Raw genomic sequence first — 54,687 nt, 5'->3', positions numbered from 1 at the left:
GGCGGGCTCCGCAGCCGTTGGCGAAGTCCGGTGCCGGGGCGCCGAGTTCAAGCTGCGATGCCGGGGCGACGGGGCGGCGCTGCGGTTCGGCCGGGCCATCCTGGCGAGAGCGACTGCAGGCCGTGGCGGCGGTTCCGAAGTCGCGCTGCGCACAGCCGACTTCGGGCTGCCGGGCGTACGCGGCAGTGGCGGTGGCGGTCATCCGGCGGGCTCCGCAGCCGTTGGCGAAGTCCGGTGCCGGGGCGCCGAGTTCAAGCTGCGATGCCGGGGCGACGGGGCGGCGCTGCGGTTCGGCCGGGCCGCCCTGGTGAGAGCGACTGCAGGCCGTGGCGGCGGTTCCGAAGTCGCGCTGCGCACAGCCGACTTCGAGCTGCTGGGCGGACCCGGGCTCCGAGCCGCCGGAACCTGCCGGCCGGGCGGCGGCCATGCGGCAGGCTCCTGGGCCGTCCACGAAGTCCGGTGCCGGGATGCCGACGTAGCGCTGCGCGCGGCCGGGCTCCGCCGACCGGACGTGGGCCGCGGTGGCGGGGGCCGGCGCCGAGGTGTCCACGTCGCTCTGCGCGCGGCCGAGCTCCGGCTGCCAGGCGTACGCCGCAGCAACGGTGGCAGGCGCGCGGCGGGCCCCGGGGGCGTCTGCGACGTCCGGTGCCGGAGCGCCGAACTCGTGCTGCGCGCGGCCGAGTTCGAGATGCAGGGCGGGCACGGGAGCGGCCAGGCGGGCGGCGGCCGTGGCGGCCATGCGGCGGGCTTCGGAGGGGTTGGCGAAGTCCGGTGCCGGGGTACCGAGTTCGAGCCCCGGCGCCGGGCGGCGCTGCGGTTCGGCCGGGCCGTCCTGGCGCGAGCGGCTGTGGGCAGCCGTGGTGGTGGCGACGAAGTCGCGTTGTGTGCAGATGGGTTCGCGCCGGAGGGTGGGCCGGGGAGCCGCACCGCCGGGGCCTGTCGGCCCGGCGTACGCCGCGGTGGCGGTGGCGGTGGCGGTCATGCGGTGGGCTCCAGGGTGAGGGAGTCGGTGCGGGTGGCGGGGGAGGTCGGGGTGGGCTGCCACCACCAGCGGACGGTGGCGGGGGCGTCGGTGGCGAGGGCGAGGTGGAGGCCTTGGCCGAGGTCGGTGGAGCGGAGCAGGTGGCCGGTGTTGGTGGGGCGCCAGCCCGGCTGCCAGTCCGGGAGGCGGACGCCCGCGAAGGTCTCCTTGCTCAGGTGGGAGGCCTTGATGAGGGCCTCGCACTCGGCGAAGTCCCGCATGGTGGCGGGTTCGCCGTCCGGGCGGCCGAGCAGCGCGCCGAGCCACTGCATCGCGTACGGGCGGTCCCGGTGGTCCTGGAGGTCGACGCCGACGCTCTGGCCGGAGACCAGCGCCACCGTCGAGTAGGTGGTGCAGTGTGCGACCGAGGCGGTCAGGCCGAGCGCCGGGACGCTCCACCGCCGGTGCTCGTCGCGGGCCAGTTCGCGGGGCCGCAGCGGGACCCCGTAGAGGCTCGCGACCGCCTCGGTGATCAGCCACCGGCCGGCGTCGTTCAGCCGGTGGCCCATCCGGTCGCGCGGCAGGTGCGGGTGGTGGGTGACGAGGCAGTCGATGGCTGCCTCGTCGTCCCGGTGATCCTGCGGCGCGGGCGCACCGGCCGTGCGGGCCTCCGTGGTCGCCCGCCGGACCGTCGGTCCGGGGGCCGCCCACGCGGGCTGCCGGTGCGTCGCGGCGGCGGGGGTGGGTGCCGGGCCGCCGCCCGGCACCCGGCCGGAGTCCGGTGCCCCGCCGGGCACCGGGTCCGGCGTCGGAAGCCGGTCGAGCATCACCAGGTCGGTTTCCGGGCGCTGCTCCTCCAGCCAGTCCCCGGCGGCCCGAACGGCCCGCTCGGCCGTCGTCGCGGGTGCCGCGCCCGGCCCGGTCGTCCCCGCCGCGGCGAGCACCGGGCCCAGCCGGCCGGCCCAGCCGAGCATCACCAGGTCCGTCTCCGGACGCTGGTCCTCCAGCCGGTCCCCGGCGGCCCGCAGGGCCGTGCGCACGGCGCCCATCACGGCCTCGCGTCGAACACCGCGGCAGCGTAGGAGCCGCCGTAGGCGAAGCTGGAGAGCAGCAGGCGTCCGGCGGGGGCCTCGCCGGCCAGGGCGGCGACCAGGCCGAGGGCGCCGGCCGAGCCGTAGGTCTCGCCGATCAGCGCCTTGGGGGTGACCGTGGGGCGGTCGGAGAGGCCGGCCAGGGCCAGGGCGCGGGACTGGGCGACGTCCACCAGGCGGTAGCCGGACGCGGCGGAGACCACGGTGTCGATCTGCTCGGGCGTGGAGTCGGCCTCGGCGAGCGCGCCGCGCAGGGCGCGGGCCCAGGCCTCACCGTCGCGGCCGATCCGTCCGATGCCGGCCGCCTCGCCGGAGGCGCCGAAGCCCCGTACGTCCGCGAGGACGTTCGCGCCGCGGGCGGCGGCGGAGGCCTCGGACTCCAGCAGGATCGCGGCCGCGCCCTCGGAGAGCACGGTGCCGGTGCCGCCGCCGGGGACCACGTGCGCGGTCTTGGCGTATCCGGGCAGCAGGGCCTGGGTGGCCAGGGCCTGCTCGGGGAACTCGTCGGCGACCACGACCATGATCCGGTCGGCCATGCCGCGGGCGATCACCCGGGCGGCCAGCTGGAGCGCGAGGACGGAGGAGGTGCCGCCGTTGGCGATGGTGGCGGTGTAGCCGTGGTAGCGGTGCAGCATGCCGACGTGTCCGGCGGCGGCGTTGACCACCGTGTTGGCGAACATCGCCGGGTTGGCGCCGGTGATGCCCTGTTCCAGCACGCCCTGGTGGAAGTTCAGGACGGAGGTGACCGGGCCGTAGCCGGTGGCGAACACGATGCCGGTGCCTTCGGCCTCGGCGCGCGACGGCTTGCCGTGCCGCTCGTACAGGTCGCCGACGGCGCCGGCGGCGAGCACGCCCAGCGGGTCCATCCGGCGGGCCTTGCTGGGGTTGAGGCGCTTGGCGACGGCCTTGACGTCGATCCGGCCGATCGGGCGCTCGCCGATGCCCTCGACCTGCTCCAGGGTGTCGAAGCCGACCTTGCCGGCGGCGAGCGCGGCGGTCAGTTCGGCGGTGGAGGCGGAGGAGCCGGCCAGGCCCGCGACGCCGGTGACCACCACGTGGTGCACGGGCTGCGTGTGCCGGGCCGAACGGGCGGGCCGGCCGGGCTTGTTGAGGACGACGGTGGCGTTGTTGCCGCCGAACGCGAAGGAGTTGGAGGCGACCACTTCGAGCGGGGCGGGGCGTCCGGCGTTCGGGACGATGTCCAGCCCGAACGGGGAGTCCACGCCGCGGGTGCTGACGGTCGGCGGGATGACGCCCCGGTCGATCGCCATGGTGGAGACGATCGCCTCCACCGCGCCGGCCGCGCCCAGGGTGTGGCCGAGCATCGACTTGGTGGAGCTGGCGGGCGGCACCTCGGCGCCGAACAGCAGCTTCACCGCCTTGGGCTCGGACACGTCGTTGGCGGGGGTGCCGGTGCCGTGCAGGTTGACGTAGTCCACGTCCTCGGGCGCCAGGCCGGCGGTCTTCAGCGCCTGGGCCATCGCGGCGGCCGCGCCCTTGCCGCTCGGGTCGGGGGCGGTCTGGTGGTAGCCGTCGCAGGAAAGGCCGTAGCCGCCGAGTTCGGCGAGCGGGGTGGCGCCGCGTTCGGCGGCCCGCTCGGCGGACTCCAGCACCATGAAGCCGGCGCCCTCGCCGAGGGTGAGCCCGGTGGAGGCGGTCATCGGCGCGCACGGCTCGGGGTCGAGCGCGCCGAGGGCGGAGAAGCCGTAGGCGGAGAGCTGGGCCAGCGGGTCGACGCCGCCGCAGATGACGTAGTCGACCTCGCCCTTCCACAGCAGTTCGGCCGCGTAGCCGAGGGCGACCGCACTGGCGGCGCAGGCGTTGGAGAGCACCACGCGGGGGCCGCGCAGGTCGAACTCGGCGGCGATGAAGTCGCCCACGCACGGGAGTTGGGAGGCGGCGGCCTGGACGGCGTCCAGCACGCCGTCCTTCACCAGGCCGCGGTGCACGTTCTCCAGGGTGGGCATCGCGCCGAGGCTGGAGCCGACCACCACGGCGACCCGGTCGCGGTCCACGGTGTCCAGGTCGAGGCCGGAGTTGCGCAGCGCCTCGCGGATCGCGGTGGCCGCCAGCGCGTAGCAGCGGTCCAGGTCGGCGGGCTGCTCGGCGGTGACCATGCCGGCCCAGTCGGTGAGCAGCTCGGTGGTGTCGAAGAGGGTGTTGGTGCGGATGCCGGAGATGCCCTGGGAGATCGACGCCCAGCTCTTCTCCACGTCATCGCCGGCGCCGGTGATCAGCCCGAGGCCCGTGAGGGCGATGCGTTCGGTGGTCTTGGTCATCAGTGGATCCGGGTGGTGAGCGAGCGGGCGATGACGCGGGGCTGGGTGACGGTGCGCACCGGGGTGTCGGCGCCGTCCTGGTCGGCCGCGGAGAGCTCCAGACCGGGGACCCAGAACGGGGCGTCCAGCTTGGCGACGATCAGTTCCTCGTCGGCGTTGGCGGACGGGGCCTGCCAGATGACGGTGCCGACCTGCTGCCCGCCGGCGGTGACGGGGGTGCCGGCGGTGAAGGCCGCGCCGGCGGGGGCGGCCAGGGCGGTGATCTTCGCGCTCTCGGCGGTGGGCTTGACCAGTTCCTCGGAGCCGAGGAACTCGCCGATCCGGTTCCAGTCGACCATCCAGGCCAGGTCGGCCTCGTGCACCGGCAGGCCGGCGAAGCCCGCGGCGTAGACCGCCATGCCGGCCTCGGCCTGGACCCGCGCCAGGCCCTCGGCGCCGACCTCGGCGCCGCCCTGGGCGAGCACCGCCTCGACGGCGGCGGTGTGGCCGGCCTCGGGGGCGTTGGACAGCAGCAGGTAGCCGTACTCGCCGGTGGTGCCGACCCGGGCCAGGTGGGCGAGCGCGGTGGACTCGCCGGGGACGACGGACTCGGTGACGCCGTGCAGGGTCAGGCCGGAGATGTCGAACTCGACGAACGCGGCCGCGGCGGCCCAGGCGTTCGGGCCCTCGAAGGCGGTGGCGCCCCAGCCCTCGGGGGCGACCTCGACGGTGACGTCGGCCGGGGCCTCCAGGGCCTCCAGGTAGCCGGTCAGGGCCTCGGCGGAGACCGGCGTGCGGGGCAGCAGCCAGGAGTCGTCGCCGATCTCGAAGTGCAGCAGGATCGCGAACGGCGAGCCGTCCTGGTTCAGCGCCAGCGCCTCGCGGACGGTGTCCGGCTCGACGTACTCGCTGGACTTGGCGAGGAACAGGTCGAGGAACTCGTAGCGGTCGCCGCCGGAGATCCGCACCAGCGGGGCGGTGATCGGGTAGACGCCGATGGCGGTGCGGACGGTGGTGTAGTCGTCCTGCGCGGTGCGCGCGGCAGCGGTGGTGGTCATGGCTCGGGTGGTCCTTTCGAGGGTGTTTCGACGGGGTGTCAGATCGCGGGGGTGGGGTGGACGGACAGCTGCCAGGCGGCCTCGGTGGCGGCCGTCGCGCAGCCGATCAGCAGTCCGGAGGAGGTGGCGCGCAGGACGATTTCGGGTGCTCCGGGACCGTCGGTGGCGGGTGCGAGGTGCAGCCACTGCCCGCTGCTGAGGCGGATCGCGGCGGCGGACGCCCAGACCTGACGGAAGGCGGTGGAGTCGAGCTCGTGGCGCTGTCCGGCGGAGTGCAGCACCACGGGGGTGCCGGCCGGGGTGTCCGGGGTGAGCCAGAGCACCGTCTCCTCGTCCGCGCCGGGGGCGTGGATGTCGATCCGGACCGGCTCGGCGGCCTGCTCGGGGGCGGTGACCTCCCAGCTGATCCGCTCCTGCGGGGCGGCCAGCCCGAGCGGGTGCTTCTGCTCCCACTCGCGGACGGTCGGGACGCCCCAGCCGAGGCCGGTGGCGAGGCTGTGCCGGTGGTGCTCCTGGGTGACCCAGGCGCCTGCGCTCCAGCGCGGGTTGCAGCCGAAGGCGCGGGTGCGGGGGGCGGGGCTGCGCAGGACCTTCTTGCCGTCCTCGGTCCAGGAGGTGATGCCGCCGGCGTTCGCCTTGACGGTCACCTTCCGTTCGCCGGTGGCGGGTTCGGCCACTGCGGTGGTGCGGGGTGCGGTGTCCTGGCCGGTGCCGGTGCGGAGTTCGGTGCGCAGCCGGGCGGTGCCGTCGGCGTCGGACTCCAGGTGGCGTTCGACCAGGGTGGAGTGGATCAGCCGGACCGGGCGGCCGGCCGGGAAGGTGATCCCGGTGGTGCCGTCGGTCCAGGCGAGGGTGGAGCCGGCGGGTGCGGTCTGCGCGGCCGCGACCACCTCGGAGGTGTCGCGGACGCCGATGCCGGTGCCGATCAGGTGCTGGACGGTGGTGGTGTCGGGGCCGGTCAGGGTGAAGTCGCCCTGGCGCAGTCCGACGGTCTGGAAGATCCGGCCGGGCCGGGTGGTGTACGTGAAGTGCTGTTCCAGCACGCCCTGGTGGAGCGTGAGGGTGCCGGTGACCTGGTTGCCGCCGGTGGTCTCGCGGACCTGGACGCCGTGCTCGACAGGGTGGATCTCCAGCTCGCGGGCCTGGCCTTCGCGCCAGCCGGCCGAGCGGTCGGCCTCGGCGCTGGGCCAGGTGGAGACGAAGACCGGTCCGTGGTGGCCCTCGGCGTGCACGGTGAGGGTGCCCTCGGCGGTGTCCAGTTCGGCGGTGAGGCCGCTGTCGCCGAAGCGGTGCGGCTCGGCCGGCGCCTGGATTCGGACCTCGTACGGCGGTTCGGCGATCTTCAGCGGCCGGGTGGCGCCCTCGGGGGTGGTGAGCGCCGCGTCCAGCATCAGGCCGCGGTCCACGTCCACGGTGGCGGTGAGCTTGAACTCGCCGAGGGCCAGAGCGTAGGCGACGGTGCGGATTTCGTCCACCACCCGTACGTCGGACCGGAGTTCGTCGTCGCGGCCGCCGGCGACGTTGCCGAAGCTGCTGAGCTGGCCGAGCGCGGCCAGCGCCTCGGGGTCGAGGTCGTGGAAGACGCTGCGCAGGATCAACGGGATGTAGTTGTGCAGCTCCACGTTGCCGTCCTCGCCGGGGACGGTCTCGCCGACCGAGACGCAGCCGACCCGCCGGTAGAGCTTGAAGGCGACGGTGTTGGCCGGGTTGACGGTCAGTCGGAGCACCAGGCAGCCGCAGCGCATCATCCATTCGACGGCTTCGGTGAACAGCCGTCCGGTGATGACGCCGTTGCGGTACGCCGGGGCGACGAAGAACATGTCGGCGATGAGCTCGCCGGCCCGGGCGGAGCGGCGTCCGGTGCTGTGGAACAGCCCGAAGGTGCCCACCACCCGGCCGTCGTCGATGGCGATCAGGAATGTCGCGGTGTCGCGCTCGGCGAGTTCGCGTTCCAGTTCGCCGCCGGTGATTCCGCCCGCCACCGGGTTGGGGTTGTCGCGGTGACGGTTGTAGAGCTCGGCGATGTCATGCGCGTCGCCCTCCTGGTACGGGCGGATCGTGATGGACATTCCACACCTCCTTGTCTGCTCTGGTCCGAAGGGTGACCGGGGGTCAGCCCTTGCGTTCGGTGGTGACGATCAGCGAGCCGGCGGCGGCGAGTTCGGTGCCGACGGTGGCGCGGACGGAGACGGAGCGCAGGCCGCCGAGCTTCTGGCCGAGCTTGGCCTCCAGGGTGAGCTGGTCGCCGGGGACGACCAGCCGGGAGAACTTCATCGAGCTGATCGAGCCGAGGTAGCCGACGCTGGCCGACGGGTCGGCGGGCGCCTCATCGGCGGCGGGGGCCGGGGCCTCCAGCAGTTCGGCGACGTAGACCACGGCGACCAGCTGGGCCATCGCCTCGACGATCATCACGCCGGGCATGATCGAGTGGTCGGGGTAGTGGCCGGCGAAGAACGGCTCGTTCACCGAGACGCTCTTGATGCCGCGTCCGGAGACGCCGGGGACCACGTCGTAGGCGCGGTCGATCATCAGCATCGGCCAGCGGTGCGGGAGCATCCGCTTGATGTCGTCGGAGGAGTAAGCGAAGGTCTTGGGCTTCTCCTTGGCGGCCCCCCTGGTGGGGGTGGTCGCGGTGCTCATGGTCAGACCTCGCGGGCTTCGATGAAGTCGACCAGGGCGTTGATGGAGCCGAAGGCCTCGAAGTCGTCGTCGCTGATCAGCACGTCGTACTCGTTGTTGATCATGACGACGATCTCCAGGGTGTCCAGCGAGTCCATCTCCAGGCCGCGGCCGAACAGCGGCTGGTTGTCGGAGACGACCTCGGCCTCGGCGTCCAGGCCCAGGCGGTCGATGATCATCGACTTGATCTTGAGGTTCTTCTCCAGGCGCTGCTCGGCCTGGGTCCGGACGTCCTCGAAGGTGGCGGTGGACATGGTGCTGCCTTTCCGTTGGGTGGATTGATGGAACGTCAGTTCCGATTTCAGGGGGTGGGTCAGCTGTAGAGCATCCCGCCGTCGACCGTGAGCACCTTGGCGGTGATGTACGAGGCCGCCGGGCTGGCCAGGAAGACCGCCGCCTGCGCGACCTCCTCCGGGGTGCCCATCCGGCCCAGCGGGATCCCCGCCGCGGCCTCGAGCAGCTGGGCCCGGGGCACCTTCTTCACCATGTCGGTGTCGATGAAGCCCGGCGCCACCACGTTGACCCGGATGCCCTTGGCGGCGCCCTCGTAGGCCAGGGTCTTCGCCATCGCGATCACCCCGCCCTTGGAGGCGGCGTAGTTGGCCTGGCCGACCCGGCCGGCGATGCCCGAGGTGGAGGCGATGAAGACGATCGACCCGCCGCTCGCGTACATCTGCTTGGTGGCCTCACGGGCCGTCAGGAAGGCGCCCGTCAGGTTGGTGTTGATCACCTCCTGCCACTTGGCGGCGCTCATCGCCGCGAAGTGGCCGTCGGCGGTGATGCCCGAGTTGAGGACCGCGACGTCCACGCCGCCCCAGGCGGTGCGGATCTCCTTGTACATCGCGGCGACCTGCGCCTCGTCGGACACGTCGGCCTGCACCAGCAGCGCCTTGCGGCCGAGGCCCTCGATCTTCTCCGCCAGCTGCTCGGCCTTGCCGGCGCTGGAGCGGTAGTTGAGCGCGACGTCGCAGCCGTGCTCGGCCAGGTGCAGCGCGATCGCCGCGCCGATGCCCCGGGAGGCCCCGGTGACGACGGCCCTGGTGCCTTCGGTGAACAGCTGACTCATGCCGTGCTCCCGGCGAGGTTGGAGGTGACCTTGTGGCTGCCCGGGTCGAAGCCCTCGACCTCGGTGCCCAGCCCGTTCCGCTCGGCGTGGTTCAGCACCGCCTCGGCGACCGCCAGGTCCAGCACCCCCAGGCCGAACGGGGCGAACACCACGGTGCGGGCGGCGGGCAGTTCGGCGGTGCCGTCGAGCAGCGCGCCGATCTCGGCGGTGACGAAGCGGCGGTGACCCACCTGCTGCTCGGCCTTGTGCAGCGAGGTCTGCTCGCGGATCGCGTGGTCCGCGTCGTCGGTGACGTTGGCCGCGCCCAGCACCGAGGCGACCGACAGGTCGCGCAGCGACAGGTGCAGGATGACCTGCCCGTCGGGGCGGTTCGGATGGTCGGCCAGGTCCAGCCAGTAGGAGGAGTCGGTGGTGGCGATCGAGACCGTGTCGGCGGTCAGCGCCTGACCGAGCGTCACCGCCTTGAACTCGACGTCCGGGTACTCGGCGGCGAGCTCCGCGGCGAACACCTTGGCCCGCTCCGGGAAGGCGTCCTGCAGCAGGACGGTCCGCAGGCCTTCGTGCACCTGGGTGAGGAAGTGCACCACCTGGTGGTTGATGGTGCCGCAGCCGACCAGGCCGACCGTGCGGACCTCGCGGTTCGCGTTCAGCAGCCCGGAGGCGAGCGCCGCGCCGGCCGCGGTGCGGACCGCGGAGATCTGGCTGCCCTCCATCAGGGCGAGCGGGTAGCCGGACTCCAGGTCGTTCAGGATGCACAGGCAACTGGCGCGCTGCTTGCCGCGGTTGACGTTCTCCGGGAAGGACGAGATCCACTTCAGGCCCATCACCGGGGCCGGTCCGCCGAGGTAGGCGGGCAGCGCGATGATCCGCGAGTCGGAGCGGTGCAGCGGGCGCAGGAAGGTGGAGAACGGGAGGTCGGACTTGCCCTGGCTGTGCAGCACGTAGGCGTTGCGCACCAGGTCGATGACGGTGGAGTCGAGGTCCGCGAGCGCGGTCCGGACATCCTCCCGGCCGATGATTCTCATGCCTGGCTCCTTTCTTGGTCGGTCTGCGGCAGGTACTGCCGGAGGTAGGACTCCACCCACTGGTCGTCGTAGATGGTGTCGAGGTAGCGGTCGCCGCCGTCCGGGAGCACGGCGACGCAGGTGGTGCCGGGCTCGACCCAGGACTCGGCCTGGAGCAGGGCGGCGATCACCGCGCCGGACGAGCCGCCGGCCAGGATCGACTCCTCGGCGAGCAGGCGGCGGCAGCCGCGGATGCACTCCGAGTCGGTCACCTTGACCACGCGGTCCGCGAAGCCCGGGCGCAGCAGCGCGGGGACGACCGCCGCGCCGTGGCCGGGGATGGTGCGCTTGTGCGAGGACTCCCAGGGCTCCGGCGGGCCGAAGATCACACTGCCCACGGCGTCCACCGCGACCACCCGGGTGGGCAGCTCCTGCTCCTGGATGTACTCGGCGCAGCCGCGCAGGGTGCCGGTGGTGCCGGCCGCCAGGAACAGGTAGTCGGGGGCTTCGGGGAGGGCTTCGACGATCTCCCGCATGGTGGTGCGGTGAGCGGTCGAGTTGTCCTCGTTGGCGTACTGGTTGGGCCACCAGGCGTTGGGGACGGTGTCCAGCAGGTGTTTGACCAGGGCGATCCGGGCGGGCAGGAACTCGCCGGTGGCGGGGTCGCGGTGCTCGACCACCTCCACCCGGGCGCCGTAGGCCCGCATGATGGCGATGTTCTGCGGGGTGGTGCGCGGATCGACCACGATGATCAGGCCGAGCCGGTGGAAGTTGCACAGCTGGGCGAGCGCGATGCCCAGGTTCCCGGAGGAGGACTCCACCACGGTGGACACCCCGGGCACGATCCGGCCGGTGGCGAGGGCCTGTTCGACCATCGACTTGGCCGCCCGGTCCTTGATGGAGCCGCCGGGGTTGAACCGCTCGCACTTGGCGTACACCTGGAAGCGGGCGGGGGCGAAGAGTCGGTCCAGCGCCACCAGCGGCGTGCCGCCGATCGTGGAGACGATGTCGGGGTCCGGCGGACGGTGCGGGCGTGCCCGCAGCCCGGCGCCGTCGGGGACGAGCACGGTCATTCCGACACCTTTCGGCTGATCTGGAGGCGAAGCTCACTGACGTACTGCTCGCCGTCGGCGTCGGGCAGCCAGGACTCCTCGGGGGCCGGCAGCGGTTCGCTGACGGTCACCCTGGCGTCGGGGTCCGACTGCACCGCCCGGCGGACGAGGTTGGCGAAGGAGAGCACCAGCGTGGGGCTGGTGAAGTCGACCAGGGAGGGCTTGGTCTCCTCGGGGAACTTGACGAAGGCCCGGTCGGGCAGCGCGTTGTCGGTGACCCAACGGCGCACCGTCAGGTAGTCGCGGTGCCGGTCGGCCTTGGGCGCGAGCGCCACGCCGGTGGCGGGCAGCCGCCAGGTCTCCCGGAACAGCACCAGGTCGTCGAGGGTGACCCGGGGGGCGTGCGGGCGGTCCAGGCCGATCTTGAACGCGTCGCAGGCGATGATCGAGATCAGTACCGCGAGCAGTTCGGAGAGCGTGCGGGTGCGGCCGTCGGAGGTGGTCGCGGTGATCGTGCCCTCGTGCTCGGTGAGGGTGATGGCGACGGCGGGCTCGATCCGCTCGCGCTGGTCGAACGGGGCGCGGGTGAAGCCGATCAACCGGTCGCCGGCGCCGATCGGGGCGGGCACCATGCGGCCGCTGTTGCGCTTCCAGCCGACCGGCAGCAGCGGCACCAGCCGCTCGCCGCCGATCGCCCGGTTGACCTTGTCGCGCAGCGAGCCGGCGTCGGCCGTCCAGTCCAGGAACGGCAGGTCGAGGGTGGCCAGGCAGGCGTGCAACTCGCCGAGCACCACCAGGCGTTGGCCGGTGTTGACGGCGTCCACCGAGCGGGCCACCACCTGGAGGTCGGGGCTGTGCACCGCGAGGTGCGGGGAGCGCACCGGCCCGGTGGCGAACACCTTCCTCGCCGCGTCGGCGATCTGATCGACACTCAGGTCGATCCGGGTGGCGCCCTCCGGCACCTCGCCGATGACCTCGCGCCACTTCAGTGCCAGCTCCCGGACGGCCTGCTGCACGGGGTGGTTGTGCTCGCCCCAGAACAGCGCCAGGGTCTGCGGCCAGACGTCGGCCAGCGTGACGGCGGTGCCGGGGCGCTGCCGCTCGGCGGCCTTGCGGACCAGCGCGACCACCTCGGCCTCGACCAGTTCGGCGAGCCGGTTGCCGAACCAGTCGGCGGCGTCGGCGACCAGGGCGAGCGGGCGGGCGATGCCGTCCAGGAAGTCCCGGCCGAGCTCCATCCGGCAGTCCCGCAGGGTGTCCTGGTAGACCAGGGTGCGGCCGGCGTACGCCTTGCCCTCCTCGCGGGAGGCGGCCTGTCCGGTGGTCTCCACGAAGTACGCGTCCAGTGCGTCCAGCGCCTCGACCAGCTGCTCGGCGCTCTCCGCCCGGTCGATCTCGCCCTTGTGGCGGGCGAGTTCGGCGAGCACGGCGTCGTAGCGGACGAACAGTTCGGGGTCGCCGATCGCCGAGACGCGGCGGGCCAGCACCTCCTCGGCGCGCACGTCGACCGGGATGTTGGCGTCCCAGCCGAGCACCCGCTGCCGCAGCAACCGGTTCAGCACCTTGTCCACCGCGGTGCGGGCGCTCGCGGCGTCCCAGCCGTGGTCGGCGATCAGCCGGTCGGCGATCTGCTCGGCGTTGCGGTCGCCGTCGGCGAGCCGCAGCACCTGCGCGTCCTCGGGGCGCAGCCGGACGGTCTTGCGGTTGGCCAGCACCAGCTGCTCGCCGTCCAGGTGGACGTCGGGGCGCAGCATCGGCGGGAACCACCAGCGGGCGCCGGGCTGTTCGGCCATCCAGTCGCCGATCGCGGCGACCGTCCAGCGTTCCAGCGAGGTGCGGGCGGCGGCGACCAGGGCGGGGCCGTGGTCGATGCCGATGGCCTGCTGGGTGCGGCCGACGCCGATCCAGGCGCCGGGGCCGAAGAAGCCGATGGTCTCGGCCTTGGCGCAGTAGCGCAGCCAGTACATGGCCAGGGTGCGTTCGCGCTGGCGGCGCTTGGTCTCCTTGCCGCCGGGGGCGGCGAGCGAGTCGAGGATGCGGAAGACGGTGCGGTTCTGCCAGGCGATGGCCAGGCGGAGTTTCGGGTCGGTGGCGAGGGCGGCGAGGCGGGCGGCCTCGGTGTCCACGTCGGCCCGGTAGGCGGTGTCGAACTCCTCGGCGGTGCCCTCGCCGGCGGCGAGCCGGGCGGCGGCGGCCGGGGCGCGGGTGCCGCCGATCAGGTCGAGGCCGGAGACCGGGAAGCCGGCGTTGCGGAGCAGTCCGACGCCCCAGACCTGCCAGTCGGAGCCGGCCAGCGGGTGGAGCGGGGCGAAGTCCGCCCAGTCCACGGCGTCGGCGGCTTCGACGGCGGGGGCGGTCATCCCGACACCTCCGCCGACTCGCGCTGCTGTTCCCGGTTTTCGGTCAGGCCGGCGGGGGTTTCGGTCAGCACGGCGGCGAGCCGGGCGATGCCTTCGGTGATCTTCTTGCGCGGCACGTTGCTGAAGCACAGCCGGATGCCGTCGTTGTGCTCGCCGTCGATGGAGAAGTGGCCGCCGGGGACGAAGGAGACGCCGTGCGCGGCGGCGGCCTGCGCGTAGCGGGTGGCGTCGGCGCCGTCCTGGTGCCGCAGCCACAGGTAGAAGCCGCCGCCGGGGCGCTGCCAGGTCCACGGGCTGTCGGTGCCGAGTTCGGCGTCCAGCGCGTCGGCCATCAGGGTGCAGCGTTCGCGGTAGCTGTCCCGGTAGCGGTCGATCAGCTCGGTCCAGCCGCTGCGGGAGTAGTAGGCGGCCAGGATGCCCTGGGCGAGGGCGGACGGGGAGAGCGAGATGATCTCGGCGACCCGGGCGAGGTCGTAACGCAGGTGCTCGGGGGCGGCGATCCAGCCGGAGCGCAGACCGGGGGCGAAGATCTTGGAGAAGGTGCCGAGGTAGACCACCTGCTGCGGGTCGAGGGCCTGGAACAGCGTGGTGGTGGTGCCGTCGAAGCCGAGCAGGCCGTACGGGTTGTCCTCGATCAGCAGCAGGTCGAGCTCGCGGCAGGCGGCGAGGAGGGCGGTGCGGCGCGGGACCGAGAGGGTGGCGCCGGTCGGGTTCTGGAAGGTCGGGTTGACGTACAGCAGCCGGACGGTGCGGCCGGCCTCGCGCAACTCCCGGACGGTGGTGCGCAGTTGCTGCGGGCAGAGGCCTTCGGAGTCCTCCGCCGCGGCGTGCAGTTCGAGGCCGGCGGTGCGGAAGGCGGCGGTGGCGCCGGGGTAGGCGGGGGTCTGCACCAGGATGGTGTCGCCGGGGGTGCCGAGGGCGAGGGCGACGGCGGTGAGGCCCATCTGGGAGCCGCTGGTGGGGATCAGGTTGTCGGCGCTCGCGTGGCCGTCCTCACGGGCCATCAGGTCGGCGACGGCGGGCACCAGGGCCTTGGCGACGTGCGGGGTGGTGTACTGCAGGGCGAGCTTGCCGCCGAGGCGGACGAGCCGGGCGAGCTGCTGGGAGATGTCCCCCAGCGGGAGCACGTCCAGGTCGGGCAGTCCGCCCGCCAGGGATATGACGTCCCCGCCCCGTTCGAACAGCCGGGGCATTTCTGCCGCGGGTCTGGTGTCGGTCCACATGGCTGTCGGTCCTCAGGCTCGGGCCGGGGCGGCGTCGGCGACGCAGGCCTGCGCGTAGCGGAACAGTCCGGCCGGGGAGGCCAGCGCCGGGTCGGCGAGGGCGTCGGGATCGACCTCGATGCCGAACTCCTCCTCGACGGCCATCACCAGGGCGATGGTGTGCAGCGAGTCCACACCCAGATCGACGAGCGGGGTCTCGGAGTCGGTGACCTGCACGGAGCAGATCCGCTCGACGAGCTGGTCAAACTGCGACTGGTTCATGGCTGTCCCTCGGGGATGCGGTGACGGACTGGTGGGTTCGGTGGAGCTCGGAAGCGGCGGTCCCGGCGGCTGCGGCGGTGGTCCCGGCGGCTGCGGCGGTGGTCTCGGCGGCTGCGGCGGCGGCCGCTTCGGCGGCTTCGACGGCTTCGACCAGGCGCGTGGCGGCGGCCCGGTCCGGCTTGCCGTTGGCGGTCAGCGGGACGGTGTCCAGCGGGACGACCCGGTCGGGCATCCGGCTGGGGTCGAGCCGGCCGATCAGCGCGGACCGGACCTGCTCCGGCGGGAGGGTGCCGTGCACGGCCAGCAGCAGCGGCGCGTCCTCCTGCTCGGGGCGCAGCGCGACGGCGGCGGTGACGCCGGGGAGGCGCTCGGCGGCGTCCTCGATCTCGGTGAGGGCGATCCGCATGCCTCGGCGCTTGATCACGTCGTCGTCGCGGCCGACGAAGTAGAGCCGTCCGTCCTCGTCGAGCCAGCCGCGGTCGCCGGTGTGCAGCTCCAGCGAGCCGTCCGGGCGGCGGACGAAACGGTTCTGCTCCTCCAGCGGGATCCGCCAGTAGCCGGCCATCACGGTCGGTCCCCAGACCACGATCTCGCCGGTCTCGCGCGGGCCGAGCCCGCTGCCGTCGGCGGCAACGATCCGGACCTGGTCGCCGGGGATCGGCGGGCCGACCGAGTCGGGGTGCTCGGCGTACTCCTCCGGGTCGAGGATGGAGATCCGCTTGCACTCGGTCATGCCGTACATCGAGGCGAACTCGGAGCCGGGGAAGACCTCCAGCAGCTCCGCCATCACGGCCCGGCCGGGGCGGGCGCCGGTGTTGGTGAACAGCCGCACCCGGGTGGGCCGGTGCAGCTTGCTCTGCAGCAGGTGGAGCATCTGGGCCAGCGAGGGCACCAGCGGGACGACGGTGACGCCGGTGCGTTCGATCAGCCGGAGCAGTCCGACGTCCTCGCTGCGGCGGGCCAGCACCAGGGTGCCGCCGACCAGCGCGGACAGCAGGGCCTGGTAGAGGCCGTAGTCGAAGGAGAGCGGCAGCCGGCACAGCACCACGTCGTCCTGCTGGTAGCCGAGGCAGGCGTTGATGGCGTCCAGGGCGGCGAGCATCTGGCGGTGCGGGCAGACCACGCCCTTGGGGCGGCCGGTGGTGCCGGAGGTGTAGATCAGCATCGCCACCGTGTCGTCGTCGAAGTCGGCGCGGTAGCCGTCCTCGGCGGTGGCGAGCACCTGCTGCCAGACCTGCTCGACCTCGACGGTGCGGGCGGCGCGGGCCCCGGCCGCCGGGCGGCAGACGGCCAGCGCGGCCTCGGAGTCGGCCACGATGTGGTCGATCTGCTGGTCCGTCAGCTCCGGGTGGACCGGGACGAAGATCGCCCCGATCCGCAGGGTGGCCCAGAACAGGGCCAGGAACGTGCGGTCGTTGCCGCCGGCGTACACCACCCGGTCGCCGGAGGTGAGGCCCTGGCCGCGCAGCCAGCCGACCGCGCGGTCCACGGCGCTGCCCAGCCCGCGGTAGTCCAGGGTGCCGTCGGCGTCGATCACGGCGGGGTGGTCGGCCCGCTCCAGGAGCGGGTATTCGAGCAGGTCAGACACCGGCATGGACGGCCACTCCCTCGACGGTCTCGGCGGCGGCGAGCCGCTCCTGGGCCCGGGTGATGTCCCGGGCGGTGTTCAGGGACAGCACCTCCAGCTGGGGGTGGCGGCGCTTGAGCAGGTTGGCGAGCGTCTTGGCGGGCGGCAGCGAGAGCGTCGCCTCCGGGGCCAGTTCGCCCAGCCGGTCCAGGCACAGGTCCCAGCGGACCGGGCTGACCACCTGCTGGACCAGCCGGTGGCGGATGTCCGCCGGGTCCTCGACGAGCGCGCCGTCCGCGTTGGACAGCAGCAGCTGCGTGGGCCGGGCGAACGGCACCGCCTCGGCGGCGGCGGCGAAGGCCTGCCGGGCCGACTCCATGTACGGGGTGTGGAAGGCGCCGGCCACGCTGAGCGTCTTGACGGTCGCCCCGGCGGGCGGGGCGGCGGCCAGCTGCTCCAGGGCCTCGGTCAGGCCCGCCGCGACGATCTGGCCGGGGCCGTTGAAGGTCGCCGGGGTCAGGCCCAACTCGGCGATGCGGCCGAGGACTTCGTCCTGTTCGCCGCCGACCACGGCGGCCATCGAGGTGGGTGCCTCGGCGCAGGCCGCGGCCATCGCCCGGCTGCGGACCGCGGCGAGCCGCACCGCGTCGGCGGGCTCCAGCACCCCGGCGTACACCGCGGCGGTGAGTTCGCCGACCGAGTGTCCGGCCGCCACCGCCCCGCCCGGCCGGACGGCACCGGCCAGGGCGTGGTGGGCGAGCAGTCCGGCGGCGACCAGCAGCGGCTGGGTGTGCTCGGTGCGGGCGATCTCGGCGGCCGGGGCCTTGGTGCCGAGGTGCACCAGGTCGAGCTCGGCGGCCTCCGACCAGGCCCGCACCCGCTCGGCGGTGGCCGGGTCGCGCAGCCAGGCGGCCAGCATGCCCGGGGTCTGGGAGCCCTGGCCCGGCGCAATGTATGCGAACATTTGTTCGAACCTCCTTTCGAGTGGGGCCTGCGCCCGGCGCGGGGGCGCCCGGCGGGGTGTGGCAGGGGCGCGGGGGCGCCCGGCGGGGGGGTGTGCCGCGTGCTTACGGGCGGCCGGTGGACTTGCGGAAGCGGCGGATCGCCAGGAACGAGAAGCCGGCGAACCAGGCCAGCAGGTTGAACACCGCGCCGGCCACGCTGGAGTGCTCCCCGTGGAACGAGAAGCCGTCGTTCAGCGGGTACCGGGCCAGCGTCGCCACCCCGTACATCGGGGTGTAGCGGGAGATCTCCAGCATCACGCCGCTGAGCGGGATGAACAGGTTGCCCAGGAAGGCGAGGGCGGTCATGGTCAGGCCCGGCATGTGCATCACCACGTCGGGCTTCAGCGCCAGGCCCATGCCGATGCCGAGCGCGGCGAACACCGCGGCCCCGACCCAGGCCACCAGCAGCGAGGTCACCCAGACACCGGCGTCGGCCTCGGCCCCCGTCAGCGCACCCAGCACTCCCACGATGGCGACCGGCACACCGGCCATCAGCACCGAGCAGAGCACCTTGACCAGCAGATAGCCGGGCGGGGTGAGCGGGCTCATCGCGATCGTCCGCATCCAGCCGACGGACTTCTCCACCGAGATGGTGGCGGCCGAGCTGACCGCGGCGGTGGCCGCACCGTACACCGCCTGACCGATCATCATCCAGGCTGCGAAGTTGCCGTGCGGCAGGTTGGCGCCGCCGGACGGGCCGGTGCGGAACAGCGCCAGGTACAGCACCGCGGGCAGCAGCACCGTGAAGATCGTGGTCTGCCGGTTGAACCGGCGGCGCAGCTCGTAACGGATGAAGGTCGGGTTGACCCCGTTGAACACCGAGGTGCGGGCGGCGGCGGGCGCCGCGACGGCGGCCATCAGACGTTCTCCTTCTGGGCGTTGGCGGCGCTCCCGGCGCGGCCGGCGTTCTCGGTGATGGCCATGAAGGCCTCCTCCAGGCTGCGCGGCGCCACCTCGATGTCCCGCGCCTGGGTCTCGCCGACCAGCACCCGCAGCAGCGCGTCCGAGTCGGTGCAGGTGAAGTAGGTGCGCTCACCGCGGACGGCGCTGTCCCGCACGCCCGGCGTCCGGGACACCACGCCCGCCTCGTACGGGCTGAGCACCGCCGAGACGGTGCGGCCGCTGGTCGCGGCGCGGATCGAGGAGGCCGAGCCGTCGGCCACCACCGCACCCTTGTTGATCATGACCACCCGGTCGGCGAACTGGTCCGCCTCCTCCATGTAGTGGGTGGCGAACATGACCGTCATGCCGCGCGCCGCGTCCTCCCGGACGGCCGCCCAGAAGTCCCGCCGGGCCACCACGTCCATGCCGGCCGTCGGCTCGTCCAGCACCAGGAAGTCCGGCCGGGACAGCAGCGCCAGCGCGAAACGCAGCCGCTGCTGCTCGCCGCCCGAGCAGGCCGCCACCCGGCGGGCCCGCAGCTCGGTGATGTTCGCCCGCGCCATGCACCGCTCCGGGTCCGCCCCCGGGTGCAGCGAGGCCAGCATGTGCACGGTCGCCTCGATCGTCAGGTCCGGCAGCAGACCGCCGGACTGCAGCACCGCCGCCACCCGCCCGGCCCGCACCGCCTGCTCGGGGCTCACCCCGAACAGCCGCACCTCACCCTCGTCCGGCCGGGTCAGCCCCAGCAGCATGTCGATCGACGTGGTCTTGCCCGCGCCGTTCGGCCCGAGGAACGCCACCACCTCGCCCCGCCGAATCCGCAGATCCAGCCCGTTGACGGCGGTGAACACCTCGCCCTTGGCGTTGGTGAACCGCTTGACCACATTGGACAGTTCAGCCGCCAGGGGGGACGTCGTCCCCCCCGACGCCGTACGGTTCTGGTAATCGATCATCATCCGAGTCCTCACGATTCGGCGGAGGTTCGCCTCTTGTGAGCACTACTTTCCCGGCCACCCCTATCGGCCCGAACCGACCCGGCTATCGGACCCCTATCCCGGGGCCCGCAGCACTCCACGCAGCCTCTTGCCACCACCGGTAGGATCGGGAGCATGAGCGGTAGCAAGAAGTATTCGGTCAGCCTGCCCGAGGACCTTGCGGAGAGCATCCGCAGCCAGGTGGGCCCAGGCGGCTTCTCGGCCTACGTCGCCGAGGCACTGGAGCACCGCGTGGCGATGGACAAGCTCCGCGAGATCGTCGCCGACTTCGAGGCGGACAACGAACCACTCACCCCCGAGGAGATCGACGCCGCCCGCGCGCTGCTGCGCCACGACCGGCCGGCCTCGGCCGACGACACGGCCGCCTGATGCCCGGCACCCTCCTCCTGGACAGCGAGGGCCTGGCCCGCCTCTACCTGAACGACCGCCAGGTCGCCGCCTTCGTACAGGCAGCCACCGCGGAGGGTGTGCGGGTCGGCACCACGGCGATGACCGTGATCGAGGCGGACGATGCCCGCGCCCACCCGGCTCGGATCCGCTGGGCCCTTTCCCGCATCGACGTCCACGACGTCACCCGCGAGATCGGCAACCAGGCGGCGGCGCTGCTCCGAGAACACCGGCTGCACGGCCACAAGTACGCCAGCGAAGCCGCGTTCGCCGTGATCGCCCGCTCTGTCCCCGACCCGGTCACCGTCCTCACCGCGGACCCGGAGGATCTGACGCTGCTCTGCGGCCCCCGTGTCCTGGTCCTCGGCCTCTGAACCTGCGCCGACCGGCGGCCCGGAACGCCGAACGCGGCGCCGCGGAAACCTCCGTGACACCGCGTCCCACCGGGAACATCCGGTCCGCTCATGCCCGCCGCCGCAACTCGTCACCAATTGCGCTGCAGCTGTTGCGCCCGGTCAGGACGGCAGCTGTTCCGTCGCGTCGACGATCGCGACCTTCCGCACCGCGCTGCTGTACACGACCTTGCCCTCGGCCGGCGACCCGGGCTTTCCGATGACGCGTTCGCCGAGGAAGGCGTGGGTCTTCCGGTCCAGGATGAGCTGGACGGTCCCCGCTCGGGGGTCGAGCATGGACACCGCCTCGCCGCTGCGGCCGAGCGCGTCGGTCGCCTCCGCGCTGTAGGAGATGTTCGGCAGCTTGGCCGCGGCCCGGAACAGTGCGGCCTGCTGGGGAGCGGGGCAGGCGCTGTCCATGATCGAGCGAATCAGGCTCCAGATCGCCACCTCGCGGCTCACGTGGGTCCGGACCTGGTCCTCCTGCACGGACGGGTCCGCCTCGATGCGCCGCAGCAGCTCGTCGGGATCGGTCGGCAGCGCGGTCAGGGCGCTGTAGGGGGCCCCCAGGAGACTGGGGCCGGCCTCGTGGGGGGCCCTGGTGACGCTGGTTTCGATCCCCTGGTTGGCCGGCCGGACCAGGCCTTGCTTCGATCCGTCGACGGAGTACCACATCTCGCTGGTGCCCTGCGAGCTGTCGGTGGTGTGCAGGATCTCCATGTAGACGAACTGGTCCGGCCGCGGCTTCGGGGCGTCGGCGAGCGCGTCGGCCGCGAGGTTCAGTGCCGAGATCGCCCGGGCGCTGGACTCGGCCGCGCCCGGTCCGGCGATCTGGGTGCTGACCACGCCCGCGGTGAGCGCCGCCGTCAGGGCCGCGGCGACCAGCATTCGGCGTGTGGTGAGCCGTCGGCCCCGTCGTGCCGCGGGCTTTCCGGCGATGGCGTCGGCCAGTTGCAGGCGGCCGCGGAGGCGGGCGTGGGTGGTCATCGGTTCGGTGTCGGCCCGGAATTCGGCGAGCCGGGTGATCTCGTTCACGGTGACTCCTCAGTGCGTGGGGTGGTCGAGTGCGGTGTGCAGCCGGCGGCGGGCGCGGTTGAGCCGGGAGCGGACCGTGCCGTCCGGGATCCGCAGGGCCTCGGCGATCTCCTGGTAGGTCAGCTCGGCCCAGGCGAACAGCAGCAGGACGTCGCGTTCCTTCGCCGTCAGCCGGGCCAGTACTCCGGCGATCTCCCGGGCCTGGGCGCCGGCCGTCACCCTGGCGGCCACCGTGTCGGCGTGGTCGTCGGTGGCCAGCGGGTCGACGCCGCTACGGGCCAGGGCCCGGTAGCCGGAGCGTTCGGTGCGCTGGTGGCGGTGCAGCAGGTTGGTGGCGATCCCGTACAGCCAGGGCCTGGCGTCGGAGCGGTCCTGGTCGTAGCGGCCGCGGATGCGGAAGGCCGACAGGAAGGTCTCGGAGGTGAGGTCGTCGGCCACCGAGGCGCCGATCCGCCGGGCCAGGTAGTGGTGCACCGCGGTGGCGTGCCGGTCGTATATCTCGCCGAACCGGTCCGGTTCGGCGAGCGATGCCCCGATGACCGTCGCGTCGTCGTCCGCTCCCTCCCGCAGGGGCGCGTCCGTTCCGAGAACCGCCGTCACCGGCCCACCCCCCATCGGCCGGTCGCCAATGTCTGGTCGGTCCTGCACATGGGCTCTCCTTCGCGCGGCTTCTCGGGACGCTTCCACCCTCTATTGCCAGCTCGCCGGGGCCCGGTTCGGCGGATTCGGCGAGAATTTCGCTGCGGCCCGGAACGCCCTTACCGGGCACGGGAGTTCTGCGAGACTGCCGGGCAACGGCGAGGAACGGGGGTCGGGGTGACGGAGGATCGGGCAGGGCGGCTCGTCGGGGGCCGGTACCGGCTGGTGCGGGCGCTCGGGGCGGGTGGGTTCGGCAGCGTGTGGCTGGCGCACGACGAGACCCTGGGGGTGGACGTCGCCCTCAAGGAGGTGCGCCTGCCGCCGAGCGGGACGGCCGCCGAGCACGCCGAACTGCTGGCGCGGGCGCAGCGCGAGGCCCGGCACGCGGCCCGGCTGCGCGACCACCCGCACGTGGTCGGGGTGCACGACGTGGTGCTGGACGGCGGCGCGCCGTGGACGGTGATGCAGCTGATCCTCGGGCGGTCGCTGCACGAGCGGATCGCCGAGGGCGGCCCGCTGCCCGTCCCCGAGGCGGCCCGGGTGGCGTCCGCCGTGCTGGCCGCGCTGGACGCCGCGCACCGCGCCGGGATCGTCCACCGGGACGTCAAACCGGCCAACATCCTGCTGGCGGACGACGGCCGGGTGCTGCTCGCCGACTTCGGGATCGCCGTCCAGCAGCACCAGACCGCGCTGACCGCGTCCGGCATGTTCGTCGGGTCGGTGGACTACATCGCGCCGGAGCGCGCCCAGGGCGGGCCCGCCGACCCGGCCGGGGACCTGTTCTCGCTGGGCGCGACGCTCTATCAGGCCGTGGAGGGGCGGCTGCCGTTCCGCCGCGACACCCCGGTGGGCACCCTCACCGCCGTCCTGTTCGAGCCGCCCGCGCCGTGCGTGCTGGCCGGTCCGCTGACGCCGCTGATCGACGGCCTGCTGGCGAAGGACCCGGCCGCCCGCCTCGACGGCGCCCGCGCCGCGGCGATGCTCGCCCCGCACCTGGGCGCGCACCCGCCGACGGCCGCCGCCACTGTGCCGCACCCGGCCGCCCCGCCCGGCGTCCCCGCGCTGCCCGGCGTCCCCGCCCCGCCGGCCTTCGCGCCGCCGGCCTTCGCGCCGGGCGTGCCGAACTCACCGAACGCTCCGACCGTCCCGGCCGCGCCGCCGCCCGAGCCTGCCGCCCCACGGGCCGCCCGCCGTGCGGTGGTGACGGTGCTGCTCCCGCTGCTGGTGCCGGCCGTGCTCGGTGCGGCGATGCCGCTGAACGCGTTCGCGTTCCACCCGGACAGTCAACTTCCGCCGGCCGCCGCCCTCTCGCTGAACCGGGCCCGCACCCCGCTGTTCGAGGTGCTCGGTCTGGACGGGTTCCCCGTGCCCGGCGGCAGCGCCGTGACGCTGTCCTGGCTGTGGCTGCTGCCGACGCTGGCCGCCCTGCTGGCCGCTTGGTGCCCGCCCAGGGTCCCGGTGGCCGTCCGCGCCACCGGGTACCTGCTGGCCCTGGTGCTGCCCGTCCGCCTGCTGGTCGCGGACCTGCGGGGTGCCGACCCGCACCTGGTGCATGCCCTGCCGTCGACGATCGTGTCCCACCTGCACGTCGGTTACGGCCCGGGCTGGTGGCTGCTGCACGTGGCGGCGTTCGCCGCCCCGGCGGTGCTGCTGGCGGGCCAGTTGCTCCACCGGAGGCGGCGCTGAGCTCGTATCACGGCGCGGAGACCGGGATGTCCGGGCTGCGGTCGAACGCCTTTATCGGGGTCATGCCGCCGTAGCCGGGGAGGCTGACGGTGTTGTCGTGGCTGACCTGGGCGCAGGTGTTCTCGTTGTCGGCGGTGGTGGCCTCGGCGCCCTTGAGCGCGGCGGCCGGGTCCACGGGGGCGGTCGAACCGCCCTGCGCGCCGCCGGGGAAGGTGGTGCCCGACTTCCAGTCGGTGCCGATCAGCAGCTCGATCGAACTGCCGGTGCCGGCCTCGACGGCGCTCTCGGGCATGCCGAGCGCGGCGGCCACCTGCTTGGCCTCGGCCTCCTTCCCGGCCGGGTAGCGGACGGTGCTGTGCTCGGTGGGCGTGTTCTTGCCCGTGGTGGTGTCCTTGGAGAACCCGGCCGTGCGCAGCGCCTCCACCAGGGCGGTGGCCCGGCTCGTGACGCCGCTGCCGTTCCGCACCGTCACGGCGATGTTCTTGCGCGGCGTGCTGTTGGTCGGCGGGGCGGAGCTGGGATCGGCGGGCGGCGGCGAGGAGGGCGGCGCGCTGCTCGCGCCGTTCGGGTCAGCGCTCAGCGGCTGGTCGTTCTTGATCGACGCGAACAGCTTCTTCGCGTCGGGGCCGGCCACCAGCCGGTTGTCGTCCCTGGGGTCGGGCCCGGTCTGCATGGTGGTGAAGGTGACCCGGGACGGCGGCACCTTGTTCAGGTCGTCGGCCAGGCCGACCAGCTTGGTGATCCCGTCCAGGCCGGGATCGACGGTGAGCGCCTTGGTGGCGGCGTCGGCCAGCGACAGCACCTTGGTCGGGTCGGTGAGCGTCCCGGCGCTCTTCAGCTCACGGATCATCGACCCGAGGAAGGCGTGCTGGGCGGCCGCCCGCCCGAGGTCGCCGCCGTCCCCGAAGCCGTGCCGGGTGCGGACGAACTGCAGCGCTGCCATGCCCTTCAGGGTGTGCTTGCCCTTGGTCAGCTTGAGGTGCGAGTACGGGTCGTACACGTTGTCGCTGACGCACACCGGGACGCCGCCCACCGCGTCCGACATCTTGATCACACCGACGAAGTCGACCTTCACGAAGTGGTCGATCGGCACGTCGGTGAGCTGGTGCACGGCGGCCACGGTGCAGCCGGGGCCGTACGCCAGCGTGGAGTTGATCTGCCCGCGGCCGGCCTTGGACTTGGTCTTGTGCTCGGTGTCCTGGCAGCCCGGCAGGTCGGTCACCAGGTCACGCGGGATGCTCATCACGGTGGCGTTCGAGCGGTCCGCCGAGACGTGCAGCAGCAGCTGGACGTCGGCGTTGGCACCGGGGCCGCAGTCGCCGCCGATCTCACAGTCCTCCGGGTTGTCGCGCGAGTCGGAGCCGATCACCAGGACGTTGATCGGGGTCCGCCCGAACTCGTCCGGCACCTCGTGCCCGGCGTCCCCGCTCTCACCGGCGTACAGCGGCGCGGACTTGATGTTGCCGTTGTAGCGCATGTACAGGTAGCCGCCCGTTCCGACGGTCAGCACCACCAGCCCGGCCACGCTCCAGGCGGCGATCTTCAACCCGCGCCGCCCGCGCCCCTGCTTGGCGCCCCGCCGGCCCCCGCCCCGCGACCGTTGCCGGGGCACCCGTCCCTCTCCCTCGTCCGCCGCCGGCTCGACGGTGTCGGACTGTCCGCGTATCACATCGCACCCCCGTCGCCCGGCCCCTCCGAGCTTTCTCCCCCTAATAGATGCACAAGGGGGCGCAGATGTTGCACGCGGGGGTGGGATCGGACGAATGCGCTGCCCCCGCACCGGGGTTGAACGCCTGCCTGCCTGCGGCCCGACCCCCGCCACCCACGTCCCCGTCACCGCCGCCCTGCGCCCGGGCCCTCGCCGCATTCACCGAGAACGCCTTCTGACCCTGGAACCTCAGTCGGCGACGTTCCGGTTGCCGAGAGCCTGGGCGTAGACGTCGTTGACGATCTTCTGCGCCAGCTCCCTCTCCTCCGTCGAGGTCTCCACCCGAAGCCACACCAGCATCACCTGAAGCTCGCCGTCCTGCCGCCATGCGGCCGTCCGGTACAGCAGCATCCCGTAACGTCCCGGCCCGGGTGAGGCCTTCTCGTCGCTCCACTCCGCGTACAGCGCCCAGGGGTTGACGCGCTTCCAGTCGAGCCTCTCCGGGTGTTTCGCGCGGTCGCGGTTCAGCAGAGTCTCCGCTGCGGTGTCGTCGCACGAACTGCCGCAGTAGAACGCCGCGAGTTCGATGCTGACATCCGGCCCGGCAACCCCCAGGGCTTGCGCCGCCTTCGCCGGACCGCACGTGTACACCACCAGCTGCTGGAGTTTCCGCTCCTCCTCACTGGCGGTGTTTTTGCAGTCGAGCTCTCTCGGCCCGCGGAAGGCGAACGGCAGGTACCTCAGGTGCCACACACGGGAACGCTCCTCGTCGCCCCAGGACGCGCCGTACGCCTTGTCGCGCCAGTCGCGGTGGTAGTAGGCGAAGCGGTTTCCCTTGTCCGGTACCGGGCTCCTCGGCATGCCGTCCAGGCTCGCCGGAGTGTCGCCGCCACCCTGCCGCCATCCGGAGCCGGCGCGTTCCGCGGCGTGGTCCGCCAGGACCCGGAGCACGTCGGCCATCCGGGTTTCGGAGGCGAACTCTTCGGCGTAGGAGACGAAGAGCACGGCGTTCTCACGGCGGATCACGGCCGAACCCCGCAGGGTCTGTGGCCCTTGGTCCGTCCAGTAGACGTGCGGCCCCCAGTCCGTCTCGGGCCTCATCGTGAGGAAGGCCTCGTTGCCCAGCCCGTCGAGACCCCGGACGGGCGACTCCCGGTTCGCGGTCTTTCTCCGCAACTCTTCGACGTACTGGGACGCCTGACTCGTCGCATCAGCCAATCGGAACGGTCGGAACAGCAACGTACTGATCGTGATGCGCACATCGGGGGCGAACGGTGACTGCTCGGCGGCCGTGCAGGTCCGGGTAGCCACACGGCCTTCGTCCACGGGCGGGTGGGCGTACTGCATGCGGTCGACCGTCAGCCGGGCAAGATCCCGCTGCTCCAGCAGGGAGCAGGGTTCGGGAAACGCCCGCACCGGCCATGGGCCCGGCTGCGCGCTCGTGGCGCCGGTGACCATCGTCATCTGGGCGGCGAACACGACCATCGCCACAGCGCCACGCACCGCCCGGAACAGCAGGCCGCCCGTCCAGGAGGCGGGGCCCTCACGCCCTTCCGGGACGTCCGCGTCGGCCGCGAGCCGATCGCGCAGCTCGATGTGGCGGAACTGGTAGACACCGCCGGACTGACGCAGCACCCCACGCCGGTGCGCGTCCTCCAGGAAGTCCAGGAACCGCAGCGGAAGCCGTCCGGACAGCGCGAGCCAGAACCTGGCGACGGCGAACCGGCCCCACGCGGACACGGCGACGGCGTGCAGCTGCCAGCAGAGCAGGCTGCCGACCCCGACGACACCCCAGTCGGCTGCGGAGACCCGGCCCCTGCCGAGCATCAGCTGCCAGAACGCCACCATGAGCGGCGGCAGCATCAGAAATACCAGGTTCTCGTTGTCCAAGGTCTTCCTGGTTCCCAGCGGCCCCAGCCAGCCGAATGCGAGCGTGGCGCGCCGGTCACGGGCGAGCAGGCGGGCCGGGGACGCGGCCGGCGCCGTGTCAGCAGGCCGCCACACCTGGTGGACCAGCCATCTGACGCAGGCCGTCAGCACGACGGCAGTGGCCAGGCTCACGCTCGGGATTCCGTTGGCCGACCTCCAGGTCAGGGCTGTCACCCAACCCGCGAGCAACCCGAGGGTCATCGAGCCGGCCTTCCACCGAACCTCCCGGAGCGCTTGCCGCAGGCTGTCGCCGTTCGGCATCTCCAAGCTCTGGGGCGCGCGCTGCCAATCGGGTTTTCCCCGCACCACGGACAGCACGGCAAGGCCCAGGACGACCACCACAGCGATCGCGAAGCCGCCCGGGACCGACACCGGCACGGTGTCGCCCCACCACGGCTTCCCGAAATCAAACAGACTGACGATCAGCCAGGCGAGGAGGAAAGCGGGCAGCAGCCCCAGCACCCGGACCGGCGCGGGGACGTCACGATCGAGAGTCCACCAGGACAGGTCGGTACGGCCCGCCGCCTTCATCCGCGCCGCGAGGAACCCGGCCCACCTGCGGGCCTCCTCCGGCGAGCGCCCGCCGCGCAGTGCCCGCTCGGAACGCGAGGAGCTGTAGACCGCGTCCAGGTACGCGGTGTACAGGTGCCCCTGGATCTCCTGAACGGTGCGGAACCGGCCCGGCTGAACCAGTTCGTCCGGGTGGGTGCCGGCGTGCCCGTACGCGACCCGGGCGAGGCCTGCCATCAGAGGCACATCCAGGGCCTGCCGCAACAGGACGACCTCGCGGGTCCGATCCACGGGGTCGACGAGCCGGTCCACCAGGGTGCGCCACCGCGTCCTGCGGCCGCCCGCGCTCAGGTACTGTCCGACGGCAGCCGAGGACAGCGGCAACAGGACGACCTCGGCACGCAGGAAGTCGCTGTCGACGGGGACCTGTTGACGGTACTGGGCCGGGCGGCTGGTCAGCACGAACGGCCGGGTGCTGTGCAGGGCCGCCAGTTCGTCGAAGGCGGCCGCACGGTTCGCCACGGGCAGCTCGTCGAAGCCGTCGAGGACCGGCAGCACCCGCCCGGCACCGATGAGGCGGCCTGCGACCACCTCCGGGGAGGCACCGGGCACCGGCGTACACACCTCGGGGTACTCGGCGGCGAGCCGGCCGGCCGCCCAGGTGTCGAGACCTTGTCCCGGGTCCCAGGAGGCGAGCTGCAGCACCAGGGGCACCGGTTCGGATTCACCACGCGCATCGTTGGCGACGGCCTGCCGTCCTGCCAGAAGGTCGCGGGCGAGCCGCACAGCGAGAACCGACTTCCCGGCACCGGCCGGCCCGAGGAGAACGAGCCGCCGACCGGGCGTACGGCGGAAGTACGCGGCCAGGGAGCCGGGTGGTGCGACCGCACCTTTCTCGGCGGGGTGGCCGCCCCTGTCGCCGCCGACCTCCCTCCACAGCACGTCGATCGACTCGGGGTTGTCGGCCTGCCGCAGCCGTTCGTCGTCCCGGTACCGGTCCAGCAGCACCGCGGCAAGCTCGTCGGCCACCCGATCGAGGACAGCGGGCGAACTCCAGGAGGCTTCCCTACGTCGCCGCCGTACCGCGAGCGCCCGCCCCAGCAACTCCCAGAACAGCGCGACCGCGAGCAGAACCCAGCCCGCAAGAACCGGGCTGACCGCCAGCTGCGGCGGCAGCGGTAAGACGGGTTGCGCACCCAGCAGGACGACCCCGAGGAGCGCCAGCAGCCCACGGAACCCGATGCCCACGTGCACGGTGAGCCGCTCAAGGTATCCGACCTGGACGACCGTCTCCTGCCGCCCGCCGCGCACCTCGTTGTGCACCGTCAAACGCCACGGAGCCCCTCGCCTGGACACCCCTCGTTCTCCTAGCCGGCCGCCCCCCGGCCACCGGGATTGCCGATGTTGTGGATGGCACCGATGTACTGGGCCTGAACCACGGTGCCCTGCTCCCCTCCAGAGACCGTGTTGGAGCCATCGACGTGCACACTGCCGCGCGCGGGCAGACAACCCGCGAGGCGACGCCCGAACTCGCGATCCCGCTCGGCCCGGACCATCAACGCGTCCGCGAGCCGCTGCGCCCGGGCACGATTCCCCGGATCCGCCTCGAACGCCTCCAGCTCGGGCAGGCCGGTAGCGTCCTGCCCGGCAGCATCCTCGGCAGGTCGGCGCCGGACCAGCGCGACAAGCGACTGCCAGGCACTCCGGCCCGCTGCCCCCGCGGCCCCGCCCGCCAGCATCATGAGAAGTTCAGCGGTGAGCTGCTCCATCGGCCCCTCCCCTGAGTCGCCCCGTGGACCTCGAGAGTAGGACAGAACCCGGGCGGGCGGAATGCAGCCGCCGTTCCCCGCTCACCACCACTGATCGCGGTGCTCGGCCCCATCGACACCGACCGGCGACCGCACCACCCCGCCCAAACGAACCGCCGCACGGCACCCGACCTGACGCGCTTCCTTCGCCCGCAGGTCACAACAACGCTGTGCAGGGTGGCGGCGAAGGCGATGGTGTCGCAGAGTCCGCTCACGCATCGCTCACGCATCTGGACCGGCCCAGCCCCACACCCCGCCCACGCCGATGTCAGCGTGGCCCCTGTCCGGGCGTGACCGCCGATTTGAGTGGCGCCACCGGTTGGCAAGGGTGTGGGCTGTACGCCATGGAACCGACATGGGGTATCGAGGGATGGCAACCGCACTGGCACCGCAGCGCGTCCGACCTCGCAGAGCACGAGGGCGCGCGACTCCGGCAGTTGGTCGGCCGGACGGTCACCCGGGCCTGGGGCGTGTGGATTGTCGAGGAGGACGAGTGGTTCGCCGACCTACCCGTCCTGCTGGAGATCGGCGGACAGCGGGTCGCGGTGTGCGTGAACCGCCTGGAGGACCTGTCGGTCACCTGGGACGACCCGATCGACACCACCGCCGGCCCGACCTGGTGGAACGACTGGACCCTGCAGTGGCGCGATGACGCCCACCCGGCCCTGCGGGACGTGGTCGGACGGACGGTGGACGCAGTGGGGCTCACCGAGTACGGCGTCCGCCCGACCGACCTGTCCTACCGCAAGGTCTCGCCGGCCTGGGTCCTCACCGGCCTCGCCCTGGCCTTGGGCGGCACCGGGCTGTGGATCCACAACGCCCTCGACGAGAACGGCCTCGCCACCGGCCTGCCGCCCGACGACCACGAACACCGCACCACCTGGCTCGACTTGGCACCCTGATGACGTGCCGGTGAGCCTCGCGCCACCGGCCCGTCAGTAGTGTCCGTAAACCACGCGCCAACGCGGCCCCAGGCGCTGCCCGAGCTCCCGAACGAATCCGTCCCGGGAGTCGGGTTCGCCACGATCACACCCACGACGAGCAGCCACTCCCGTACCGCTGCGGCACGCTCACGGGCCTCAGTAGGCGTGATCGAGATCTCGACCAGCGTCACCTCGTGATCACTCATGCCGCCGGAACGTACCCGCGACCTCCGACAAGCCCCTCACGGCCGCCGCTGGGCTTCGGTGTGACTTTGGGGTGTAGATGCGCTGGCACAGCCCCGTGACCGACCCCAGCGTCGACTGATGGCTCCTACGCCTCGCGTTAACCGGCATCATCCAAGCCAAGTGGACCGAGCAAAAATCCTGGACGAAGTCGACCGAGCGTTGATCGAGCGGGGCATCTCACCGGAGAAGAACGCCGAACGGCGACGCCGCATGAACAATGCCGTCCGAGACTGCCTCGTCACCAACTACGAGCCGCTCATCGAGGGGCTCAAACTGCCCGACCCCGACGACCGGCACGTCCTCACCGCCGCCATCAAGGCCGGCGCTCAGGTCATCGTCACGAACAACCTCAAAGACTTCCCACCTGACTACCTCGCCGAATGGGACATCGAGCGAAAGTCCCCCGACGACTTCGTCATGGACCTGATCGACATGGACGGGCGCGTCGTGTACTCGTGTGCCCGCGAGATTGCGGACAGCCGCCGCAACCCGCCCGTCACCTTCGACGAAGTCCTGCTGCAATTGGAACGCTCAGGACTGATCGAGTCTTCGACCGCTCTTCGCGCCGACCCACTGCCGCACGCCTGATCAGGTGCTGCGCACCGCCCTCTCGGCGACGGACAAGCAGGGCGCCTCCTGACAGCATGTCAACCATCCCGCTCACGCACGCGCTCCCGAAACGCAACAGCACCCCGCCAAAAGCACCAGCCGGGGTGCTGCGTTGCAGGTCAGAAAGGGTGTGACCCCGTCCTTCCAAGTGGGCCGCCAGGGGCTCGAACCCTGAACCTACGGATTAAAAGATCAACGCCGGTCGTGCTCCGGCGGGACGGTGCGGGTTGCCTCCTGCCGTCTCTGCAGCGTATCGGTGCACTTGGTGACGGTCCGTCCTCCGTCTGATGGTCTCTGCCACGCAGTCCGCTCACGCATCGCTCACGCAGGGGCATCCTCGGCAACACAGCCTCATGAGGCCGAAGCCCTCAATAGAGACCACCATCACGCAGGCTCTAACCCGTCCGGTCAGGGCCTGCCAGCCATGGGGATTTGCCCTTCGCCGCCAGATGGCTTCCAGTCGTGCGGACGCTTCTCCGGGCCCCACCCTACGAGCCTCGTCGACTCGACACTGGCCCACCTCAGTACCCAAGCGCAAACGAACGACCCCAGAGGCGCAGCCGCCATCCGGCGTGTCATTGGACACGAGCGTGTCGACACTAGTACGGTCGACATGTGTCCGAAGTCCCCGCCAGATACCTGCTCGTCGTGTCCGACCGCGAGGCGCTCGGCTGGATCCTCGACTCGCAGCGTGCAGCCTTCCCGCCTAGTCGCCGAAAGGCGCCTTCGACTCTAAAGGTCAACGACCAGCTCGTCATTTACACGACCCGAGGGTGCTTCCGAAATCCGACCCGCGATCGGGGACGGCTGGTCGCCATGGCCCGGGTTCGATCAGGCGAAGCTGTCCTCGACCCTCCGGTCCAGTTTAGAGAGCGGTCCTTCGCACGCGGCTGCGACTTGGAGATCACCTCGCTAGCACCACTGGACGGCGGACCAGTGCTCGCAGATCTTGTCCCCCGCCTGAGGACCTTCCCGGCCTCCTGGGCGACGCACATCAGGCGAACCCTGGTTCCGCTCGATGACCATGATTTCGGCGAGCTGGTCAACGCCATCGACGCAGTAGCGGTTCCCCGGCAGGCTGCGCTTCAGCCGTACCTGGACCGCGCACGCCCCGCCCTCGCTAGGTCGAAGTAGCAGTTACCGCAGATCACTGGATTGGACAGTCCGTCGGCATGCAGAACGAAAAGATGAGCCCCATGACTCAAATTGACGATCTGTCCTCACTCGTAAGTGTGGCCCTCGCTTTGGGTGCCGAGCAGGTTCCCGGATGGTCCGACGAGGAGAAGGAGCTTGCCAACAAGGCCACGTTTGGCGGCGCCGATCTGGTGGCAATCACGGATCTCATCCGGGCGGGTCTTGATCCACTGGGCGATGCTTTCTGCTTGATCCGCGACGCTGAGAGCCGTCGACCCATGGGGCAGACCTATACCCCTGCGCCCATTGTCAGCAGCATGATCAAGTGGACGGCCGCGAAGGGCACTCCCACACGGGTGATCGACCCTGGAGTTGGTTCAGGACGTTACCTTCTGGCCGCGGGGCGCGAATGGCCGAAGGCCTTCCTTTTTGGTGCAGATATCGATCCGATCGCAACTCTGATGGCACGTGCGAATCTGGCCGTCAACAACATGGCGTCGCGAGCCCGAATCGAGCTCGTTGACTATCGGAAGCTTGAGCTGACGCCGCATGATGGCATAACCGCCTTCATCGGCAATCCCCCCTATGTCAGGCACCATCAGATCGACGCCGAGTGGAAGAAGTGGCTTACTCGCCAGGCGTCCGATTTCAAGCTCCCCGCGAGTCAGCTGGCGGGCCTCCACGTCCATTTCTTCCTGGCTACTGCCAAGCACGCGGTGCCCGGTGACATCGGTGCCTTCATCACTTCTGCCGAATGGCTGGATGTGAACTATGGGCGCCTCGTGCGAGACCTCCTTCTCAACCAGCTGGGCGGGGAAGCAGTCCACATGATCGATCCGACGGCCTCACCCTTCGCCGACGCAACTACGACTGGTGCAGTCTCATGCTTCACCGTGGGTTCCTCAGTTGAGTCGATGCGCCTGCGGCCCGTGAAGTCCGTGGAGGACCTCGGCAGCCTTGAGGGCGGACGTGTAGTCAGCCGGGAACGCCTCCAGGAGGCCGCCCGCTGGAGCCCCCTCGTCCGCGTAACCCCGAAGCTCGACGCGGGACTGGTCGAGCTCGGCGAGCTTTGCCGTGTTCACCGCGGCCAAGTTACCGGGGCAAACGCGGTGTGGGTGGCCGACCCAGCCGCAGTGAAGCTGCCGGGTGAGGTGCTTTATCCATCGATCACCAAGGCCAGGGAGCTCTTCGCTGCTGGCGAGTCCTTGAACGACCTGTCTTCACTGCGAGTCGTGATCGACCTGCCTAGCGACCTCGACGAGCTGGATACAGCATCACGCCGCAAAGTGGAACGCTTCCTCCGTATCGCCAAGAGCCAAGGCGCCGATGAGACGTATATTGCGAAAGCCCGAAAGGCATGGTGGAGCGTCGGGCTCCGCGCCCCAGCCCCGATCCTTGCGACCTACATGGCGCGCCGGCCGCCAGCCTTCGTCCGCAACGACGCAGGAGCACGCCACATCAACATCGCCCACGGCCTCTACCCCCGTGATGAACTCACGACGGCGGCCCTCGATGGCCTGGCCCGTTATCTTCGGACCTCAGTGACGCTGGGCCAGGGTCGGACCTATGCTGGCGGCCTGACTAAGTTTGAGCCGCGTGAGATGGAGCGGCTCCCTGTGCCGCACCCGGAGGTCTTGCTCCACCATGCCGCAGCAGATGCCGCCCACCTGGGGCCCGAGCGAACTTGAGCACGAACGCCAGGCTTCGATCGAGATCTTCAGGTATGAGCGAACGGGCGAGCCACTAGAACAGTATCTGTCGCAATTCGAGGTTTCTAAGGCTGCGATCGACACCATCCTGGAAATGACCGTCGATCTTGAAACGATCGAGGAATCAGCGGCAGATGTCCTAGGGGATGCCGATCTGAAAGATGTTGCCCGGTATCTAGCATCTCCGCCCATCAGTGACGACGATCTCCGCATCCTGGCGGATACAACTACCGCCCCCTCGAAGGTGAGGAAGGATCCGGAAGCCGCTAAGCAGCTGATGCAGATCATTCTCCTCGGATTGGATCGTGAGCGATTTCCGTGGATCGGCGAGGGGCGGCAAGCCAGTGAAGCCGAGCGTAATACGGCATCAGTTTCGACGGCCGCGATGCATGCATTTCGATGGATGGAGACCTGGCGCAGAAACAACGGGAAGAATACGCAGGAGTCGGCGGTAAAATCCTTCCTTTCCGATGAGTGTGGATTCACGGAAGTTCCCACTCGGCCGATTCCTAATATCAATCTGGCCCCCAAGCCCGGAGAGTTCTGCGGCGAGACCCTGGTGGGATCACGCAAGGCGGATATTGCTGTACGCCTCCTCGATGGCCGACTTATGCCCATAGAGTGCAAGGTCTCAAACAGCGGAACGAACAGCTACAAGCGCATCAACAACGATGCTGCTGTGAAGGCTACGGGGTGGACCAGCGAGTTCGGCTCGGTCAACGTCGTCCCTGCGGCAATGCTTTCTGGCGTTTTTTCCCTGAAGAACCTCGAATACGCTCAAGATAAGGGATTGTACTTGTTCTGGGCCCACGAAATGAGCCCGCTCAAAGCGTTTCTAGAGCAGGCCAAGTAATGAGCCAGATCGAACATCGGGGTCCCCGCCAGAATGGCGGCCGCAGGTATTACAGGAGGCATGGTGGGCTCGACCCGCTGTCCTCAGCTTCCCTGGCCGCGATGATCACTGCAAGTAGGCAGGAGATAGGCACGTAGGCCAAACCTCGCGCCTTGGTCCGCCCACCCCGCTACTCTTATTTGGGTGACGGAAGCGACTGGCAATATCCTGAGCGGCTCACGTTATGGCGAGGTCGAGCGAGACTTGCCTATGCTCGCCGAGTCCTTTGGACTTGGCGAGATTCGAGAGTGCCACTTCCTGTCGACCGGCCTGATGAACGGCAACTGGCGGCTGGAAACGACTCAGGGCGCGTTCGCGTTGAAGCGGATCATGGACGTGCCGCTGCCCCTCGCCCGCCGGAACCTGGCAGTCCTGGCCGAGTTGGCTGACGTCGACGTCCCGGTTGAACGACCGCTGGTTTCCGCCACTGGAGAGACGGTGGCGGAAATCGCGGGACGCGGGTACTCGCTGGTCCCGTGGACGGAGGACAGCCATCAACCAGGAACAGCACTCGCCCTGGACCAGGTGACGGACCTCGGATTCCTGCTTGGCCAGATCCACCAGAACCTGAACGACGTGCGGACCGCTCGCCTGCTGCCCCCGGTCCGCAGCATGTGACCGTCCAGGTGACGACGCCGGCTGCGGCACGCGCTGAGGCGGACCGTTTCCTGGCGCTGATCGCCGCTCTGGAGAGTCCGACGGCCTTCGACGTTGCAGCAGCAGAGGCGCTGAGCGAGCGCAAAGTGCTTCTGGACAAGTTCGGCAGTGAGCGACCCGGCACGGAGGTGGCGCTCGACCCCGTGGGCTGGACCCACGGCGACGTGCAGCACCGCAACGTACTGTGGCGCGACGGCAAGATCGCTGGGGTGATCGACTGGGACCGCATCCGCGTGCGCCCGTTCGGTGAGGAGGTCGCCCGCACCGCCACGGTGCAGTTCGGCGGTGAGGACGGCTTCCTCGACCTGGAGCGGACAGCCGCGTTCGTGGCCGGCTACCGCTCGATGGTGCCGATCCCGGTGCCGGCCCTGGCGGACGCGGTGGAGCGGCTGTGGTGGAAGGCATGTCGGACTACTGGCAGCTGGTCTTCCACTACGACCGCGACGATCACTCCTGCGACCACCTCTTCCTGCCCGCCGAGCGGTTCCTGGCCTGGTGGACCGAGTGGCGCGAGGCGGTGCAGGAGGCGTTCGCGGCTATGCCGTGACCAGCGTGCGGATCAGCACGGTGGCGAGGGCCTCGGCCACCTGCTCCATGTAGTCCGGCGCGGGGAGCTGCGGCACCTTCAGCACGACCATCTGCCGCAACGCCCGGTAGTAGTTGGGCAGTTCGTCCTGGGTCGGCGGCCGGTAGGGCTCTGGGCCAGGTGCGGCCAGAAGCGGGCAGCCAGTTCGGGATTCTGGAAGAGCGGGGCCTGCGTCCAGTCCTCGTACAGGAAGCGAACGGGGACGCCGGCGGCCTTGAACCGGCGGCCGAGTTCCGCCGAGTCCGGCACGCGGACTCCGATCGTCAGCGGTCGGTCGGGCTGCGGTCACGCCGCCCTTGACCCCGCCTGCGGGCGAGGCCCTCAGGTGATCATTCCCCGATCGTGAAGACGCACCGCGTCGGGGGAGAAGCCGGCTCCCAGTAGCTCCTCCTGATGCTTGCGCCGGTGCACGATGAGGATCTTTCCTCTGTGAGCTTCGGGACCATCGCTGGCGTACAGCCCCGGCTCATGAACGCTCACGTAGGTGACCGCATCATCTCCGTCGTGCTGCTGCCGCTGCCTGACGTACGCCTGAACCGCTCTGTTGTTCATGCTCTGAGTGATCGCGAGGGCTTCGTCCTCGGCCGGGCCGAGCTTCCGGCGGTACTCGTTGGTCAACTCGCGGGTGGATTCGTGCCTCTGAGGCAGTACTGACTGCTTGGGTCGTCACCGCCCGACAGGATCCGTGTCTGGAGCGAACTCATCAGCATCGAGTCCGCCAAGCAGATCCTTGGGCGTGAACAACCACCGCTCCGCACGAAGGGCCAGGCAAGCGTGCGATGTGGGCCGCGACCATCACGCCGGTAACCACATCGGCCGTGAACTCCTCCAGCGAGGTATGCCCTGCCGTCGGCTGCCACCAGACGTGGCCAGGGCAACCGACCTTCTGCAGATACACGGTGCACTGGCCGTAGTGGACGTGCCGCGAGTCAAAGACAGGGGTTGTTGATGCCGGCGGCGACCGAAACGGGCAGGCCGTCCCGTACACCAGCCACCGAGGGCAGGTCCGCTAGCAGCACGTAGGGGGCTTTGTTCTCCCAGTCCGGTCGGGCCGTGTCGGTGACCCACACCACGAGGTCGATTCCGCTGCTCAGAGCGCTTTTCGTTCTATGCGCGATCTCGACTCCGGGCAGGGGTGACAGCTGGAGTTCGAACGCGACCGTCAGGCCGTCGCCCGAGAGGATCAGGACATCGGGACGGCCAGCACCGTATCCACGGCATTCCGGAACGGCGTGAAAGCCGTACTGGCCCGCGATCTGAACCATGCGGTCCTTCAGCGCCTTACGGAGGGCTGACTCGACGGTGAATGCACACGCGGCTCCGGCTCCCTTGGCGTGGACGAAGTTGCGGGCCGTGATCATGGAGCCCCCGCTCCCGTCCGCCCAGTCGCGACGCCTGTACTGCCGAGCCCATATCGGCCGACCGCAGTCGGTGCCAGGGCAGCTCACCGCAGCTTCCTTGCTTCGGTAGATCTGCTCCCACAGACCTGGCTCCTCCGGCTGGCCGAGATCGTCCTCAACGGCATAAAGGAGGCCGACGCGAGGGTGGTGTGCCACGAATGCCATACGGGAAGTGTGATGCGCGCCACTGACAATTGATTGAATACGAACGACTGTTCCTGCTCGTCACCATCGCCTCGGCACACGCCTTACCTGGAGACTTCACCAGTCATCGCGCGGTGGCGGCGACGGACAGAGAAGAGAATGTGGGTGCCTCCGTCACGGGCACCCAGGCTGGCGCAGGCCTCGGCCTCATAGGCGAGGAACCGCTCCCAGAGCTGCGGGCGGCTCTCAACGTGCGCCAGGACCGTCGGGTCTTCGAGGCTCGCCCAGTTGCTCGCCGATCCAGCGGCGATCTCGCCGCCGCAGTTGGCGACAAGGGTGGCGAGCTGTTCCCAGGTGAACATGTGGCAGACGTGGGCCATGCCCGGGACGTGGCGGAGATCGCCCGTGCGGATGACGGCGTCGGTGACGTCGGTGCCGTAGCGGATGGCGAGTTGGGTGGCGCCGGGGAAGCGGGCCCGCCAACTACCCCACAGGGACATCACCGAGGCGACCACGACGCCGTCGGGCTTCACGATGCGGAGAAGGCCAGCCAGGGCCTGGTGCTCCTGGTCGAACGCGTACGAAAGTGGGCCGCCGTAAGCGAGGACCAGGTCGAACGACGCGTCGGAGAAGCGGCTGGTGTCGCGGATGTCGAGAGTGTGACGGGCTTCGACAGCGTATTCGTGGTCGGCGGCGGTGACGTTGAGCTCGTTCAGGTGAAGTTGGACGGGCGAGATGTCGGTGACGACGACGCGAGCACCGTGTTGGGCGAGCACCGTCGTGAAGCGGCCGGGGCCGGCTCCGATCTCCAGGACTCGCTGATTCTTCGTCAGATATTGGGCCAGGAAGCGGCGGTGGACCTCGAAGGACACCCGGCCCGCGACGTCCTTGGTGAGTCGGTCGTGTTCTTCCTCGCCGAGGTCGTCGTAGTAGCGGCGGATGGCGTCGACAGACCGATCGCTGCTGGGCGTCTCGTCCGGTGTGTCGGCCATCTGCCTCCTTTCGTGCCGTCTAGGTCTCGTGGCTCCGCGCTCCGGCCTCTGACCTGGGCTTCTCAAAACAGCGCGATTCGGGCAGCACTCCGCCACTAGACTGCGGTCCCCGTCGTGATGCCGGCGAGAGCGCCGCCGCGACACTCCGCAGTTTCACCGAGAGGACGGTCTCCGGTCCGATGCGCTGGTCCCAGCTGTACGTGCCCACTCTCCGGGAAGACCCGGCGGACGCGGATGCGGTGAGCCACCGCCTGCTGGTGAGAGGAGGGTTCGTCCGGCAGCTGATGGCCGGCCACTACTCCCTGCTGCCGCTGGCGGTGCGCGTCCGCGCCAAGATCGTGGAGATCATCCGCGAGGAGATGACCGCGATCGGTGCGCAGGAATTCATCCTGCCCGCCCTGCACCCGGCGGAGATCTGGCAGCGCAGTGGGCGCTGGGAGGTGATGGGCGAGGAGATGTTCCGGCTCAAGGACCGCAAGGGTGCGGACCTGGCACTGGGCATGACGCACGAGGAAATCTTCACCGTCCTGTCGCAGGAGCTGAAGTCGTACCGGGACCTGCCGCAGATGTGGTTCCAGTTCCAGACCAAGTTCCGCGACGAGGCCCGCCCGAAGAGCGGTCTGCTGCGGGTGCGCGAGTTCACGATGAAGGACTCGTACAGCTTCGACGTGGAGGCCGACGGTCTCGACCGCTCCTTCGACCTGCACAAGGCCGCCTACGAGCGGATCTTCGCCCGCCTCGGGCTGCCGGCGATCCCGGTGCAGGCGTCCAGCGGCAGCATGGGTGGCAGCGCGTCGGTGGAGTTCATGAGCCCGTCGAACGCCGGCGAGGACCTGGTTGTCCGCTGCCCCGGCTGCGACTACGCCGCGAACACCGAGAAAGCGACCTCCGCACTGCCCGCCGTGGTGGACGGCCCGGGCCTGGACGCCCCCGAGCGGTTCGACACCCCAAACGCGCGCACCATCGAGGAACTGTCCGTCCAGCACGGCGTCCCGGCCGAGCGGCAGATCAAGACGCTCGTGTACGTGGTTGACGACCGGCTGACCCTGATCCTGGTCCGCGGCGACCACGCCCTGGTCGAGCAGAAGCTCATCGACACCCTCGCCGCCAAGGCGGTGCGGCCCGCGACCGCCGAGGAGATCCAGGCGGCCCTCGGTGCTTCCCCCGGCAGCCTGGGCGCGGTCGGCGTCACCGAGCTGCCCGTCCTCGCGGACGAGGCCCTGCGCGGCCGTACCGACATGACCACCGGCGCCAACGCCAACGGTGTCCACCTGCGCGGTGTGTCGGTCGAGCGGGACATCGCGGTGCAGCAGTGGGCGGACCTGCGCGAGGTGTCCGCCGGCGAGCCCTGCCCGCAGTGCGGCACTCCGCTGGAGGTGGTGGTCACGATCGAGGTGGGCCACATCTTCAAGCTCGGCCGCAAATACACCGAGACCCTCGGGGTGACCGTGCTCGGGCGGGACGGCGAGCGCGTCACACCGATCATGGGCAGCTATGGCATCGGCGTGGAGCGCGCGTTGGCGTCCATCGTCGAGACGCACCACGACGACAAGGGCATCATCTGGCCTGTCGCGGTCGCCCCGTTCGAGGTGGCCGTCGTCATGCTCGGCACCAGCGACGAGAAGGTGACCGAGGCCGCCGAAACCCTCTACCGGCAGCTGCAGGGCGAGCGGGTCGACGTGCTGCTCGACGACCGCGACGAGCGGCCCGGTGTGAAGTTCCGCGACGTCGAGCTGATCGGCATCCCGTACCGGATCACGGTCGGTGCCCGCGGCCTGGCCGACGGCACGGTCGAGGTCACCACCCGGGCCACCGGCGAGACCCAGTCCGTGCCGGTGGCCCAGGCGGTGGAGCACGTCCGCAAGCTGCTGACCGCCGCTGTGTGACGTGCCGGCTCGTCAGCCGGACACCCGGTGGAACACCTCGGTGAGAAGCGTTTCCGGGTAGCAGCGGAAGATCTTCGCGACGCTGCGCGCCTGGGTCTCGTAGTGGCCCATGGCGCGCAGCTTCGCTTCCAGCGCGTCGCCTACTGGCATCCGCAGGGTCGCCGGCAGCCGCGTCGCCTCGACCTGGCCGGGATCGAGGAAACCGGGCCTGGCCGGCTCGGCGTATGGGGTCGTGCTGGTCACCAGGAGCACGTCCGGGCCGGCGGCGTAGCGGTCGAGCGCGGCCAGGGCGATCCGATGTGCGGCTCGGTGGTCCGGGTGGCCGTTCATTCCGTTGGGCGGGAACGCCACCACGCGTGCGGGCTTCCAACGGCGCAGTGCTTCCAGAACGAGGGTTGTCCCGGTGGCCTCGTGGTCGGCGAGGCCACCGTCAGGCAGGTCGTGCACCTCGGCGCGGGTGACTCCGAGCGCCTCGGTGGCGCGGCACAGTTCCTGTTCGCGGACGGCGGGCAGTTCCTCCATGGTGCACATGCCGAGGGTTCGGCCCGCGCCTCCGCGGGTCAGGGTGACGGTGACCGTCGTCCCGCCGCGAAGGGCGGTGCGGTGGAGTAGCCCGCCGCAGTGCAGGGTCTCGTCGTCGGGATGGGCCATGACGACGAGCAGGTTGGCGATCGTCATGCCGGGACCTCCGTGCCAGCGTTCTCCAGTGCGGCCAGGCGGTCGAGGATGTCGGCGTCGCTGACGTTGCCGATCAGGTGCCGGCGGTCGTTGGCGTCCTCGCTGTGCCAGGAGGCGGCCTGCGACTGCTCCGGTGTCCAGACGAGGCCGGCGGAGTCGATCAGCAGGTAGCGGTGCTTGCGGCCGCCCGCACTCTTGGCGCAGACCGCGACGTGCGCGGGTGCGGTGTCGTACGCGACGTCAATGGCGTGTTGGAAGTCGTCTTCGCTGATGAGGTAGCGGTCGCGGTTCCGGTGCCCCAGGGGCCCGATCGGCATGAACTGGAAGAGCTGCCACTGCCTGATGCCGGCGAAGCCGCCGAGGAGATCGGCGATCGCCGCGATGTCGTCGGCGTTGCCGGAGTGGACGACGGTGTTGATGCAGATCCGGGCGCCAACCTCGTCCAGGAGAGACAGGACCGCCAACTGGGAGGCGACGGTCGCGTGTCGGCGGAATTGCTGCTGGACGGCGTCGGTGCTGCCGTCGAGCGGGATGCCGATCATGTCGCTCACCGCGGCCACCTCGTCGGCCGGGACCCGTTCGACGGTGCCCGTGCCCATGAAGCGGATCTGGGCCGTGCCGAGGAAGGCGGTGCCGACGGTGTCCAGGTGGATTCGCAGGCCCAGGTCGTTGAGGCCCGTGAGGAGCGGGACGATGTCGCGCCGGGTGAGCGGGTCACCGCCGCCGACGGTGATCTTCCTGATCCCGAACCGGTCGCGTAGACCGGCCGCGAACTTGAGCACCTGGGATGTCTCGGTGATCGTGCGGCCGAAGTAGTTGTAGCAGCCCGGGCAGGCCACGAAGCAGCTCTTGCCCGCGCTGAGGATGACACTGCGCATGGTGCCTCACTGGAGGTAGTGGGGGCGGGAGTTGAGCCGTGCGGCGCCGACCGATCAGCGCTGGGCGGCCGCCCGGTAGGCGGCCTGGTAGCCGTCCGCCATCCGGCGGATCGAGAACTCTGTGGCCACGTGCGCGCGGCAGGTGGAGCGGTCGATCGTCGGCAGTCGGCGGATCGCTTCGGCCATCTGCTGGGCGTTGCCGGCGAGGAAGCCGGTGATGCCGTCCCGGACGAGTTCGGCGGCGGCCCCGGCACGCAGGGACACCACTGGCGTACCGCAGGCCATCGACTCGATCGGCACGAGTCCGAACGGCTCCGGGATGAGCGAGGTCATCAGGGTGGCGGCGGCGCCGGCCAGCAGCGCCGTCTTCTGCGGGAAGTTGAGCTCGCCCAGGAAGGACACCCGGTCGCCGTCCACGTGCGGCTGGACCTGGCGCTCGAAGTACGCCCGGTCGCCGGACTTGATCCGGCCGGCGATCTTCAGACGCAGTCCTGCCTGGTGTGCCGCCTCGATGGCGACGTGGACGCCCTTCTCGGGCCGGATCCGGCCGAGGAATACCAGGTACGGCCGCGCCTCGGCTGCCTCCCGGCCGAAGGGAAAGACCTGCACGTCGATGCCGTGGTGGACCGTGCCGAGGTAGTTGAGTTCCGGCAGGTGGGAGCGCTGGTCGCCGCTGATCGCCACGTAGCGCTCGGCGGCGAACCGGCGGAACAGCGGCGCGTTGTCCGCGTTGAAGAAGCAGTGCACGGTGTGGACCACCGGGGAGCGCAGTCCGTGCAGCGCCGGGATCGCCAGGCACCCGGTGTTGGAGTGGACGTGCGAGTGGATGACGTCGAACTCGGCGGCGCGGTCCCGGACTTCCTGGAGCTGGAGCATCCGGTAGACCTCGGGCTCGCGGATGCTCGGGTCCGCGTGCAGGGCCGTCCTGCCGATGCTGTGGAGGTTGCCGGCGACCTTGGAGTCGCCGGAGGCGAAGACCGTGACGTCGTGGCCGTCGAGGACCTGGGCCGCCGTGAGGTCGGCGACGAGAGACTCGACGGCCCCGTAACCCCGGGGAGGGACGCTCTCCCAAAGCGGGGCCACATGTGCGATGCGCATCGTTCGGGCTCCTCTCGATGCGGCGGCCACCGTCGCGGCAGGCCGCCTGTGGCAATGGGGATCGCGGGCCGTAGCGGGCAAGGCCGGCTACGGCCGTCGGAGAGGTTCGCCCGGATTCAGGCGCGGATGTCAGCGCCGAGCTCGGGCATCTCGGTGAGGAAGTCGCGCACCTCGTCCGCGCAGCGGCGGATCTCCGACTCATGGGAGTCGAGGGTGAACAGGGTGAGGTAACGGGCGATGTTGGACTCGTAGATCCGCGGGTTGATGTCGTGAGCGGCCATGGTGGCCGGCCACAGCGGGAGCATCCACAGGTGGAAGTGGGGCCGGTCGAGCTTCTCCTCCTGGTACATCTGCACGGCTGTCAGGCCCAGTCGCTCGCGCATGGCCCGCCGGACGAAGTGCGTCACCCGCGCGAGCCGTTCGACCAGCGGCAGGTCCATCTCGTCGAGGGCACCGATGTGCGGACGGACACCGACGACCATGAAGCCGGGCACCGCCCACTCCGCGTCCTGTCTGACGGTGATGACGCCGTCGTCGTACACGGGGGCGAGGATGTCGGGCAGGTGCCGTTCCGTCAGATTCATGAAGCAGCCCCGGCAGACGTTCTCCTGGACCAGACGGCTCGCGCCGCCGAGGAAGTCGAGGTACCGGTAACCGGTCGGCGGGTCGGGCAGGTTCGGCTTCATCACGAACTCGGGCATGGCTCTCCATTCGGATCGACCCGATGTGATCTGCGGTGTTACGGGCTCCGGCCCCAGGCAGGTCTACTGGCGGCGGAAGAGCCGGCTGTTGCGACGGTGGCGCCCGGACCGTCTGGCGGCGGCTCCGGAGCCCTCGTCGCTCACAGGTTGTGCTGGCGGCTGGGACGGCTCGTCGTTGAGCAGGATCGAGCGCCATACCCGTTCCTGGAGTTCCTGGATGCACGGGCCGCAGGCGAACATGGGCGCCTGGGCGCCCGCCACGTTGGCGGGGCCGATCCACAGAACTCGGGTCCACTGCTGACCGCAGTAGAGCCAGCAGGACCCGTCGACCCAGTGGTTTCCGTCGTCGATGGCCGCTGAGGCGGGCCGGCCGCCGCGGGCGAACTCGGCGATGCCGGGGATCACCCGGTGCGGCACGGCCAGATCCGTGTGCACGGCTCGGCTCCCGGCTCAGCGGCCCGCAGGGGCGGCCGAGCCGGTCTTGCCGGTGTCGGCGAACAGGAGGGTAGGTTCGGCGAGGATGTCGCGGCCGACCTCGCTCTTGTAGACCTCGTCGACGCTACCGAATCGGGCATCCGCGTAGTCCAGGCCGAGGAGGGCTGCGGCCGTGCGGACCGAGGCCTCGTCGGGGCCCTCGATCTCGACGAAGGTGCGGAGGTCCGGTGGAGGATGCGGTTGGTGAGCTTGTCGTACCAGAAGGCGTGGGAGTCGTTGCCGACCGCCTTGCAGGACATGGTGAGTACTCCCCGCGGGTCCGCCTCGATCCGCTCGATCTCTCGCCGATCGTCGGCGGGGACGGAGACCTTCGGGGCACCACCGGCGGACAGGTCCTCGTCGACGACGACCGCGATGGCCAGGTCGGCGCTCCGGAGTTGCGCGCGCAGGCGGGTGTAGGCCGTGGGGTCCGTGACGAGCAGCTCGGGATGGGCGGCTGAGTTGCCGACCGGCCGCAGGCGGTGCAGCTTCAACTGCCGTACGCCGGAGTCCTGGAGGGTGTGGGCGAGCGGCACCACTTCGTCGATGTTGCGGGAAGTGACCGTCATGGTGGCCCCGGTCCGCGCTCCCAGCTCCCGTGCGAGGTCGAATGTGCCGAGGGCGTCCTGGTAGCTACCGGCCTTGCGGATCTGATCGTTGATCACGCCGACGCCTTCCAACGAGATCCGCAGGAAGTCGAGGTACGGGGCGATCTCGTGGAGGCGACGCTCGATCCGGTGGCCGTTGGAGCAGATCTCGACCCGCAGGCCCAGTTGCTGCTTCGCGTAGCGGACCACCTGCGGCAGGTCCCGGTAAACGAACAGCTCGCCGCCGAGCAGGGTCACGGCCTCGGTCTCGTACTGGTGGTGCATGAGGGTGAGGAGGTTGATCGCCTGCTGGAGGCTGAAGGCGTCGGTGCATTGGAGCCGCTCACCGTGGAAGCAATGCAGGCAGTTGAATCTGCAGCGGTACAGCAGCTGCAGGTACAGCATCCAGATCCTGCGGATTCCGGTGACTTCCCCGATCACGTGGGGCCTCCCTCGGCCGAACGGCTGGTGGAGACCCGATGGTTGCGGAGAGCGCGAGGACCGCATCACCGCGTACTTGGACGACTCAGGGACGTCCTGGGACGTTTTCCAGCAGCGAGAGGAGTCCGACTGTATCCGACAGGTCCGGCAGAACCACCGGAGCACCTGCCGCTTCCAGCTCGGCCTTGCCGTGGACGCCGGAGGCGACCGCGACGATCCCGGCGCCGGTGGTGAGGGCGGCCTCGACGTCCCGCGGTGTGTCGCCCACCAGAACGACCGGGGCGTCGCTGGGCAGTCCGCGGTGCTGCTGGACGCGCCAGCGAGCGACGGCGACCAGATCGGGACGCTGCTCGGCGTCGGCTCCGTAAGCCCCGACGGCGAGATCCAGCATCGGGTCCAGACCGAAGGCCGACAGCTTCACCCGCGCGTTCGCCGCGATGTTGCCGGTCAGTACCGACGACACCCAACCGGCGTGGAAGGACGCCGCTTTGAGAGCTTCGAGCACACCAGGAAGTACCCACCCTCGTCGGCACAGCCGTTCGAAGTGCTCCTCGCCGGCCCGGGTGAGGGCGGCCTCGACGGTCGGCCAACCGGGCTCTGGGAGTTCGTGCCGGCGGAACATGTCCCGCATGATCAAGCGATCGGTGCGGCCCTCCGTCGATGCTCGTGCGGTCGGCGGGGCACCGGTCAGCATGGCAAACGCGGCGGCGTAGATCTCCTTGCTGACCCCGGCGTTCTCGATGAGCGTGTGGTCGATGTCCCACAGGACGATGAGGTGCATCTCGCCAGCGTAAGCACATTGACGCACAGTCAGCTCTAGCAGGACGTCCCGCAACGCCCTTGCACCGCCGTGCCCGGCTCGGCTTGTATAGCCTCCGTGAACGAGCGACTTCACTCCGTACTCGCGCAGCGGGGCGTAGTGCCCGAGGCGCTCGCCGAAGCATGCGAAGTGGATCCGAAGACCGTAGGCCGCTGGCTCGGCGGGCGCGTACCCCATCCGAGGCACCGATTCCGCGCCGCTCAGTTCCTGCGCGTCGAGGAGACCTTCCTCTGGCCGGCCCCGCAGCCCCGTGCAGGCCGGCGGACAGCCGAGGCGGACACCGAACTCGTCGGCACCTACCAAAACCGGGCCAGCGTGCCCCGCGACACCTGGCTGACCTTGTTGAGGGAGGCCCGGCAGCGGATCGACGTGCTCGCTCGCCGAACGCGCGGCCGACGGCGTCCAGGTCCGGCTGTGCTTCGGCGACCCGCACGGGCACGCCGCCGCGCTCAGAGGTCGCGAGGAGGGCATCGGCGACACTCTCGCGGCCAAGATTCGCGCCTCGCTCACCTACTACCGATCTCTGCTTCCGAAGAACGGCTGCGAGGTGAGACTCCACGACACCACGCTGTACAGCTCGCTGTTCCGCTACGACGACGAGCTGCTGGTCAACCCGCACGTCTTCGGCCAGCCGGCCAGCGCCAACCCGCTGTTCCACCTCAAGCGGGTGGACGCCACCGGCTGGTTCGACAACTACGCTCAGAGCTTCGACGCCGTCTGGGCCGACGCCCGGCTCTGGACACCCGACCAGGAGGGGACCACCGCCCGTGGGCAGGACTGAGTACTACAACGACCCCAGCGCCCCCAAGGCCAACACCCTCATCCCCGCCAGCAACCTGCTCGTCGTCGACGAATCCGGTGCGATCCTGCTCCAGCGCCGCCGCGACACCGGCCAGTGGGCCCTGCCCGGCGGCGCCCAGGACATCGGCGAGACCGCCGCCCAGTGCGCGGTGCGCGAGTGCCTGGAGGAGACCGGCATCGTCGCCGAGATCACCGGCTTCCTCGGCGTCTACACCAACCCGAACCACATCGTCGCCTACACCGACGGCGAGATCCGCCAGCAGTACGAGAACACGTACATCGGCCGCCCGGTCGGAGGCGAGCCCACGATCAACGACGAAGCCGACGGCGTCCGCTTCATCCAGCCCGCCGACCTCGACCGCTACGACATCCACGCCAGCATGCGCCAGCAGATCGGCGACTACCTCGCCGGCACCTACCCCTACCTCGGCTGAACCACCAGCGCCGCCTCCACCCGCGCCACCGCCGCGAAGATCTCCGGCGACGCCCGACCGATGAACCGACCCACCACGCTCTCCGCCCCGTAGCGGCCGAGGATCTCCGCCACACGCGCGTCGGCGGTGGTCGGGGTGCCGTCGGGCGTCGTCGTCATGTCGCACCACACCAGGGCGTCCACCAGGAACTGGTCTTCCAGCAAAGGGAATTCGGCCTCCAGAACGTCCCGGAGGCCGCGTTCCTCGGCTTCGAGCAGCGCGAACGAGTGGTTCGCCACCAACCGCGTCAGCCGACCGTCTGCGCCGTGGGCGTCCCGGAGGAACCGCGCGCCGTCGAGCGGGTGGAACCCCGTCGCCGCCAGCCGCGGCGCGTAACCGACGTCGTGCAGCAGAGCCGCGCTGACGAGCAGCCCGGACTCCTCGCCGAGAACCCCTGCGAGACAGCCGGCGCGTTCTGCCACGCCTTGGGTATGTGCCCAGCGGCGGGGCAACGACTCGGCAAGCTCGTGCCTCGCCACCGTCCAGGCCCATGAAGCTGGTTCTTCGCTCATGCGCCGATGGTTTCCCCATGTCGGCGACCGCTACGCATGGACTCAGGTGATCTGCTGAGGGCGTGTGCGGCGGCGGCGCAATGTCACGGCAGGAGTCTCCATCGAAAGGATCGGTGATCGGTGCGCGTGGCCCGGGACACCTCTGCGAGCGTATCGCCGTACCGGTTCGCCATTCGGGCATTCCACTCGCACCGCCAGCGGCCGTGAACCGTACCGAGATCGCCCCTGACACGCAGAAGGCCAGGTCAGACGGTGTCCGACCTGGCCTCGACTGCGGTGGGCCGCCAGGGGTTCGAACCCTGAACCTACGGATTAAAAGTCCGCAGCTCTGCCAATTGAGCTAGCGGCCCGGTGGCAGGTGTGGGCCTCGTGGGACAACGCCTGCCGGGGTGATCCTACCTGGTGCCCGGCGGGAGTTGGCCAGCGGATGGCCGAGCGGGTCGGGGGTGGGTGGGGGGCAGGGGTGGCGGGTGGTCAGGTGGTGGGGAGGTGGGCGGCGCGGACCTTGCGGAGCCAGCTCTCGGCGGGGCGTTCGTCGGGTGCGGTGGGCAGGACGCCGGGGCGGTCGAATCGGGCTTCGGCGTCGGCGAGGAGGGCGGTGGCGTCCTCCGGGCACTGTGCGTACTGCTCGCCGAGGGCGCGCACCCGGTCCGGGTCGGGGAGGCGGATCTCCAGTCGGCCGGTCTCGTGCAGGGTGACGCCCTGGTGAACCAGGCGGACCAGGTGCCGGGCGTGTTTGGCGGCGCGGGCGGCGCCCGCCGGATCGGTGCGGTCGCGGGCGGCGAGCTTGCGGAACTGCTGCCGGGCGTAGCCGAGGTAGGCGCTGCGGACCGCGGGGCCGCTCAGGAAGGTTTCCCGCAGGCCGATCAGTTCTTCGCCGAGTGGCGTCCGGACCTCGTACAACTCCGCGGGCAGCCAGACCAGTTCGCTGGCGGTGGGGTTGCCGGAGAGGGCGAGCCGACACCATTTGGCGGCTTCGTGCAGGGTGCGGTCCGGCGCGGTGGTGACGTGGGACTCGACGGGCCGGTGCAGGCCGTGGAAGGCGACGGTGGGCGCGGCGAACAGGCCGAGCCGGTCCAGGTCGGAGCCGGCGTGCGCCAGGCCGTACGCGGTGGAGCCGACTGTGCCGGAGAGCAGGACGTGCACGGGAGGTCACCTTGTCGAGAGCGGTTTCCGACAGTCTCGCCCCGCACGACCCGCACGCGCGAGCGATTTCCGCCCCCGGACGACAGCCTGACGACAGCGGGCCAGCAGCGGGCCAGCAGCGCGGGCCGACACGGCCGTCACCACCGGCCCTCGGCCCGGCAACACCCCGGACGGCAGCCGGCCGACACGACCGTCACCGACGGTGCTCGGCCCGGCAACGCCCCGCGCCGATACTGGGCGCATGGCGAACGGCGAGATCCCGGCGGCGAAGCTCCGGGCCTGGTGGGCGCACCGGCAGTGGCTGGACGGTGGCGTGCACCAAGGGGCGTCCCCGGCCGAGGTGTTGGCGGCGACGGGGTGGGCCCGTTCGGTGGGTGGTGCGGCGCCGTACCTGGGGCTGTTCGCGCGGGCGGGTCTGGGCCGGGCGGCGGTGGACGCGGCGCTCGCGGCCGTGGAGGTGCAGGAGTTGCCCGCGGCCCGGGGCTGTACGTACGTGCTGCCGGCGCAGGACTTCGCACTGGGTCTGGCGGCGGGCGCGGGCGTCGCCGAGTCGGAGATCGCCGCGGCGGTGCGCCATCTCGGGGTGACCAGGGACGAGGTCGAGCAGCTCTGCCTGGCGGTGTCCGAACTGCTGTCCGACACCGAGCCGTTGGGCCCGCAGCAGATCCGCACCCTGGCCGGCGGCGCGGCCCGCCCGCTGGGCGAGGCGGGGCGCAAGCGCGGCGTGTCGACCACGCTGCCGCTGGCGCTGGGGCTGTTGCAGGCGCGCGGCCTGATCCGCCGGGTGCCGGTGAACGGGCGGCTGGACCAGCAACGGTACGGCTACCTGCGCTGGGACCAGGCGGTGCACGGCGAGGCCGCCGACCTGGCCCGGCGCTACTTCTCCTGGGCAGCGCCCGCCTCGGTGCGGCACTTCCGCTGGTTCTCCGGCTTCAACGCGGCCACCGCGAAGGCCGCGCTGGCCCCGCTGCGCCTGGTCGAGCTGCCCGGCACCGAGCTGCTGCTGCCCGCCGAACTCGCCGACGAGTTCCACGAGTTCGCCATCCCGGAGCAGCCCGCGTACGCCCTGGTGGCGGGCATCGACGGCCTGCACCTGCTGCACCGCGACCTGCCGCGGCTGATCGACGAGCGGGACGCCAACCGTCTCGCCCCGGCGTCCCGGACGGGGCGGAGCTTCGGCAGCGAGGCCGACCCGTCGACCCACCTGGTGGTGGACCGCGGCCGGATCGTCGGCTTCTGGGAGTACGACCCCGAACAGCGGGAGCTGGTGCACCAGTCGTTCGTGCCGATGGACGCCGCGCTGCGCGCCACCATCGACGCCGTCGAGACCTTCGTCCGCGAGGAATTGGGCGACGCACGGAGCTTCGGCCTGGACTCGCCGAGGAGCCGCGCCCCGAAGCTCGCCGCGCTGCGCACCGCCAACCGCTATGCCACGCCCGGGAGTTCGGGAGGAAGGTAGCCGAACCCGGCGGTACCCGGCCGGGCCCGGCGCAGGCCGTCCAGAAGTACCGGCGGCGGGGCGGCGTACAGCGTGGAGTAGTGGTGCCGGCCGAGCGCCGGGTCGTTGGTCCAGGCGGGCCGCTCGGTGGCGGGGGTGGTGGCGAACTGCCCGTCCGCGCCGTTCCGGCTGCCCCGGCCGTCCAGCCGGACCCACCACGAACTGCCGGGCAGCAGAACGCCGTTGAGGCCGTGCAGCACCTCCAGTCGCTGGTAGCACAGCCCGGCGGGGACGCCGTTGGCGCGCAGCAGCGCCGCCAGCAGGTGGGCCTTGCCGTGGCAGACCGCGTTGCCGGCGGCCAGCACGTCCGAGGCCCGGTAGGCGGCCGACCAGCGGCCGACGTCGGCCGAGTGGTCGATCCGGTCGCGGACGAAGCCGAACACCGCCTCGGCGGTCGCCACCGGGTCGGCCCGCCGCAGCGCGGCGGCGCGCTCCACCACGGCGGGGTGCCGGTGGTCGATCGCCTCGTCGGCGGCCAGGTACGCGTCGAGGTCGGGGCGGTCGGCCCGGAGCGGGCCGTGCGGGGAGACGGAAGGGTCCATGGCAGTGATGCTGCGTCGCCGACTCGCCGCCGGGCAAAGGGATTTCACCCCATGGACTACCGTCGGTCGTATCGGTTCCGTGGACGAAGGGAGCGGGCGGCATGGCACAGGACGAAGTACTGGTGGTCACCGGCGGCGGGCGCGGCATCGGAGCGGCCACCGCCCTGCTGGCGGGCGAACGCGGCTACCGGGTGTGCGTCAACTACCGTGCCGACCAGGCCTCGGCGGACGGCGTGGTGGAACGGATCCGCGCCGCTGGCGGTACCGCCGTCGCGGTCCGGGCGGACGTCAGCACCACCGCCGAGGTGGAGCGGCTGTTCGACACCGCGGAGCGCGAACTCGGGCCGCTCACCGCGCTGGTGAACAACGCGGGCACGCTGGAGAAGCAGTGCCGGCTGGACGAGCTCGACGAGGACCGGCTGAACCGGATCTGGGCGGCCAACATCACCGGCCCGTTCCTGTGCGCGGCCGCAGCGGTGCGCCGAATGTCCACCCGGTACGGCGGCCGGGGCGGGGCGATCGTCAACGTCGGCTCGGCGGCGTCCCGGCTCGGATCGCCGGGCGAGTACGTGGACTACGCGGCGTCCAAGGGCGCGTTGGACTCGATGACCCGGGGCCTGTCGCTGGAGGTGGCGGCCGAGGGAATCCGGGTGAACGCCGTCCGGCCCGGCCTGATCCACACCGACATCCACGCGCTCGGCGGCGAGCCCGGCCGGGTCGACCGGGTCGCCCCCAACTTGCCGATGGGGCGCGGCGGCCAGCCCGAGGAGGTGGCCGAGGCGATCCTGTACCTGCTCTCCCCCGGCGCCTCCTACATCACCGGTTCCTTCCTGGACGTGGCCGGCGGCCGCTGACCCGCCGCCAGGTATGAACATCACGCGTTGCCGCGATACCGGTTCGGTCAACGCCCCGGCGCGTCGCCGCCCACCGCCCCTACGGTGGGCGGCATGACCGAGACCGAAATCGCCGCCACGCCGTTCCTCGACATCCCCGACGTGCTCAACCTCCGCGACGCCGGAGCGGGCGTGTACCGCCCCGGGCTGCTCTACCGCTCGGCGAGCCTCAACCGGCTCACCGACGAGGGCGCGGCCCGCCTGGCGGAACTCGGCATCCGAACGGTCGTCGATCTGCGCAGCGTCGCCGAGCTCGCTCACTGGCCCGACCGCCCGATCGGCGAGGACGTCCACTACCTGCACGCACCGATGCTCCCCGACCCGGCCACCACCGAGCTGGCCTGGCCCGAGGACCAGGCCGCGCTCTACCCGTTCATGGCCGAGACCGGCGGCGTCGCCGTCGCCGCCGCCGTCCGGGCGCTGGCCACCGACTCCCCGGTCCTGGTCCACTGCGCCGTCGGCAAGGACCGCACCGGCCTGACCATCGCCGTCCTGCAGACCCTGGCCGGCCTGCCGGCGGCCGACGTCACCGCCGACTTCCTCCGCTCCAACCTCGGCCTCGGCCTCGACAACGGCCCCGTCCCCTACCTGGACGCCGCCGGCGCGGAACGCCTCTCCCGCCCCGTCGAAGCCACCCACCTGGCCTCCGCCCTGGCCCGCATCGAGGAACTCCACGGCACCCTCGACACCTACCTCCTCAACCACGGCGCCAACACCGAGGACCTCGCCGCACTGCGCACCCTGCGCCCGGAGTGAGCCGGCCTCGGGAGCGAGCCCGACTGCCGTTCCCTCCCGGTGGCTCGGCTTGTTGGGCGCGTTACCGTGGGCGGTGCGTCCGGTCCGGTGTCGGAGCCGTCCGCGCAGGTGTCCACCAGCCGTCCGAAGGAGTCCGTCCCATGGCCCGCTTCCCCGTCACCGCCGCCGTCGCCGCCGCCGGTCTGATCGGCGGCTACGCCACCGCCCGGTTCAGCGGCCGGCGTGAGCTGGGCGGCGCCGTTCTGGCCGTTGCCGGGACGGCGGCCGCCGTGCGCTGGCAGCGCCGCTCGGGCACGCCCGTCGCGGCCGGCCTGACCACGCTCTACCTGGCGGCGTTCGGCGGCTCGCACCCGCTGGCGAAGAAGATCGGCGCCTGGCCGGCCGTCCTCACCGTCACCGGTGTGGTGGCCACCGCCTCGGTGCTGGCCACCGGCGAGTAACTCCTCAGCGGGCGGCGAACCGCGCCTCGAAGGCCGCCCGGTTCGCCGAGGGAACGCTGCGGTCCCAGACCGCGAACACCACCCGGTCGAAGGCCGCGCCCCACGCGTCCAGCGCCTGCCCGAACGCGTCCGCGACCTCGGCCGGGTCGTTGCGGAACACCCCGCAGCCCCAGGCGCCGAGCACCAGTTCGCGCGCCCCGTGCCGGGCGGCCACCGCCAGCACCCGGGCGGCCCGCTCGGCCAGCACCGGCCCGAGGTCGAGCGCCCGGCCGGGCGAACGCAGCGCCAGCTGGCCCGCGTTGGGCGCCGGCGAGGTGAGGAAGCCGACCCGGTGCGTGCGGGCCAGCAGCTCCCCGTGCCCGTCCCGGATCACCGGCACGCCCGGCGACCAGATCACCCGGTGGCTGTAGTGCAGGTCCGTGGAGGCCCGGTGCGCCTCGTAGTAGTCGGGGGCCTCCAGCAGGCAGCGGTACAGCAGCGCGGCGCGGCAGACGTCCTCCTCCTGGGCCTTGGCGCCGCGCAGGTACCCGCCGCCGGGGTTGCGCGCGGACGCGAAGTTCAGCACCGCGACGCTCCGCCCGCCGTCCGCCACCAGCCGCTGGGCGGCCTGCATGCTGCCCTCCCCCGTCACCTCGGCGGCCCCGCGCAGCGGGCCCGGCCCGGCCCCGAACTCGGCCTCCGGCGGGTAGGACACCGTCCCGGCGCGGGCCTCGGCCAGCTCCTCGGCGATCCGCACTGCCGTCCCGTCCGTGCACCGGTACTCGCCCCGGTCGGCGATCTCCTCGTTCTGCGTGGCGAGTGCCCGCTGCCTGTTGCTCATGCCGGGCACGCTAGCCCGTCGGCTTCCGCCCCGACCAACGTATTTCCGCCCGCCCGCCGGGGAACGCGGACGGGCCCGCCGGGGAACGCCGACCGGCCCGCCGGGGAACGCGGACGGGCCCGCCCCACCGAAGTGGAGCGGGCCCGGTCAGTGCTCAGGCAGAGCGTCAGTTCTTCCAACGCGGCTTGCGGTCGCCGCCGTTGAAGCCGCCACGGTCCTCGCGGTTGAAGCCGCCGCGCTCACGGTCACCGAAGGAACGGCCACCACGGTCGTCACGGTTGAAGCCACCCTGCGGACGGCCGCCGGAGCGGTGGTCGTCGCGGCGGGCGAACGGACGGCCGCCACGGTCGCCGCCGTTGAAGCCGCCACGGTCCTCACGGTTGAAGCCGCCACGCTCACGGTCACCGAAGGAACGGCCACCACGGTCGTCACGGTTGAAGCCACGGTCACGGTCAC

At 71.2% G+C, this 54,687-nt stretch carries 50 protein-coding genes, 1 tRNA gene and 5 pseudogenes; 17 read left to right on the top strand and 39 right to left on the bottom strand.

The window, feature by feature from the left end; genetic code table 11:
- The 17 genes from ACZ6R9_RS05695 to ACZ6R9_RS05615 all read right to left on the bottom strand — a co-directional run.
- Positions 1-982 (bottom strand): hypothetical protein (locus tag ACZ6R9_RS05695; protein ID WP_465536710.1); only part of this gene is annotated, 982 nt, incomplete at its 3' end.
- Positions 979-2,001 (bottom strand): 4'-phosphopantetheinyl transferase family protein, encoded by a 1,023-nt coding sequence (locus tag ACZ6R9_RS05690; protein WP_465536709.1) that lies wholly within the window; start codon positions 1,999-2,001, stop codon positions 979-981. The genes ACZ6R9_RS05695 and ACZ6R9_RS05690, both read right to left, overlap by 4 nt.
- Positions 2,002-2,009: 8 nt before the next feature.
- A complete protein-coding gene (locus ACZ6R9_RS05685; RefSeq protein ID WP_380488168.1) occupies positions 2,010-4,331 on the bottom strand; it encodes a beta-ketoacyl synthase N-terminal-like domain-containing protein in 2,322 nt (773 codons plus the stop codon).
- On the bottom strand, positions 4,331-5,368 hold the full coding sequence (locus ACZ6R9_RS05680; protein WP_465536707.1) for an aminomethyl transferase family protein: 1,038 nt from the start codon (positions 5,366-5,368) through the stop codon (positions 4,331-4,333). The genes ACZ6R9_RS05685 and ACZ6R9_RS05680 overlap by 1 nt, the downstream gene beginning before the upstream one ends.
- Positions 5,369-5,406: 38 nt before the next feature.
- Positions 5,407-7,437, bottom strand: coding sequence for a GNAT family N-acetyltransferase (locus ACZ6R9_RS05675; RefSeq protein ID WP_465536705.1), 2,031 nt, complete (start codon positions 7,435-7,437; stop codon positions 5,407-5,409).
- A 43-nt stretch (positions 7,438-7,480) separates the two neighbouring features.
- Positions 7,481-8,008: a 3-hydroxyacyl-ACP dehydratase FabZ gene (fabZ, locus tag ACZ6R9_RS05670; RefSeq protein ID WP_380488164.1), complete on the bottom strand. Its 528-nt coding sequence runs from the start codon at positions 8,006-8,008 to the stop codon at positions 7,481-7,483.
- Positions 8,009-8,010: 2 nt separating this feature from the next.
- Positions 8,011-8,301, bottom strand: coding sequence for an acyl carrier protein (locus ACZ6R9_RS05665; RefSeq protein ID WP_035864774.1), 291 nt, complete (start codon positions 8,299-8,301; stop codon positions 8,011-8,013).
- Between the two features lie 59 nt (positions 8,302-8,360).
- On the bottom strand, positions 8,361-9,113 hold the full coding sequence (gene fabG, locus ACZ6R9_RS05660) for a 3-oxoacyl-ACP reductase FabG (RefSeq protein ID WP_380488163.1): 753 nt from the start codon (positions 9,111-9,113) through the stop codon (positions 8,361-8,363).
- Positions 9,110-10,138 carry a 2,3-diaminopropionate biosynthesis protein SbnB gene (gene sbnB, locus ACZ6R9_RS05655; protein ID WP_465536702.1) on the bottom strand — a complete coding sequence of 343 codons (1,029 nt, stop codon included), beginning with the start codon at positions 10,136-10,138 and terminating at the stop codon, positions 9,110-9,112. Before sbnB ends, fabG begins: the two co-directional genes overlap by 4 nt.
- Positions 10,135-11,190 carry a 2,3-diaminopropionate biosynthesis protein SbnA gene (gene sbnA, locus ACZ6R9_RS05650; protein WP_380488159.1) on the bottom strand — a complete coding sequence of 352 codons (1,056 nt, stop codon included), beginning with the start codon at positions 11,188-11,190 and terminating at the stop codon, positions 10,135-10,137. Before sbnA ends, sbnB begins: the two co-directional genes overlap by 4 nt.
- Complete coding sequence (locus tag ACZ6R9_RS05645; RefSeq protein ID WP_465536700.1) at positions 11,187-13,529, bottom strand: lantibiotic dehydratase; 2,343 nt, start codon at positions 13,527-13,529, stop codon at positions 11,187-11,189. The genes sbnA and ACZ6R9_RS05645 overlap by 4 nt, the downstream gene beginning before the upstream one ends.
- A complete protein-coding gene (locus ACZ6R9_RS05640) occupies positions 13,526-14,752 on the bottom strand; it encodes an aminotransferase-like domain-containing protein (protein ID WP_465536698.1) in 1,227 nt (408 codons plus the stop codon). Before ACZ6R9_RS05640 ends, ACZ6R9_RS05645 begins: the two co-directional genes overlap by 4 nt.
- Positions 14,753-14,764: 12 nt before the next feature.
- On the bottom strand, positions 14,765-15,013 hold the full coding sequence (locus tag ACZ6R9_RS05635) for a phosphopantetheine-binding protein (RefSeq protein WP_380488155.1): 249 nt from the start codon (positions 15,011-15,013) through the stop codon (positions 14,765-14,767).
- On the bottom strand, positions 14,994-16,607 hold the full coding sequence (locus tag ACZ6R9_RS05630; protein ID WP_465536695.1) for a class I adenylate-forming enzyme family protein: 1,614 nt from the start codon (positions 16,605-16,607) through the stop codon (positions 14,994-14,996). The genes ACZ6R9_RS05635 and ACZ6R9_RS05630 overlap by 20 nt, the downstream gene beginning before the upstream one ends.
- Positions 16,594-17,544 (bottom strand): ACP S-malonyltransferase, encoded by a 951-nt coding sequence (locus ACZ6R9_RS05625; RefSeq protein WP_465536694.1) that lies wholly within the window; start codon positions 17,542-17,544, stop codon positions 16,594-16,596. Before ACZ6R9_RS05625 ends, ACZ6R9_RS05630 begins: the two co-directional genes overlap by 14 nt.
- A 103-nt stretch (positions 17,545-17,647) precedes the next feature.
- Complete coding sequence (locus tag ACZ6R9_RS05620) at positions 17,648-18,442, bottom strand: ABC transporter permease (protein ID WP_465536692.1); 795 nt, start codon at positions 18,440-18,442, stop codon at positions 17,648-17,650.
- Entirely contained in the window at positions 18,442-19,419 is a 978-nt protein-coding gene (locus ACZ6R9_RS05615; protein ID WP_465536690.1) for an ABC transporter ATP-binding protein, read from the bottom strand. The genes ACZ6R9_RS05620 and ACZ6R9_RS05615 overlap by 1 nt, the downstream gene beginning before the upstream one ends.
- A gap of 156 nt (positions 19,420-19,575) precedes the next feature.
- On the opposite strand from ACZ6R9_RS05615, the gene ACZ6R9_RS05610 reads away from it, so the two are divergent.
- Positions 19,576-19,830 carry a hypothetical protein gene (locus ACZ6R9_RS05610; protein ID WP_380488148.1) on the top strand — a complete coding sequence of 85 codons (255 nt, stop codon included), beginning with the start codon at positions 19,576-19,578 and terminating at the stop codon, positions 19,828-19,830.
- The gene (locus ACZ6R9_RS05605; RefSeq protein ID WP_465536688.1) at positions 19,830-20,222 is read left to right on the top strand and encodes a DNA-binding protein; all 393 of its coding nucleotides are present in this window, start codon (positions 19,830-19,832) and stop codon (positions 20,220-20,222) included. The genes ACZ6R9_RS05610 and ACZ6R9_RS05605 overlap by 1 nt, the downstream gene beginning before the upstream one ends.
- A 141-nt stretch (positions 20,223-20,363) precedes the next feature.
- On the opposite strand, the gene ACZ6R9_RS05600 is transcribed toward ACZ6R9_RS05605, so the two are convergent.
- Together ACZ6R9_RS05600 and ACZ6R9_RS05595 are read right to left on the bottom strand one after the other, a co-directional pair.
- Positions 20,364-21,275 carry a CU044_5270 family protein gene (locus ACZ6R9_RS05600; RefSeq protein ID WP_465536686.1) on the bottom strand — a complete coding sequence of 304 codons (912 nt, stop codon included), beginning with the start codon at positions 21,273-21,275 and terminating at the stop codon, positions 20,364-20,366.
- Between the two features lie 9 nt (positions 21,276-21,284).
- Positions 21,285-21,890, bottom strand: coding sequence for an RNA polymerase sigma factor (locus ACZ6R9_RS05595; protein WP_465536819.1), 606 nt, complete (start codon positions 21,888-21,890; stop codon positions 21,285-21,287).
- A 201-nt stretch (positions 21,891-22,091) separates the two neighbouring features.
- On the opposite strand from ACZ6R9_RS05595, the gene ACZ6R9_RS05590 reads away from it, so the two are divergent.
- Positions 22,092-23,600, top strand: a complete 1,509-nt coding sequence (locus ACZ6R9_RS05590; protein WP_465536684.1) for a serine/threonine-protein kinase — start codon at positions 22,092-22,094, stop codon at positions 23,598-23,600.
- Positions 23,601-23,607: 7 nt separating this feature from the next.
- Here the strand turns inward: ACZ6R9_RS05590 and ACZ6R9_RS05585 are convergent, their stop codons facing one another.
- The 3 genes from ACZ6R9_RS05585 to ACZ6R9_RS05575 form a co-directional block, all read right to left on the bottom strand.
- Positions 23,608-25,146 (bottom strand): LCP family protein, encoded by a 1,539-nt coding sequence (locus ACZ6R9_RS05585; protein ID WP_380488141.1) that lies wholly within the window; start codon positions 25,144-25,146, stop codon positions 23,608-23,610.
- Positions 25,147-25,497: 351 nt separating this feature from the next.
- On the bottom strand, positions 25,498-29,010 hold the full coding sequence (locus ACZ6R9_RS05580) for an NACHT domain-containing protein (protein ID WP_465536817.1): 3,513 nt from the start codon (positions 29,008-29,010) through the stop codon (positions 25,498-25,500).
- Positions 29,011-29,054: 44 nt separating this feature from the next.
- Positions 29,055-29,456, bottom strand: a complete 402-nt coding sequence (locus tag ACZ6R9_RS05575) for a hypothetical protein (RefSeq protein WP_465536682.1) — start codon at positions 29,454-29,456, stop codon at positions 29,055-29,057.
- Between the two features lie 383 nt (positions 29,457-29,839).
- On the opposite strand from ACZ6R9_RS05575, the gene ACZ6R9_RS05570 reads away from it, so the two are divergent.
- From ACZ6R9_RS05570 to ACZ6R9_RS05540, 7 genes and pseudogenes are all read left to right on the top strand, one after another.
- Positions 29,840-30,397 (top strand): hypothetical protein, encoded by a 558-nt coding sequence (locus tag ACZ6R9_RS05570; protein WP_465536681.1) that lies wholly within the window; start codon positions 29,840-29,842, stop codon positions 30,395-30,397.
- Between the two features lie 387 nt (positions 30,398-30,784).
- Complete coding sequence (locus ACZ6R9_RS05565) at positions 30,785-31,252, top strand: VapC50 family PIN domain-containing toxin (protein WP_465536679.1); 468 nt, start codon at positions 30,785-30,787, stop codon at positions 31,250-31,252.
- 1,193 nt (positions 31,253-32,445) lie between these two features.
- A complete protein-coding gene (locus ACZ6R9_RS05560) occupies positions 32,446-34,095 on the top strand; it encodes an Eco57I restriction-modification methylase domain-containing protein (RefSeq protein ID WP_465536677.1) in 1,650 nt (549 codons plus the stop codon).
- Complete coding sequence (locus ACZ6R9_RS05555; protein ID WP_380479895.1) at positions 34,052-34,969, top strand: XamI family restriction endonuclease; 918 nt, start codon at positions 34,052-34,054, stop codon at positions 34,967-34,969. The genes ACZ6R9_RS05560 and ACZ6R9_RS05555 overlap by 44 nt, the downstream gene beginning before the upstream one ends.
- A 183-nt stretch (positions 34,970-35,152) precedes the next feature.
- Positions 35,153-35,626 (top strand): phosphotransferase, encoded by a 474-nt coding sequence (locus ACZ6R9_RS05550; protein WP_465536674.1) that lies wholly within the window; start codon positions 35,153-35,155, stop codon positions 35,624-35,626.
- Positions 35,623-35,952: pseudogene (locus tag ACZ6R9_RS05545) on the top strand (phosphotransferase); the annotation flags it as partial. The gene ACZ6R9_RS05550 and the pseudogene ACZ6R9_RS05545, both read left to right, overlap by 4 nt.
- 107 nt (positions 35,953-36,059) lie before the next feature.
- Positions 36,060-36,212, top strand: a complete 153-nt coding sequence (locus ACZ6R9_RS05540; protein WP_380480420.1) for a hypothetical protein — start codon at positions 36,060-36,062, stop codon at positions 36,210-36,212.
- A gap of 360 nt (positions 36,213-36,572) precedes the next feature.
- Here the strand turns inward: ACZ6R9_RS05540 and ACZ6R9_RS05535 are convergent, their stop codons facing one another.
- From ACZ6R9_RS05535 to ACZ6R9_RS05525, 3 genes are all read right to left on the bottom strand, one after another.
- Entirely contained in the window at positions 36,573-36,869 is a 297-nt protein-coding gene (locus ACZ6R9_RS05535; RefSeq protein WP_465536673.1) for a hypothetical protein, read from the bottom strand.
- 311 nt (positions 36,870-37,180) lie between these two features.
- On the bottom strand, positions 37,181-37,612 hold the full coding sequence (locus ACZ6R9_RS05530; RefSeq protein ID WP_465536671.1) for a hypothetical protein: 432 nt from the start codon (positions 37,610-37,612) through the stop codon (positions 37,181-37,183).
- A 287-nt stretch (positions 37,613-37,899) separates the two neighbouring features.
- Entirely contained in the window at positions 37,900-38,787 is an 888-nt protein-coding gene (locus tag ACZ6R9_RS05525) for a class I SAM-dependent methyltransferase (protein ID WP_465536669.1), read from the bottom strand.
- 179 nt (positions 38,788-38,966) lie between these two features.
- Between ACZ6R9_RS05525 and ACZ6R9_RS05520 the strand changes: the two genes are divergently transcribed.
- Complete coding sequence (locus ACZ6R9_RS05520; protein ID WP_465536667.1) at positions 38,967-40,673, top strand: proline--tRNA ligase; 1,707 nt, start codon at positions 38,967-38,969, stop codon at positions 40,671-40,673.
- A gap of 12 nt (positions 40,674-40,685) precedes the next feature.
- Here ACZ6R9_RS05520 and ACZ6R9_RS05515 read toward each other — a convergent pair whose 3' ends face one another.
- The 8 genes and pseudogenes from ACZ6R9_RS05515 to ACZ6R9_RS05480 form a co-directional block, all read right to left on the bottom strand.
- Positions 40,686-41,351, bottom strand: a complete 666-nt coding sequence (locus tag ACZ6R9_RS05515; RefSeq protein ID WP_465536665.1) for a PIG-L deacetylase family protein — start codon at positions 41,349-41,351, stop codon at positions 40,686-40,688.
- The gene (locus ACZ6R9_RS05510) at positions 41,348-42,229 is read right to left on the bottom strand and encodes a radical SAM protein (RefSeq protein WP_465536663.1); all 882 of its coding nucleotides are present in this window, start codon (positions 42,227-42,229) and stop codon (positions 41,348-41,350) included. The genes ACZ6R9_RS05515 and ACZ6R9_RS05510 overlap by 4 nt, the downstream gene beginning before the upstream one ends.
- A 54-nt stretch (positions 42,230-42,283) precedes the next feature.
- The gene (locus tag ACZ6R9_RS05505) at positions 42,284-43,327 is read right to left on the bottom strand and encodes a glycosyltransferase family 4 protein (RefSeq protein ID WP_465536661.1); all 1,044 of its coding nucleotides are present in this window, start codon (positions 43,325-43,327) and stop codon (positions 42,284-42,286) included.
- Between the two features lie 116 nt (positions 43,328-43,443).
- Positions 43,444-44,028 (bottom strand): hypothetical protein, encoded by a 585-nt coding sequence (locus ACZ6R9_RS05500; protein ID WP_465536659.1) that lies wholly within the window; start codon positions 44,026-44,028, stop codon positions 43,444-43,446.
- A 63-nt stretch (positions 44,029-44,091) separates the two neighbouring features.
- Positions 44,092-44,463, bottom strand: coding sequence for a hypothetical protein (locus ACZ6R9_RS05495; protein ID WP_380479915.1), 372 nt, complete (start codon positions 44,461-44,463; stop codon positions 44,092-44,094).
- Between the two features lie 15 nt (positions 44,464-44,478).
- A pseudogene (locus ACZ6R9_RS05490) lies at positions 44,479-44,691 on the bottom strand (adenylyl cyclase); the annotation flags it as partial.
- A 392-nt stretch (positions 44,692-45,083) separates the two neighbouring features.
- A pseudogene (locus ACZ6R9_RS05485) lies at positions 45,084-45,494 on the bottom strand (radical SAM protein); the annotation flags it as partial.
- A 121-nt stretch (positions 45,495-45,615) separates the two neighbouring features.
- A complete protein-coding gene (locus ACZ6R9_RS05480; RefSeq protein ID WP_380479917.1) occupies positions 45,616-46,311 on the bottom strand; it encodes an HAD family hydrolase in 696 nt (231 codons plus the stop codon).
- 96 nt (positions 46,312-46,407) lie between these two features.
- Between ACZ6R9_RS05480 and ACZ6R9_RS05475 the strand changes: the two are divergent.
- Positions 46,408-47,131: pseudogene (locus tag ACZ6R9_RS05475) on the top strand (XRE family transcriptional regulator).
- Entirely contained in the window at positions 47,118-47,585 is a 468-nt protein-coding gene (locus ACZ6R9_RS05470) for an NUDIX hydrolase (RefSeq protein WP_380479921.1), read from the top strand. The pseudogene ACZ6R9_RS05475 and the gene ACZ6R9_RS05470 overlap by 14 nt, the downstream one beginning before the upstream one ends.
- On the opposite strand, the gene ACZ6R9_RS05465 is transcribed toward ACZ6R9_RS05470, so the two are convergent.
- From ACZ6R9_RS05465 to ACZ6R9_RS05455, 3 genes are all read right to left on the bottom strand, one after another.
- Positions 47,573-48,136: an HD domain-containing protein gene (locus tag ACZ6R9_RS05465; RefSeq protein ID WP_380479923.1), complete on the bottom strand. Its 564-nt coding sequence runs from the start codon at positions 48,134-48,136 to the stop codon at positions 47,573-47,575. The genes ACZ6R9_RS05470 and ACZ6R9_RS05465 overlap by 13 nt on opposite strands.
- Positions 48,137-48,413: 277 nt before the next feature.
- A tRNA-Lys gene (locus tag ACZ6R9_RS05460) sits at positions 48,414-48,486 on the bottom strand.
- A 124-nt stretch (positions 48,487-48,610) separates the two neighbouring features.
- A complete protein-coding gene (locus ACZ6R9_RS05455) occupies positions 48,611-49,282 on the bottom strand; it encodes a nucleotidyltransferase domain-containing protein (protein ID WP_380479925.1) in 672 nt (223 codons plus the stop codon).
- A gap of 241 nt (positions 49,283-49,523) precedes the next feature.
- Between ACZ6R9_RS05455 and ACZ6R9_RS05450 the strand changes: the two genes are divergently transcribed.
- Positions 49,524-50,741 (top strand): DNA glycosylase AlkZ-like family protein, encoded by a 1,218-nt coding sequence (locus ACZ6R9_RS05450; protein WP_465536655.1) that lies wholly within the window; start codon positions 49,524-49,526, stop codon positions 50,739-50,741.
- Here the strand turns inward: ACZ6R9_RS05450 and ACZ6R9_RS05445 are convergent.
- The gene (locus ACZ6R9_RS05445; protein WP_465536653.1) at positions 50,708-51,322 is read right to left on the bottom strand and encodes a transglutaminase domain-containing protein; all 615 of its coding nucleotides are present in this window, start codon (positions 51,320-51,322) and stop codon (positions 50,708-50,710) included. The genes ACZ6R9_RS05450 and ACZ6R9_RS05445 overlap by 34 nt on opposite strands.
- 101 nt (positions 51,323-51,423) lie before the next feature.
- On the opposite strand from ACZ6R9_RS05445, the gene ACZ6R9_RS05440 reads away from it, so the two are divergent.
- From ACZ6R9_RS05440 to ACZ6R9_RS05430, 3 genes are all read left to right on the top strand, one after another.
- Positions 51,424-52,176 carry an SDR family oxidoreductase gene (locus ACZ6R9_RS05440; RefSeq protein ID WP_380479931.1) on the top strand — a complete coding sequence of 251 codons (753 nt, stop codon included), beginning with the start codon at positions 51,424-51,426 and terminating at the stop codon, positions 52,174-52,176.
- 93 nt (positions 52,177-52,269) lie between these two features.
- The gene (locus ACZ6R9_RS05435) at positions 52,270-52,971 is read left to right on the top strand and encodes a tyrosine-protein phosphatase (protein ID WP_465536651.1); all 702 of its coding nucleotides are present in this window, start codon (positions 52,270-52,272) and stop codon (positions 52,969-52,971) included.
- Between the two features lie 140 nt (positions 52,972-53,111).
- A complete protein-coding gene (locus ACZ6R9_RS05430) occupies positions 53,112-53,411 on the top strand; it encodes a hypothetical protein (RefSeq protein WP_380479937.1) in 300 nt (99 codons plus the stop codon).
- A 4-nt stretch (positions 53,412-53,415) separates the two neighbouring features.
- Here the strand turns inward: ACZ6R9_RS05430 and ACZ6R9_RS05425 are convergent, their stop codons facing one another.
- Both ACZ6R9_RS05425 and ACZ6R9_RS05420 read right to left on the bottom strand, forming a co-directional pair.
- Positions 53,416-54,231: a TIGR02452 family protein gene (locus tag ACZ6R9_RS05425; protein ID WP_380479939.1), complete on the bottom strand. Its 816-nt coding sequence runs from the start codon at positions 54,229-54,231 to the stop codon at positions 53,416-53,418.
- A 166-nt stretch (positions 54,232-54,397) separates the two neighbouring features.
- A pseudogene (locus ACZ6R9_RS05420) lies at positions 54,398-54,687 on the bottom strand (DEAD/DEAH box helicase); the annotation flags it as partial.

The organism is Kitasatospora sp. NPDC048662, from assembly GCF_055587065.1.
Note: the sequence above shows the minus strand (reverse complement) of the source record. Positions and strands in the feature narration are given on the sequence as shown.

Coding starts and splice junctions, on each gene's coding strand:
- ACZ6R9_RS05685 (WP_380488168.1), bottom strand. CDS start 4,331: ATGACCAAGACCACCGAACGCATCGCCCTCACGGGCCTCGGGCTGATC.
- ACZ6R9_RS05480 (WP_380479917.1), bottom strand. CDS start 46,311: ATGCACCTCATCGTCCTGTGGGACATCGACCACACGCTCATCGAGAAC.
- ACZ6R9_RS05510 (WP_465536663.1), bottom strand. CDS start 42,229: ATGCGCAGTGTCATCCTCAGCGCGGGCAAGAGCTGCTTCGTGGCCTGC.
- ACZ6R9_RS05640 (WP_465536698.1), bottom strand. CDS start 14,752: ATGTGGACCGACACCAGACCCGCGGCAGAAATGCCCCGGCTGTTCGAA.
- ACZ6R9_RS05635 (WP_380488155.1), bottom strand. CDS start 15,013: ATGAACCAGTCGCAGTTTGACCAGCTCGTCGAGCGGATCTGCTCCGTG.
- ACZ6R9_RS05440 (WP_380479931.1), top strand. CDS start 51,424: ATGGCACAGGACGAAGTACTGGTGGTCACCGGCGGCGGGCGCGGCATC.
- ACZ6R9_RS05515 (WP_465536665.1), bottom strand. CDS start 41,351: ATGACGATCGCCAACCTGCTCGTCGTCATGGCCCATCCCGACGACGAG.
- ACZ6R9_RS05630 (WP_465536695.1), bottom strand. CDS start 16,607: ATGCCGGTGTCTGACCTGCTCGAATACCCGCTCCTGGAGCGGGCCGAC.
- ACZ6R9_RS05450 (WP_465536655.1), top strand. CDS start 49,524: ATGGCGAACGGCGAGATCCCGGCGGCGAAGCTCCGGGCCTGGTGGGCG.
- ACZ6R9_RS05665 (WP_035864774.1), bottom strand. CDS start 8,301: ATGTCCACCGCCACCTTCGAGGACGTCCGGACCCAGGCCGAGCAGCGC.
- ACZ6R9_RS05570 (WP_465536681.1), top strand. CDS start 29,840: ATGGAACCGACATGGGGTATCGAGGGATGGCAACCGCACTGGCACCGC.
- ACZ6R9_RS05620 (WP_465536692.1), bottom strand. CDS start 18,442: ATGGCCGCCGTCGCGGCGCCCGCCGCCGCCCGCACCTCGGTGTTCAAC.
- ACZ6R9_RS05445 (WP_465536653.1), bottom strand. CDS start 51,322: ATGGACCCTTCCGTCTCCCCGCACGGCCCGCTCCGGGCCGACCGCCCC.
- ACZ6R9_RS05605 (WP_465536688.1), top strand. CDS start 19,830: ATGCCCGGCACCCTCCTCCTGGACAGCGAGGGCCTGGCCCGCCTCTAC.
- ACZ6R9_RS05615 (WP_465536690.1), bottom strand. CDS start 19,419: ATGATCGATTACCAGAACCGTACGGCGTCGGGGGGGACGACGTCCCCC.
- fabZ (WP_380488164.1), bottom strand. CDS start 8,008: ATGAGCACCGCGACCACCCCCACCAGGGGGGCCGCCAAGGAGAAGCCC.
- ACZ6R9_RS05645 (WP_465536700.1), bottom strand. CDS start 13,529: ATGACCGCCCCCGCCGTCGAAGCCGCCGACGCCGTGGACTGGGCGGAC.
- sbnB (WP_465536702.1), bottom strand. CDS start 10,138: ATGAGAATCATCGGCCGGGAGGATGTCCGGACCGCGCTCGCGGACCTC.
- ACZ6R9_RS05525 (WP_465536669.1), bottom strand. CDS start 38,787: ATGGCCGACACACCGGACGAGACGCCCAGCAGCGATCGGTCTGTCGAC.
- ACZ6R9_RS05435 (WP_465536651.1), top strand. CDS start 52,270: ATGACCGAGACCGAAATCGCCGCCACGCCGTTCCTCGACATCCCCGAC.
- ACZ6R9_RS05625 (WP_465536694.1), bottom strand. CDS start 17,544: ATGTTCGCATACATTGCGCCGGGCCAGGGCTCCCAGACCCCGGGCATG.
- ACZ6R9_RS05530 (WP_465536671.1), bottom strand. CDS start 37,612: ATGATCACGGCCCGCAACTTCGTCCACGCCAAGGGAGCCGGAGCCGCG.
- ACZ6R9_RS05680 (WP_465536707.1), bottom strand. CDS start 5,368: ATGACCACCACCGCTGCCGCGCGCACCGCGCAGGACGACTACACCACC.
- ACZ6R9_RS05425 (WP_380479939.1), bottom strand. CDS start 54,231: ATGAGCAACAGGCAGCGGGCACTCGCCACGCAGAACGAGGAGATCGCC.
- ACZ6R9_RS05505 (WP_465536661.1), bottom strand. CDS start 43,327: ATGCGCATCGCACATGTGGCCCCGCTTTGGGAGAGCGTCCCTCCCCGG.
- sbnA (WP_380488159.1), bottom strand. CDS start 11,190: ATGACCGTGCTCGTCCCCGACGGCGCCGGGCTGCGGGCACGCCCGCAC.
- ACZ6R9_RS05575 (WP_465536682.1), bottom strand. CDS start 29,456: ATGGAGCAGCTCACCGCTGAACTTCTCATGATGCTGGCGGGCGGGGCC.
- ACZ6R9_RS05595 (WP_465536819.1), bottom strand. CDS start 21,890: ATGGGGGGTGGGCCGGTGACGGCGGTTCTCGGAACGGACGCGCCCCTG.
- ACZ6R9_RS05520 (WP_465536667.1), top strand. CDS start 38,967: ATGCGCTGGTCCCAGCTGTACGTGCCCACTCTCCGGGAAGACCCGGCG.
- fabG (WP_380488163.1), bottom strand. CDS start 9,113: ATGAGTCAGCTGTTCACCGAAGGCACCAGGGCCGTCGTCACCGGGGCC.
- ACZ6R9_RS05560 (WP_465536677.1), top strand. CDS start 32,446: ATGCAGAACGAAAAGATGAGCCCCATGACTCAAATTGACGATCTGTCC.
- ACZ6R9_RS05610 (WP_380488148.1), top strand. CDS start 19,576: ATGAGCGGTAGCAAGAAGTATTCGGTCAGCCTGCCCGAGGACCTTGCG.
- ACZ6R9_RS05555 (WP_380479895.1), top strand. CDS start 34,052: ATGCCGCAGCAGATGCCGCCCACCTGGGGCCCGAGCGAACTTGAGCAC.
- ACZ6R9_RS05465 (WP_380479923.1), bottom strand. CDS start 48,136: ATGAGCGAAGAACCAGCTTCATGGGCCTGGACGGTGGCGAGGCACGAG.
- ACZ6R9_RS05675 (WP_465536705.1), bottom strand. CDS start 7,437: ATGTCCATCACGATCCGCCCGTACCAGGAGGGCGACGCGCATGACATC.
- ACZ6R9_RS05430 (WP_380479937.1), top strand. CDS start 53,112: ATGGCCCGCTTCCCCGTCACCGCCGCCGTCGCCGCCGCCGGTCTGATC.
- ACZ6R9_RS05500 (WP_465536659.1), bottom strand. CDS start 44,028: ATGCCCGAGTTCGTGATGAAGCCGAACCTGCCCGACCCGCCGACCGGT.